This is a genomic window from Gilvimarinus sp. 2_MG-2023, from assembly GCF_030547685.1.
Taxonomy (GTDB): domain Bacteria; phylum Pseudomonadota; class Gammaproteobacteria; order Pseudomonadales; family Cellvibrionaceae; genus Gilvimarinus.
Genome location: NZ_JAUOQM010000003.1, coordinates 115343 through 161520 on the forward strand (window position 1 = coordinate 115343; position 46178 = coordinate 161520).

Here is a 46178-nt window from a genome sequence, read left to right on the forward strand (position 1 = left end):
AAGCCTCTTGGCTCGTACTTGTGCCTTGTCGTTTGGTTGTCCCTGGCAAGTTCTGCTGCATATGCTTTTGGCAGCGTCGTAGGCCCGAAGCAATATGCTTTTCTACTGTGTTTTCACTAATATTCAATTGTTGTGCAATCTCTTTTTGGGTGTATCCATAAACCTTTTTAAGGACAAAAACCTTGCGACATTGCAAAGGTAAGTGCCGTACCGCCTCACAAAAATGTTCAAATTCTTGTTTGGCCGCGACCTGATCGTAAACCTGATCAAGCTTCTCAATCGCTCTATCGAGATCCACACTGTCATCTTCGGTGCTAACCGCCAGTCGGGTTTCGGAGCGTTTGAGGTAATCCAGCGCTAAATTTCGTGCCGTTCGGTACAAAAAAGAGCGCGGATGACTGATCTGCTCACTATTTTTGACAGTGCAAACCCTTACATAGGTCTCTTGTACGATGTCCTCAATCTCTTTTGGGGGCACCATACCAGACACCGCACGAATTAAACCTTTGCGCACGGACATATAGATTGATTCCAAGCTTTCTTTTTTGGTCATTGTTATTATGGCACTCAAAATACAACGGTAAAAATAGCTGGGACGTCTCTAAAGCCATCGCCCTCATGTATTAGACGAATTATGACCCCAAATCCGCCAATACTTTAAGCAGAAAGTGATTATTTGAGTCAAAGGCGAGCATTTAGGGCAAATACTAGAGAAGGGCAGCCCAGCCCAGCGGTGATGAGGGCTATGCAACTAGACTAAAGCGTGGCCCTCATGGTTCTGTCTGCCCATTACTGGGTGTAAATCGTTCTTATCCCGATGCTGCCCATCAACTATCATTTGATTGCTCTAATGATACCTCCAATACAGAAATAGGTGTAAGCTCGCGCACGATAGGGTGCTGTGTGGGTCAATCCACTACTTGATGGGGCACACAAATCCTTCAGGTTTAATGGCCAGTACCGAACACTGTAATTGCGATAACACCGATTCGGCGGTGTTACCAATAATGGCGCCAGGTATTCCTGTTCTTGCTACGGTTCCCATAATAACCAAATCTGCGTTTAAGTCGTCAGCCATTTTGGGCAGCTCATGATCAGCGATGCCTCGGACAACATAGGATTTTGGCGCGAGATAACGATAAGTGCTTTCACCCAGTGACTGCTGTAAGTTAGTTAAAAGCACTTTCATTTGGTAACTTCTTCGCTGATATTCCGATTCGTATAGGTCTTGCTCGGTATTGCTAGGTTGGTCCACCCAGAGGCTGACGAAGCCCGCTTCTGGTACATCGTATGTGTTAACAATGTGTAAAGCGGTGAAATCCGCAAGACTTAACGCACTGGCAATACCGAGCATTTTTCTATTAAGGTCGGCGTTAAGTGTTTCATCCGCTTCGGTATCAAAATCGACGGCTACAATGATATTTTTGTAGTCAACGTTGACATTGTCCTTTAGTAGCCAGACCGGGCAGGGGCAATTGCGCAATAATTGCATATCGTTGCTGCCAATCAAACGTTCAAGCCAGCTGATGTGGTCGACCTGTTTTATAACTAAATCAAATGAGTTCTCGGTGACAGCGCGAACGATTTCTATATACGATTTTCCTATTCTTAAGTCAGCGGTAGGGCTGATGTTTTTAGATAAAGAGTGGACATATTCCTGTAGGCGAACTTTTTCACGCTCTATAATGAGCGATTCTGCCTCTTCGTGATCAATTTCTATTTCTTGAGAATAAGAGGATAGGGATAGTTTGGGCAGCACATACAAGATGGTTAATGTAGCTTGAGAATTCTCTGCCAAAGTAATGGCTCGTAATAACGAGGCTGGCGGCTCAGTGTAGTGATCGTCTAAAACGTAAACGATATTACGAAATAACGCCATGTTTCTCTCCTTGATTTTGTTCTCTCTGGGGTTGTTCTGGCAAACCTTCTAATAAAAGCTCGACTGCTCTGTCTGCGGCATCTTGAAATGGCTCCAAAATGAGGTCTATCCCTAGTAATTGCAGCTCTTCCGATTCTTGACGGCTTTGCGATGCCGTAGCGAGTTGACCCTTAAAGCCGCCCGTGCGGGTAAGTTGAACAATGGTTCTTCGGGTATCTTCGGAGTTAATGCCGGTATGATGGTGAGGAACGGTAGAGACCACCCACTTAGCGTGACGCAAAGGTAAATCGGCAATAAACTCGGCATCGGTGACATCACCATAAGCGGTGTCCAGACCTAAATAGTTCCAGCGTTTAATAGCCGCAGGGTTGAAATCAACACCCAATACATTGATGTTCTGCGCTTGCAGGCGGGAGGCAATTGCAGTGCCAAGTCGTCCCAAGCCAAAAACAATAACGGGACAAGTGTTGCCGGAGTGATGCTCTGTGGGCTTTTCTCGCGGCGCGCCCTGGCGTTCAAACCAGCCTAAAATAGGTTCGAATAATGCGTAAAGTTGATGTGAGTAAGTGATCATATAGGTTGATGCGGCGATTGTAACGATGCCCACCAGTGTCACCAATCCTAAAATATCTTGTTGTACATGGCCTAAACTGATGCCCATGGCGATAAAAATTAACGAAAACTCGCTAATTTGTGCGACGGTTAAGCCGGCTAGAAATCCGGTGCGTTTTCGATACCCCATTAAACCCATAATGATAAGTACAATTAATGGGTTACCAATCAGCACAAATACAGAAAATAAAATAGCTCCGGTTAGGTGAGAGCCCAGCAGTGATAGGTCAATCGTTGCTCCTAAGGCAATAAAAAAGAACAACAATAAAAAATCACGCAAGGGCCCAAGGCGCGCCGCAATACTTTCCCGAAAAGGCGTTGAGGCCAGAGCAACCCCAGCGAGTAGGCCGCCGACCTCCATTCCCAAGCCGACAATTTCCCCAATGGCAGCGAACAGAGCCGCTTGAGCGATGGCATATATAACCAACAGCTCTGAGGCCTTGGCGAGTTTTTCGGTAAGTGGGTTGGCGATATAGCGGATAAAAAATATAACAAAAATAAGAAGTGCCAAACCCGACAAGGCCACCTGCCAAATAGAGGCGTTATGATTTTCACCGGCGCCAATACCAATGGCGGCAAGAACAATCATGGCGACAACAACAACCAAGTCTTGCACAATCAGAAAGCCCAGTGCGATCTGGCCATGCAAAGAGTCTATTTCTCGTTTATCAGAGAGCAATTTAACGATAATGATGGTCGAAGAAAACGTCAGTGCGACCGCAATATAGAGGCTGGAAATAGTATCGAGACCAATAGCCAAGCCAATTAAGTAACCAATAATGGAGGTGAAAGCCACTTGCCCTAGGCCGGTCATAACCGATACACCACCAATAGAGCGAATTAATTTGACGTCTAATTTAATACCGACTAAAAACAGGAGAACGGCGATGCCGAGCTCAGAAAGCAGTTCGATTTGTTCTTTAGAGTGAACTATGTCCAGTCCAGAGGGGCCAGAGAGCAAACCTACGGCGATGAAGCTCACAATGAGTGGCTGGCGCAATAATAGGCCGATAAACCCTACAATTGCGGCCAGCACTAGCAGTGCGGTAATTTCCGTAAATGCTGATTGTGCAATCAGCTCTGTTAGGTTCATATATGATTCCTGAGTTTTGTCACGTAAAGCTTACTGATGATATCAACACGCCGTGTAATGGTTATACCTAGTCCCTACATCATAGAATAACCATACGGTTTTTATGGGGCGTAAGTGTTAGTAAACGTTAAGTGGCAATGTTGTTTGAAGTTATATCTATCAGCCTAGAAATGGTTTGCAATACTCTTATGGCTTATACTTGATTTGGCTCAAATTTCATGGGGCGTTTAAAGCATTTTTTATAAAATGTTTTATCCCTAGCATCATGTTGAAGAGCCATGTAAACGCCAGCGTGTGAATAATTTGTATTAGTGAGACGTTAAAATCAAAAAATGCTTTTGTGGGATGCTAGTAGGGCCCAGTTCTGGCCTTTGAGCCTACTTGGGCATATTGGCCTTAAAAACTTTAACCAAAGTCAAAGGAAAGGTTATGAGCGAGAGAGCGAATACTGCCCCAAATACCCATATCCCTCAAGAAGCGTTTGATTGGTATGACGAATACGCTCATGGTGGCATGGATCGCCGCACGTTCATGCGTAAATTAGGCACCTTGGCGGCTGTTGGCTACTCAATGTCGATGTTGACCACGGCGCTCTTGCCCAATTATGCACTGGCCGAGCAAGTGTCCTTTAATGATGAGGACATTACCGCCAGTTATGAAACTTTTGATTCACCCGAGGGCCACGAGCAGGGGCGGGGTTACTGGGTCAGACCGGCCATCTCTGCCACGTCTTACCCAGCGGTATTGGTCATTCACGAAAATCGTGGTTTAAATCCCTATGTGAAAGACGTCGCCCGCCGGTTGGCAAAGGCGGGCTTTTTGGCGTTTGCGCCGGATGCCTTATTCCCGTTGGGCGGGTACCCGGGCAATGATGATGAGGGCCGGGCTATGCAGCGCACCTTGGATAAGGACAAAATCCAGCACGATTTTGTCGCGGCGGCCAAGTTCTTAAAAACTCACTCGCTGAGTAACGGCAAGCTCGGGGCTGTAGGATTTTGCTTTGGCGGTTATATGGTGAATTATTTAGCCGCCGTCGACAGCGATTTATTGACCGCTGGGGTGCCTTTTTATGGCACGCCCGCACCGAAAGAGCTGCGCCAGAATATTGAAGCTCCATTGATGGTGCAACTGGGCGAGTTGGATGAGCGCGTGAATAAAACCTGGCCCGAGTACGAGCAAGATTTAAAAGCCAATAAAGTCGACTATCAAATGTTTATGTATAAAGACGCTCACCATGGCTTTCATAATGATTCTACCAGTCGGTTTGATCGAGCCAGTGCCGATTTGGCCTGGCAGCGTACCCTCGCCTTTTTCACCGAAAAATTAAGTTGATTCAATGCGTAGAGCTGCCCTTATCACTTCCAAAGCCAAAGGCCTGCATCTTATTGCAGTGTTAGCCGTTGCGGCGATACTGCATGGCTGCACCACCTCACACGTTAACGGATTGTCGCCACCATTGACGGGGCAGTGGCAAGTGGAAGACATTAATCAGGGCGGCATTATTGATCGCAGCATGATTACCGTAGAGTTCGATAGCCCCAATCAAGTGGCGGGTTTAACCGGGTGCAGCCCCTATACGGCGAGTTTGGATGCCACCGATGGCGGGTTTGAGGTGGCGCAGTTAGTCATTACCCGCAGCAGTTGTGTGTTGGCATTACAGATGCAGGAGCAGCGTTTTTTGACGGCTATGTCAGAAGCTGCACGTTATAGCATTGAGTCGGCAACGTGGCTGGATATTTATGACGCCCAAGGCAACCGGAGGTTAAGGCTCATTCAGCTTGGCGAAAACTCGAATCGTCCAGCTGGCGCCAGTGCTAACCCTAAACCCAAACCTAAGCCCCAGCCCAGCCCCGCTGCAAAACACGATCAATCCTCGGGGCGGCTACATCGCTATCACTGCGGGGCTTTAGGTCAAGTATCCAGCCGCTTTTTAGGGCCAGAGACATTGGCGATCACGCAAGCCGAACAAGTGTTTATTGTGCATCGTGAGTTGTCCGCCTCGGGCGCTCGCTATACCGGTAAAGACATTGAGTTTTGGAACAAGGGAAATGCCGCCCAATTAACCCTGAATGGCACAGCGTACACGTGTACCTCTAGCGATTCGTAAAATAACAGAGCCTAGGCCAAGCTCATGGACTATCAAGCCTTCAACGACCTGTGCGCGTCTTTGCCTGCTACCAGCCATGTGGTGCAATGGGGCAACTCCGAAGTCTGGAAGGTAGGGGGCAAAGTCTTTGCGGTGGGCGGTTGGCAAAAAAACAATCAGCCCGCCTTCACCTTTAAAACCTCGGATTACCACTTTGACCTACTGAGCGAAGAGCCGGGCTATCGACCGGCACCTTATTTAGCCTCGCGCGGGTTTAAGTGGATTCAGCAATACGATGCCGGCCCCGCACAGGATGACGCGCTCACCTATTACCTGACCGAATCGCACCGTATTGTCGCGGCGGGGTTAAGTAAAAAACGCCAGCGCGAGCTCGGCCTGTTGTAAGCGCGCTTTATAAAAATACCTCCGCTTTAGGCCCTCGTTCGGGCGAGAGTGATCTCCGAGCTTGCTCTGACCTCTCATAAGGTTTACTATTTTCAGTAATTACTGAAAGTTGAGAAGTTATGAGCACAGATTCTTCAGAGTTTATGACGCCAATGATGAGGCAAGTAGTAGCGAACTTCGGCGAAATGGGCAGTCGTTGGGGGATAAATCGTACTGTGGGGCAAATCTATGCGCTGTTGGTGCTCAGTGAGGCGCCCTTAAATGCCGACCAAATTGGCGAGGCGCTGTGTATTTCCCGTTCCAATGTCTCTATGGGCCTCAAAGAGCTGGGCTCTTGGCAATTACTGACCACAGTGCACTACCCGGGGGATCGCAAAGATTACTTTAATGCGCCAGAAGATATTTGGCAGATCGCCCGCACCTTGGTGGCCGAGCGCCGCAAGCGCGAAATTGACCCCACCTTGAGTGTATTGCGTGACGCACTGATGCAAACCCCACAAGACAGTCGCGACGCTTACGCGCAAAAGCGCATTCATCAAATGCACGACTTAATGGAGCAGCTCACACAGGTCTCCGAAGAGTTTAATCAACTGTCTACCGAGCAACTTACGCGTTTACTTAAGTTGGGTGCAGGGCTCGGTAAAGTGCTGGATTTTAAAGGTAAATTAACCGGTAAGTCTTAACTTGTGTCTTAACCATGCGAGGTACCCATGGAGTTGCTCGACACCTTGATGTTATCGCGTATTCAGTTTGCTCTGAATATTAGCTTCCACATCTTATTTCCCACCATCACCATTGCCCTGTGTTGGGCTCTGTTATTTTTTAAACTTTGCGCCAACGCCACTGGGGACGATACCTGGAATCGCATCTACCGTTTTTGGGTAAAGATCTTTGCCCTGACGTTTGCATTGGGTGTGGTCAGCGGTATTACCATGTCTTTCCAGTTTGGCACCAATTGGCCCGGTTATATGGCCAAGGTTGGTAATGTGGCGGGGCCATTATTGGGATACGAGGTGTTAACCGCCTTCTTTTTGGAGGCCACCTTTCTGGGGGTTATGTTGTTTGGTGGCAATCGTGTATCCAACAAGGTGCACACCTTTGCCACCCTGATGGTGGCCGTGGGTACAACCCTGTCAGCGTTTTGGATTTTAGCGCTTAACTCCTGGATGCATACCCCGACCGGTCATGTCCTACGCGATGGTATTGTTTACCCCGAAAGCTGGTTGGCGATTATTTTTAACCCGTCGTTCCCCTACCGATTTGCTCACATGATGCTGGCTTCATGCCTGACGTGTGCTTTTTTAATTACCGGCGTGTCGGCCTACCGACTGCTGCGCGGCGACAATAAACCCGGCCCTAAATACACCTTAAAATTTGGCTTAACAGCGGCACTTATATTGGCTCCCACTCAAGCTTTGGTGGGGGATTTTCACGGCTTAAATACTCTGGAACATCAACCGGCTAAAATTGCCGCAATGGAGGGCATTTGGCATACCGAGCACGCCGCGCCACTGTTGTTATTTGCTCTGCCCGATGCTGAGCAACAAAAGAATCACTACTCCCTAGGCATTCCAAAACTGGCCAGCATTATTTTAACCCACGACCCAGAAGGTGAAGTGCAAGGGTTAAACGAATTTCCCGACGCCCACCCGCCAGTTGCCCCAGTATTTTTTGCCTTTCGAATTATGGTGGGTTTAGGCTTGCTGATGATTTTAATCAGTGTCTTGGGCCGCTGGACGCTGCACCGACGTGGCCAGCTCCCTAAATGGCAGCTGCGCGTACTATTGGGCATGACTTTTTCTGGATGGATGGCAACCTTGGCCGGTTGGTATGTGACCGAAATTGGCCGGCAGCCATTCCTAGTGACCGGTATATTGCGCACGCGAGAGGCGGTAACCGATCAACCTGCAGAGTTTGTATGGATATCATTGCTGGCGTACGCGACTGTATATTTGGTTTTGTTGACAGCTTATATTCATACGGTCTTTTTAATGGCGCGCAAGGCTTCTGTGCTGGAAGGTTATAGCGATGCACAGCCCACGAAGAGAGAGCACTCTGCCGAGCAAAAGTCCTCAGCAAAGAGCAAAACCTTTAATGACCCCTCAAGGGAGGTTCAGCCATGAGTGAAGATATTGTATTGACGGGTTGGGACTACTGGTTGCCAGTGATTTTTATCGGCTTAATGGGACTTTCGTTTTTTATTTATGCGGTCTTGGATGGTTATGATTTAGGGGTGGGAATTTTATTACCCATGGATGCTAAAGCCGCCACCAAGGATGAGCGCGATACTATGATTGCCTCCATTGGCCCATTTTGGGATGCCAATGAGACATGGCTGGTACTAGCGGTGGGTTTATTATTAATTGCCTTTCCCAGTGCCAACGCATTGATATTGGGCCAACTGTACTTACCCGCACTGGTGTTATTGCTAGGGCTCATTCTGCGCGGAGTCGCTTTCGACTTTCGCGCCAAATCGCCCAGCGAGCATAAACGCCGCTGGGATTGGGTCTTTAAAACGGGCTCCATGCTGGCAACCTTTAGCCAAGGCGTTATGATTGGTTTATACGTGGTGGGTTTTGAATACAATACGTTAAGTATAGCGTTTGCGTTATTGAGTGGCGTGTGTGTCAGTGCCGGTTATTGTTTTATTGGTGCCGCCTGGCTGGTAATGAAAACCGAGCACGATTTACAGCGCCGGGCGGCCAATTGGGCGCGCACCATGTTGTGGGTAACACTGTTGGGCTTAGCGCTTATTTCAATTGTGAACCCATGGGCAAATCCAGATGTGTATGGCAAATGGTTTGGCTTTCCGCAATTTTTTATTTTGCTATTGGTGCCCCTCAGTATTTTTGTGATCAGTGTGGTAACTGAATTATACTTAAGAGACTTCCCTCGCACCGGAGAAAGGTGGTGTTGGTTGCCATTTGCCGGCGCTGTGGTGTTATTTTTGCTGAGCTTTTTGGGTTTGGGTTACAGCTTTTTCCCCGACATCGTTCCCGGCCAGTTAACGGTGTGGCAGGCAGCGGCCGATTCGTCGGCGTTAATTCCAATTGGTTTGGGCGCTGTTATCGTAGTGCCGGTTATTTTAATTTATACGGCTTACGCCTATCGGGTGTTTTGGGGTAAGGCAACAGAGCTTAAATATCATTAACCTTGGGCAAACAGATGCCTGACTATCTGTTGCTTTTGATCTCTGCACTGCTGGCCGTTTATTTACTGTCGGTTATTCTCGGGCGGTATGTTATACGGCGATTGTTAGTGCCGCTGCAGCCGGGATGGAAAAAATATGGGGTAATAGCGGCTGTGCGAGCGCTGTTGTTTACGCCTACATTGACCATCAGCGAATCAGGGGTGGTTATTTTGCCGGCGGCATTTGCGTTGATTTTTAGTGATGTTCAATATGGTTTATTCGTTTGGCCCGCCCCAGTATTTGTTTTTGTGGGTAGTTTGGTGCTGGCATTGCTGCGGGTGACTTCTGGAAAAAGAGTAACGGATATTAACCGATAAATTATTATAGTATTTGCGGTGCCGATATCGTAGTTGAAGCTGTATTTGATGGGGTTGTGGTCTAAAAGCTCGGCGCTAAGGTCAGTAAAAAATGAACCTAAACAATGCGGCGATGCTTGCTTAGGTTCATTTCAATTTACGATGGCTTAGTTCTCCACCCACTCTAAACGGTTGTCGGCTGGGGTGCGCCATACGAGCCCATTTTTTGAAAACCAAGTGAAGCTAGACGTAGACGTGGTCATAAAAAAGCCATCATGACCTACAGTTAATGAAGTCGAAGATGAATTGCCTACATCGGGGTCACCAAGTTCAGTCCAGTTTGCGGCATCGGCACTTGAATATACACTCATATTGGGATTTTCGCTTTCGCCGGTGAATAAATAGAGAGTGTTATTAAAATTTAATACTTTAGCGTTCGATTGTGCTGGGAACGTGCCTGTGGCGTTCAGAAATTGCCAGTTAGCCCCATCTGAACTATGCCAAATGTCTTTTAAAAGAGCATCACCTCCGATTAATGATCGGCCACCTAATAAATATATTTCATCGTTGAAAGTAAACAACGAAAAATCATTACGTGCAGAGAACTCAGGTGAATTATTTATTAAATTCCAGCTGATCCCGTCAGCGCTATTCCAAATTCCGGCACTACTGACCAACCATAAAGCGTTATCAAAAGCGATTAAATAGCTGCTGGTATCGTTCGGTAAGTCTGGAGTCAATACCGACTGCCAACCGTTATCATCAAGCTTCCATATGGTATGTAAATAACCATTATTTTGACCGCCTGTAACGTAAATTTCGTTATTGAAAGTCACAGAGCTAATATGACTGGCTGCTTGGTTAAGCGGGTATGTATATTCTTGCCAGTGGATACCATCTTGGCTGGTCCACACCATATTTGTGGGTTGATCTGCCTCGGTTGTGCCACCAAATGACCAAAAAGTATCTTCAGTATAAAGAAGTGCATTGCCTGTTAATGGTAAAAAAGGCTGATGAATAGGTACAACTGAAATTGAATCGGATTGGTGGTTTTGATTATGGAAACGCAAATAAGCAGATTGTTCAATCTTAGGATATGAGTCTATAATCGGAAGCTCATCGAGGCTTCTAATTGTCTGAGAACTGTAATTAAAACAACCGCCAATAACACTGGGGTCGCAGGCAGAAAATCGAGATCGTTGTACGTTGATGTCGCCGTATTGCGAATCCCACTGTATTTTTGTGTCTTGTGTGCCAATGTGGATTTGTAAATTAGCCATTATATCGAAAATCTCTAATGAATAGCTGGCAGTGATGGCTGTGTAGTATTCATCGCTAAGCTTTATCGCGTTAATTTCGGTAGTGCCTGCTTGTAGGGGCGTAACCACGCCTGTGTCTGCATGAACCGTTGCAATCGTTGGGTTACTCGATGAAAAGACGACTGCTCCACTGCTTTTTACGTCATCAAAAATTAACGGGTTGTTATCAGGCGTAAATCCAATAATTCCGTCTATCTCCGGAAAGGTGAAGCTTAGAGAACCGTGAGGGTACTTTAAGACGGTCATTTTATAGCTTGCATTAATTTCGGCGTAGCGCTCATTAGCTGGACGATGAGCTGTTATGGTTGTCGTGCCTTCATCAATAAAAGTTAACGCCCCACTACCAGCATCTACACTGACGATTCTGGGTGCACTACTGCTAAATATAGTTGAAACACTACCTGACCCTCCACTTAATCTGTTGTTATAAGGTGTTTCGTCAATGTATTGCTCAATGGCGGATTGCTCGAAGGCTAATGGCTGCTGCGGTGAGGTATTGATGCGTAGCGCATAGCTTGCTTGTGCAGAAAAATTATTAGCATCTGAGGCTTTGACGGCCGTGATAGTTGTTTGGCCAGACTTGCGCGGCTCTAGGTGACCTGTCACGTTATTAACTGCGGCAACACTGGTATCGCTTGAGGTGTAGCTAATCGCCCCTTCACCCGCGCCACCCCGTAACGGATTTTGCGCTGGTGATTCACCATAATTCAAGGTTATGCTCGGTTGAGCAAAGTACAGCGGAGGCTGCTCTTGTTTGATAGCATCCGGGTCATTAGGCCCCGTATCTCCGGTACCCGCACTGTCGCTTCCACAGGCCGAAAGGCCTATACATAAAATAATCGCGATTGCTTTGGTCTGCCAGTGAGCAGGGAAATATTGAGTAAAGTTAAGCATAAGAACGTCCAATTTGTAGTGCGGAGCGATATCCAATATAGCGTATTTGTATAGTTAAGACACATCTAAGAGGTGGCGAGTTAACAAAAAATCATGATTTGAGCAAAATTTAGCGAATTGAATATAGAGCCATGTCGTTATTCTCGGTAAATCAAACGCTAGAGGATAGATGCACTCGTAAAATAGAAAGTGAATGTAATAAACAGGCGCCAAGCAAAACTTTAGCCAACCTTAATCGATCAGAAATAAAAGTGAGCCCCGGCGGCAGCAACAATAGCTATGGTAAGCTGCCTTCGTACCAATAACGCATTGAAAGGATTTCAGAATGAAAAAACTCGTCGGCATTGTTGTAGTCGCGGTGGTTATCGCCACCTTGTGTGCGCCTGCATTATTGGGTCGCCACGCCCAGGGGCATATAGAGCAAGTGGTACAATCCATTGACGAATACCCCGGCTACACAGCCTCTATTACGCGCTATCAGCGCAGCTGGTTAACCTCCAACGCCGAGGTGGAAATCGGTATTGATTGGGGGCAATTCACCTCCACCACCGAAGCTGACGTACCGCCGATGGCGCTCGGCGTGATGGTCTCACTCGACCACGGCCCGCTACTGCTGAATGACGGGTTTGGGTTGGGTTTGTACCAGTGGCGTGCAGGCCTAGACTCCGCCACTCAAGCCAAAGTCAATGAGGCGCTGGGCCTCGATGACAGTGAGCCTTTTTACCGCGTATCGGGTAAAACCTCGCTTCTGGCCAACACCGATTTTAAAGACACGCTGCGTGCGTTTGAGCTGCAAGACAGCGACTTCAGCGCCGCCTTTACTGGCTATAAAGGGGCCGGTAACGTGTCCAGTTCAGGCCAGCTGACCTACGTTGGCGCCGTGCAAGAGGCCTCCTTTACCGATGAAACCAGCAGCGCCTCAATGGCGGATCTTGAAGCGCACGTCAATGCCGACTTATCCCGTATCGACTGGAGCACCATGCTCTATCCCAGCGATGCGCTGCTCACTGTGGGGCAAATTCAAGTGCGGCCGCCTTTCGGCGCCGGTGGTTTGGCCACAGGGGTGCGCATGGCCTCCAGTGTCAGCTTTAATGAACAAGCCAACGCTTTTGATATGACGGCCGAAATGTCCGTTAATGCCATTGCCGGTGAAGCCATTAATCTGTCGGATGCAGTGTTCGCCATGTCCCTGTTAAATATCGACATCGATGCCTACCGCGCCTACATGGAAGCCTACGGTGAGCTGTTGCAAACATCCGCAGCCTCGGCGGACGCCGCCGACCCCGTGATGCCGGATTACTCGCAATTGTTTACCCCGCAAATCACACAGGCCTTTTGGGCGCGAGGGCCCGAGGTGCACATCGACCAATTGTCGTTCACGCTCACCCAAGGCACGGCCAATGCCGACCTATCGCTGGGCTTGAGCGCCGCCACCGACAACCCCCCAGTGGACCCACAAATGCTGACCCCGTGGTTGCTAAACGCGTTAACCCTAAACGCCAACCTAGCGCTAGACCGCAGTCTCGCCGATCACTTCGGTCAACTGATGGCCGTGATGCAAGGCGCCGAGCCAGACGACGGCAGCAACCCAGGTGCCGCTTTGGTGGATATGTTTGTTGAGCAAGGCATGCTGACCGAAACAGCCGGAAAAATAAGTGCCGATATCGAAATGCAAAAGGGCGTGCTTGAAATCAACGAGCAGCCATTCCCCTTGGGGCTATGATGTAACATCCTTCTTTTCGCGTTCGCGGGTACAGCACCCGCGAACGCACCCCTCGCGACCGTCACTCAAATCCTGGACACCCACAAAATGCAGTCGGTTAAATTATGTTAAAAGCTATAAAAGTCTATTTTGTAACAGTACCTTGGCCGCTAAATACTATATTAATAATCTGTGCGGCCAGCTTGCTCTTTAAAATATTTTTTCTAGACACTATCCCTGAAGCTTTTTTTGGGGCATATAAGCTGGGCTTAATATTTGAAGCGATAACAATTTCAATGATTGCTAGCTATATTTTCTATTTTTTTGTTGTGCATGTTAGAGAAATTAACCAAAAAAGAGCTTTATGTTCGTTTCTTGAATATTGGGCGAGGATAATGGCCAAAAATACCAACGGTATGATTATTCGTATGCTGAGAGAGTCAGGAGTTGAAGGAGATGAAAATACAATTAACCAAAATCTTATAGATTCTGTGTTTGAGAGCTTAGAACCTGAAAAGTATGAAGCCCCAATGAGAATTGGTACAAGTAAAGCTAATTGGCGTGAGTATGTCTGCCACAATGCATTTTATATTGAGCGCCAGCTAGAAAAAATGTCGCGAGACCCAGCTCTTTTAGAAATTGAAATATATCGCCTGATAGTGAAATTACAGGATAGCTCCTATATATCTTCTGCTAACTATTATCAAAACCATCCTCTAGCGCATTTAAAGGGCTTTTCCAAGATGTTTGCTAGAACACGAGAAGACCTAAATAATCTTCATTCGTTAGTAAATGAATATACTCGAAAGTTACAGCTGGATCAGCGATTGAATTATTAGTTGGTTTAGAGTGAGGTGCAAATTCTGGACACTCACAAAATGCAGTCCCATGGTCTTTAGGGAAAGGCGCACGCCAAATTTGCTCATTGGTCCAGTGCACGGCTCAAGGCTAGACCGTTCGGGCAGTGTCGTTTAATATTGCTCCATCAGCTAACCGAAGGTAATAATAATGCGAAAAGTGTTTTTAATGAGCGCAGCTGCGCTTGCTCTAGTGGCGTGCACCTCTTTGTCGCCCGAGCCCCCCCAAGCTATCAAGTTATTGCCGGCTCATGGCAACACAGAATTTGAGTTGTTTACGCACGACACTCGCCAAACCTTTCGGGGTGATGCTTTAACCGTTGGTGATAGTAATCGTGCTACCACTTTAAATGTCTCGTCCGCGCAGCTGGAGCTAAGCTGGCACGACAGCCGGCGGGCAGGAGTGGATGTCCAATTTAAGCGGCCTCAAAACCTTGAGCTCTACCGCAGCGGCGCCTACGTGTTTGATCTACAAATAGAACAATTAATCAATGGCGGGTTTGACCTGACCCGCCTGTGTGACGGCGGTTGTGAGCGGAGCGTGATGTTGGGCAATCAAGTGGCCCCGCTTGTGAAGCAAGGCCCGCACACGGTTGCTTTGCCTATGTCCTGCGTCGTGCGTGAGAGCGACTCCTTGTTAGCTCAAGCTGCAGCTCCCTTGCAATTAAGAACCAGCGGCACTGGTAAGCTCACCCTCAGTGACTTGCGTATCGAGCCCAGCATTCCCAATGCCGATATCGTTTTTGAATGCCCCGACTATCAAACTGTTTCCGTCACCCCCGCCCCCCTCGATACGTATTGGAGCAAAAGCTGGTGGCTACCGCGCCACGAGCAAAAGCTAAAAGCCGCTAAAGCGAGCGACCCACAGTTGGTGTTTCTGGGTGACTCTATCACCCAAAGCTGGGAGAGGTCCGGTCAATCTGTATACGAGCAAGCATTTGCTCCGTGGCCCAGTTTAAATTTAGGCTTTAGTGGTGACCGTACCGAAAACGTGTTGTGGCGTTTAAACCACGGCGAGGTGGACAATATTAACCCCGAGCTGCTCGTGTTAATGATTGGTACCAACAACACCGGCCACCGCCAAGACGAGCCGGCAGTCATTGCCCGCGGGGTCGAGCAAATTTTAACCGAGCTTAAACAGCGCCTGCCCGATACCAAAGTATTAATGTTGGCAATCTTTCCGCGCGGCGCCACCGCCGATGACTACGCAAGGCGTAACAATACGCTTGCCAATGCCCGGTTGCGCAACTTTGCCGACGGCGAGCGCGTCTTTTTTGCCGACTTAAACAGCGTATTTTTAGATAAAAATGGTAATTTAACGGAAGAGATAATGCCGGATTTACTGCATCCGAATGAATACGGGTATCAGTTGTTAGCGAATGAGTTGGTGCCTTTGATTCGCAAACATATGGATCGTTAACCTCTGTGCTAGTGCGAAAATCCTAAAAGGCGGCCATGCAGTCTGGTCGCCTTTTTGTTAAAGCTAATGGCTAAGATTTCCGCGCCGCTATATTCTTGGCTTATATGTCTGTGCAGGTTATTCGGCGACATTGAACATGCAAATCCTGGACACCCACAAAATGCACACCCACAACCATTCAAACGCAAACTCGAAAATCTGTCACCACATGCCGAGTGCATTAGGCGTGCTCGGCCAAAATGGCGAGCTGTGGCAGTTGGGTGGCGGGGCTTGGTGGCGGCGCTTGCCGTTGATCAATACCAATGTTTGGTCTGGCCCCAGCCCGCGCAAGGTGGCGGGGCGTAAGGCATCGGTGCCATCGCTCACCGATGAGCTGGAAAAGTTAAATGAGGGTGCTACCGCTTGCAGCATACGCCCAAGTTCGCTTTGCCCGGTGCGCGCCAGCGTCTCGGGGGTAAACACGTCCACCGGTACAGGCATGTCGTCCAAGGTACGCCCCACAGTGCGCGAGCCTAGAATTAAGACCTCTTCAATGCGAGGTTCATCCGCTACCGACTGCGCCAACACAGTGGTACTGCTCAATGGGAAAAGTAAAGCCGAACAAATAAAAGAGTAAGCTGGTGCGTTCCGTTGCATAATTGCCTCCATAAAGCGTTTTCAGTGATTATAGGGGAATGGGGGCTAGGGCGACAGTAGTAACCGGTTTACACTAAACTGTTTTGTTGTTTTAGCGCGACTTGTACACGCTCCCACAAGTCATTCGTCCATCGGGCCAGGTCGTGAATAAAGGGTTCGCGCACAAGGCTTGGGCTGATACTCCAGCGATCGATGTCCGGGTGGCCGATGGCGGCGTATTCCCAGTCGATAAGGTAGAGGCGTCCGCCGGTATCCAGCACATTTTCCGGAATCATATCGTGGTGGGTGAGCTTGGGGTGCCAGTCAGCTTGATCGAACGCTTCCAGCTCGGGCAAAAATGTCTGCCACTGCTGGGCTAGATCTGTAGTTATGGCTTGCGCCCGCGATAGAAAATTCCAGTAATGATTTAGATAGGCAAGGTAGCTGCGCCGGCTGGTAGCGGGGTTAAGCGCTTGCACGGTTTGTAGCAGATTAAATAGACGCTTGCGCTGGATAGGGTTGGTGAAATCGCTGCTGTTCCAGGTGCGGGCCTCAATAAAAGGCAGTAGGGCAAAGCGCTGATTGGGATCGCGATGAATAGGCTCTGGAGCAATACCCGCGTTGGCAACGGTGTGGGCAATTTGCGCTTCGTCGCTGCGGTTGATACCCAGATGACGACCGCGCGGATTATTGATGCGCAGCACAAGGGCTTGCTCTACCCCCGGCGCTTTCACTTTAAAGTTGCGGTTGGTGCGCCCACCGGGAATGGGGCCAAGAATTTTGGGCGGCTCGGTAATGGGTAGTGGCCAGTCGCGCCAACCCGCCAGTATGGCTTGTAATACGTTTTGTTCAGGCATCGCCAGTGGTTTGTAGGCGATAGTCCCTGCGCCAGTTGATCAGGCCAAATATGGAAATAATCAAATACGATACCAGCAGCAGCGCTGTTAAATACAGGCCGCGGTCGATAAACAAAAATATCGATATGCTGTTGATGACCATCCAGTAAAGCCAGTTTTCCAGTATTTTACGAGCCACCATAAAGGTGGTGATGACGCTGGCCCAAGTGGTGAAGGAGTCTAAGTAGGGCCATGCAGCCTCAGTATACTGCATGAGTAGGGCTCCAGACACTAGGGTAATGGTTAAGATGCCGGCACCGGCCTTTAGGTGTTGCGTTAAGCCCCAGCGTCGAATGGGAGGGGATGTGTCATTTTTACCTCCGTGACGCCACTGCCACCAGCCATATACGGCCATGACCATGTAGTACACATTAAGACCGGATTCCATCAGTAGTTGGACATCCCAAAACAAGACCGTGTAAATGGCAGTACTGGCAAAAGCGCAATACCAGCAAAGACTGTTTTGTTTTACGGCTAACAGTAAATAGGCAACCGCCAGGGCGACGGCTATAAATTCCCAGGCCGACATTTGTTGTATGGCTGTTAACAGTTGCTGTTTAAAGTCGCTCATGTATTGGTCTCGGGTAGAGCTTCAAAGCCCGGTAGAAATTTGGTGACAAATACCGCTTTGCCCCAAGTCTCGACGCTGTAGCGCAGTCCTTCGGTGAGCACTTGCATAACGCGTTCGTAATCGCCGGTTATAAGTGTGCAGGTGGGTTTGGTGCTGATCAGCAGGCCTTCTTGTTGATTGAGCCAATCGATAAACCCTTGAATCGGGGGAATATAGTCTTCGTTAAACGGGTACATACTGATTTCGACCGATAACTTCATGGCGAACTCCTAAGAGGTGTCCGGCAGGTTACCCTGCCGGCGCTTGGTGTGGGCGTTTAGGTTATTGTGGCTTAAAACTGCACCTTGGCGCTAACACCGTAAACACGAGGCTCGCCGTATTGAGTGTAGGGCTCGGTGGCGTAGGCTTTGCGCGGATCGTTACCAAAGCTGCCAAAGCCACGCACCAGCGTGTCTTCATCGGTCAGATTGCGCCCCCACAAGGCGACTTCCCAGCGACGGGTGGTGTAGCCGAAGCGGGCATTTACCAGCTCGTAAGCGTCAGATTGCGCCTCGTGGCGACTGGAGAAATAAAAGCTGTCTTTGCCTTCAACCTCTACCCGCGCAAAGAGTTGCTCGGTAAAGAAATACTCGCCACCGACGGTGAACTGATAGCGTGGTGCGTGGGGCAGGTCGTGGCCGGACAAGTCGTAAGGCGTGCCTGTGTCTTCATCCGCTTTGGCGTGCGCGTAGCTGGCAAATTCGTCAAACTCCGAACGCAATAAACCGAGACTGGTAAACAGTACCAGTGAATCATTTGCTTGCCAGTTGATTTCGGCCTCTAGGCCATAGGCGCTACCTGCGGTGGCGTTGGTTGTGTAATCGGGAAAGTCACAGGGGCAGCTATCACCGGCGAGCGGGGTGACCAGAGATTGTTTGGTTTGGACGTCGTCACGGTCTTGATAAAACAGCGCCAAGTTGGTGTTTAAAGTGTTGTTCAGCGCGTTAAATTTAGCACCCGCTTCGTAGTTCCAGAGAAACTCAGGTTGGTATTCACGGTTTTCCACCGCGATAGAGTTATTGCTATTAAAGCCACCGGCTTTGTAGCCACGGGAGACCAAAGTGTAAAGCAGAGTGCTGTCGCTCGCTTGATATTCAAGGGCAATTTTTCCACCTAGCATATCGTCGCTGGGCTCAAAGCTGGCGCTGTCACTGTCGTGATAGCTGGCGGTGCGCTCTTCATAGCGCAGACCGGTTACCAGGGTTAATGTATCGGCCAGCGGAATATCCAACTGGCCGTAAACTGCACTGCTCTCGGCGCCGAAATGGCTGGTAAAGGTGCCTTCCAGATAGGTTTGTTCGCGGATTAATGCTTCGTTTTGATCGCGGTAATAAACACCCGCTACCCAGCCCAGCTCACCGGCCTGGGTGCTGGATACTAAGCGTAAGTCAACGGTGGTGTTGTCGATATCGCGTAGATAATTGTCGGTGGAGTTGTAGCCGTATTGCTGTTCGCCTTCGACTACACAGTTAAAGTCTTGGCACAAATCGGGGTAGGCCCAGTCCTCATCGTAACCATATTCAGTGTCGGATTGAGCGTGACTAACCAGTCCGACAAAATTAATGCTGTCGGATAGTTCCAATTGTAAGCGGGCGGAGCCTGCTAAGGTTTCAATCCGGTCGTGGCCGGGATTGTCGGATAACGTGCTGCGGGTGTTGTCCAGCGAGAAACCGTCGTAACCGTTATCGACATTGACATACAAGCCGGTCACATCCAGCGTAATCTTATCCGCCGGTTGCCAGCGCAGTTTGCCGCGGGCGGTTTGCTCGTCTATGTTGGCATTGTCATCCGTGTTGAGGTAGGCATTGTCCTGGTAGCCGTCTGAGGTATTTTGCTCTAGCGCAAGACGCCAGCCGAGGGTGTCGGTCATGGGGCCGCTGAGTGTGAGGGCGGTGTTGTAGCTGTTGTAATTGCTCGCGGTTGCGGTGGCTTCGCCACTAAATTCGTCGGAAGGCGCAGCGGATACCATATTGATTAAACCCGCCAGTGCGTTGGCTCCGTATACCGTGCCCTGAGGACCGCGCAAAATTTCGATTTGGCTGATGTCCAGCGTAGTGGCTGCGCCGCCCAGGCCGGTTAAATCAATGCCATCGACCAACAAGCCTACCGAGGGGTTAACGGGTTCGACGAACTGGCTGCGCTCGCCGATACCGCGAATTTGAAAAAAGCGGCCGCGCGAGGCGCCGGCGGAAAAGTTTACATTGGGGGCGGTGTTTAAAATTTCGGCTAAGTGCTGGGCGCTGCGCTCGTTAATGGCGTCGGCGTTAATGACCGTGGCACTGGCCGCCAGTTGAGTCAATTCGGTCGCTCGAAAATCGGCGGTCACCACCATCTCTTCAATGGCTTGAGGGGCAGCTTGTGCATTGGTCGTTAGGGCTAAGCACAGTGCAGACAGGGCAAAAGTCTTGTGCGGTAAACGGGGTGAATAAGCGTGGCTCATAGAGTCTCCAAATAGGCGTAGGAGACCCGGCATGCAAAGATAGCGTAGATAAAAAGAGGTGCTCATCCTATCCCTACGCCGGCATTAACCGGATCAGGTTCAACGGGTCCGCATATGCGTCTCAGGCCAAAGGCCCCCCCGAGGATTCAATCTTGCGATTTGTTGTGGCGTATTTTACGCTGATTTAAAGCCCCTCGCCAGTACAAAGCACCTGTGGGCGATCAGACAGTGTAGAATATCGTTAGAAATCAACCCCCCGAGGCTAGCTAAGCGCAGCTATCAGGGCTATTTAATGAAGGCGATAGAATGACTCTGGATATTTTTCTCACCAAGTTAACCTCAGAACCGCTTAATGTTGAATTTAAAGAGACGATGGCCGTGATTGATGCTTGCTACGATTACACGCCCACCGCTTTTAAAAATGGCGATACGCAAAACGCTGCTGGCACAAACGAGGGTTCTTGCAAAATATTGGCGTTTGGTTTGATGAATGGCCTAACCGAGGCGCAAGCTCTAGCGTGCTTTGGCCATTTTTATCGCGAAGATGTGTTGCAAAATCCAGAGGGGGATGATCACGCCAATATTCGAAACTTTATTCAATATGGCTGGCAAGGTGTTCAGTTTGATGGCGATGCATTGGTGTTGAAGTAATAAAGATGCCAATTTCGCTAGTGTTTGTATCCAAAAATAAGACCCTAATAAAGCATAGTCTAAGACTTTTGTTATTGATTGTTAGTGGCATATTGGTGTTGGCAATATTGGTTTGTTTTTTTTATAGTAAGTTTTATGCTGCCGATCATAAATATTTTTTAAAAGACTTTTCTGATGAAAGTTTTAAGGTGAATAACTTTAAGCCGTTACGTGTGGCCCATGCTGGTGGCGCATTAGGTGAGTTAACATATACTAATTCCTTGCAGGCTCTGACTGAAAATTATTCAAAAGGGTTTCGGTATTTTGAGATAGATTTTAACCTTACCAGTGATGAAAAATTGATTTGTTTACACGATTGGGGTGAAAAGTTTACAGAATTGTGGGGCGTTACACTAAAGAATAAAGTTACATTTTCAGAATTTGAGAGTTTGACCAGAAATAATAACGCTAATGTTACTGCATGTACTCTTAAATCATTGGCTGATTGGATGGTGGATTACCCTGACGCAGTAATTATTACAGATGTTAAGAAAGATAATATTAATTCCTTAAAGATTATTAAAACTTATTTACCGAATTCGAATGATCGAGTTATTCCACAGATATATCAGCCAGAAAATTTTTTTAAAGTTCGTCTGCTAGGCTTTGAAAATATAATATGGACACTTTATAAGTTTGAAGGTGATGTTGAAGATGTGTATAGATGGGTTGAAATCTTCTTCGGTAATTATGCCGTAACGATGGGGAGAGGGATGAATTTCACACCGTCATTAGCCCGCAATTTAGCTAAGAAAGATATTCCAACATATGTTCATACAATCAATAGTAATTCAGCAATGAACCGGTATAAAAAATTTCATGGATTTAGTGAGATTTATACTGACTACTTGGCTCCATGAAAATCATTGAATTTATGAAATTTTATGCCTTTGATGTTGTCAGTTGACAAGCGACAGTTAAGCCGCTTGTGTAGATTCCTTGCTGTTCTTACTTTTATGCTGTTGCCACTGCACTTGATCACTGTAATGCAGTAGACGCATCTCGCCGGAAAAATCTTCCACAATAGCTGTACAGCTTTCGATCCAATCACCGGTATTACAGTAGCGAATGCCGTCTTTTTCCAGCATGGCTGGGTAGTGAATATGCCCGCAAATTACACCGTCGAAACCGCGGCGGCGCGCTTCGTCCATCGCTTCGTTTTGATAGGTTTCTATTGCATCCTTGGCGCCTTTAATATTTTCTTTAATTAAGCGAGCGAGGGAGAAGTACGGCTGGCGCATCCATTTGCGCCAGCGGTTGGCCCAGCGATTGATAAACAATAATAAGTTGTAACCAATATCACCAAAAAAGCGAGTAATAAGCGATAGATTAATATAAGCATCCATGGCGTCGCCGTGCATGATTAAGTAACGTTTGCCGTTAGCACAGGTATAAACGTGCTCTTCAATAATTTCGATGGGCCCGAAAAAATTGCCGCAAAAACGACGCATGGGTTCGTCGTGATTGCCTGGTACATAAATTACGCGGGTACCACTGTTGGCTAATTCGTACAGCTTGAGCATGACTTGGTAATGCTGTTGCGGCCAGCGAAATTTTCGTTTCATGGCCCACATGTCGATAATGTCACCCACTAAATACAAAGTGTCGCAGCTAATATTGTCGAGAAACTCTAATAAGTAGCTGGCTTTGCAATCGCGATACCCCAAGTGCAGATCAGAAATCCAAATGGTTCGCCCTTTTATTAATGATGTAGGGGAGGGGCTATTGTTGCTAGTGGAGATTGGTTGTTGGGTAGACTTTTCACTGGCAGTCATAGTTGTCATCGTCACGGCCTCAGTGTTTTGATGAGCAAAGTCTGGTGTTCTCGTATGACAGTCAGGCAACAAATTGGTGAAGGTTTGGTTACATAATGAACGCAGAACGCAGAACGCAGAACGCAGAACGCAGAACGCAGAACGCAGCTGTTACTTTAAAGTTTATTGGGTTTAAGCAAAGACAGAATAAAAATAGAGGTAGTGCCGAGGACGATGGCGGGCCCGGCGGGCCAGTCCCACAAGTATGAAGCACTTAGGCCGGCCACAACGGCCAATGCCCCGATTCCTGTTGCGGTTAACGCCATTTGCTCGGGGGTATGGGTTAATCGGCGAGCGGCGGCGGCGGGAATAATCAATAGGGCGGTAATTAAGAGGACGCCCACAACTTTCATCGCAATGGCGATCACTAGCGCCATTAACAGCATCAGTGTGGTGCGCACGAGTGTGACGTTTACCCCTTCAACGTGGGCCAGATCTTCATGCACGGTAATGGCCAGCAGTGGTCGCCACAGCCAGATTAACAAGGCAATCACAAGGGTGCTGACAATCCAAATTGCCACTAAATCGGTGGGGGAGGTGGCGAGTATGTCGCCAAACAGGTAACCCGTTAAATTGAGGCGAGCAGGGCCGATAACGCTGATGGTCACCAACCCCAATGCTAAGGTGGAGTGTGACAAAATGCCCAGCAAGGTATCACTGGCCAATTGGCGGCTGCGTTGCAGACCCACCAAAATTAACGCTATTGCTAAACAGCCAAAGGCCACAGCAATATTGAGATTGATATCCAACAATAAGCCAAGGGTGACACCGAGCAGCGCCGAGTGCGCCATGGTATCGCCAAAGTAGGCCATGCGCCGCCATACCGCAAAGCATCCCAGAGGTCCGGTGGCCAGCGCCACGCCAAGGCCTGCAGCCAGTGCCAGTAGTAAAAACTCAGGCATGGTGTGAGTGGTCCTGATCGAGCTCGGCGCAGTCATCGTGAGCGTGGTCGTGATGATGGGTATACAGGGCCACTTGGGCCTCGGCTTTATGACCAAACAATTCCAAATACGCCGGGTGGCTGGTGACTTGCTCGGGATGGCCGTGACAGCATACGTGGCCATTTAAGCAGACAACCGTATCGGTGGTAGCCATTACTAAATGCAAATCGTGGGAAATTAGCAAGACGCCGCAGTTAAGCTCGGTGCGAATATCATTAATCAGGGCGTAAAGTGCGGCTTGGCCGGCGACATCCACACCTTGAACCGGCTCGTCTAAAACCAGCAGTTCGGGTTTTTGCAGTAGAGCGCGCGCCAGTAATACCCGCTGAGTCTCCCCACCAGATAGTGCCTGCATGGGCTGGCCCAATAAGTGGGGGGCGCCGGTACGTTCGAGCGAATGCCTAACTTCAGTGGCCTTGCGGCCGGTGAGGGTTAAGAACCGTTGCACCGTCATGGGTAGGCTGGGGTCTAGGTGCAGCTTCTGCGGCATATAGCCGATGCGCAGTTTGGGCCGGCGATAAAGCTCTCCGCTAGTGGGCTGGGTAAGACCAAGTAGGGCGCGCACTAGTGTGGTTTTGCCTGCCCCGTTGGGGCCAATTAAGGTCACAATTTTCCCGGCCTCGACGACAACTGAGGCATTGTCAATCAAAGTCTTGCCGCCGCGCACAACGCTTAGTTGGTCTGTTTTAACCAGGGTGTTAACCGCTTCAGCCATTGCTATCACTCTGCGCTCGACAGTCGGGACACAGTCCGAAAACCTCTAGCGACTGAGAGTGCACATTAAAGCCAGCGCCTTGGGCGGCTTGATTAATGCTGTCGCTGACCTCGGGCGATTGTATTTCCTCGGCCCGGCCGCAGTCGTCACACAATAAAAAATGCGAGGCGTGTTGGTGATCGGGGTGTGGGCAGCCGATAAATGCATTCAAAGCGCCAATACGGTGAATCAGTTTTTGCTCCAGCAGAAAGTCCAGTGCTCGATAAACTGTGGGCGGCGCTACTGGCTTGGGAGCTTCGGCGGATAACAAGTCTAACAGGGCGTAAGCGCCCAACGGTTTGTGGCTTTGCCAAATAAGTTCAAGCACTTGTTTTCGCAACGGGGTCAGGCGTACCCCGCGCTCTTGGCACAAGGTAATCGCGGCTTGCAGGGCACCGCTGACGCAGTGTTGGTGGTTGTGGCGACTGAACGCAAGAGGAGCTTTACTCATACGTCGATTGTAACCGATATGTTATAGTATAACTAATATTACTTTTTCGCGGATCATTGCATGCTTGTAAAGTTTAAGGGCCGTTGCGGTTGGTGGATCGGTGTGGCATTTTCAATGTGGTTTTTTGCCTCCCCGGTTAAAGCGGTTGAATTGCTGGCCAGTATTAAGCCTTTAGCGTTGATTGCCAATGAGTTGGCGCTGGAGTCCGACCGGGTTGATTACATGTTGCCCGCAGGGGTGTCGCCCCACGCCTATGCATTGAGTGTCTCGCAAATGCGTCGCCTGCACAGTGCCGATTTAATTCTTTGGGTTGGTCCCGAACTAGAATCATTTTTGCAAAAACCCGTGCGTGCGCGCTCGGCCGGGCACGTATTGACCTTGGCCGACCTGACCGGTTTGCACTGGCCGGAAGAGAGCGCCGCTGAAGCGCAGCATCACGATGATCATCACGACCACGCGCATGAACACGATTTACATTTATGGCTCAACCCGCAAAATACGCTGCGGGTGGTGGATGCCTTGGCGCAGCGTTTAGCCATATTGAATCCGGCCGGGGCGGCAGCCTATGCCGAGAGAGCTGATGAATTTAAAGGTCGATTACGTGCTTTGGATGCTGAGTTAGAAGTGCAAATGCGTGCGATAAGTGCGCGTGGTTTCGCCGTTTATCACGACGGTTATGGGCACTGGGTTGCGCGCTACGGCCTTAATCAGGTGGACTATGTGACGGTTACCCCCGACCAGGCGCCGGGCGCAAAACATTTGGCACAACTGCAAAAACACCTGCGCCAAGAGGCGAGCTGTTTGTTTGTTGAGCCCTATAGTGATGTCAGTGGGGCGAAACGCATGGCGCAAAATTTAGGCTTGAGCGTCGCAGAGCTTGACCCGCTCGCGAGTGCCGCCGAGCTCAATAGTTACGAATTACTACTGCGCCATTTGGCCAATCGCTTTTCAGCCTGCCTGCTTGGTCAGCTCTGACATTGGCATAAGATTGATGCCGCTGCGATTGAGTAGGCTGAGTTGCTGAGGGTATAGTTCGCCGGCTAAATGCTCACAACATGTTTGAACATCGGGGTGAACCGTGGCGGCTGCCGCGCGCAGTAGCTGAATTTGGCCTTCGAAACTGGAGAGCCGGAAGCGGTTACCGGTATGGCGGTAAACCAAGCTCGCCAGTTGCTGGAGTCGATAAATCGCTGCTTGTGTAAAAATGATTTTGCTGCTCATTGTGTGATTCCCTTCTGACCATGGGCCAGTGCAAAGTCATATTGTTTGTAATCAATAGAGTGTAGGCAATGTGTTTCGATATGCGGGTAGCATTTAAAAAACTGTGAACTCTTTTGCTTAGATATTTAAGCCGCAGCAGATCTTTTGGTTATATGCTGACGCATGAATCCCCAAAAGTTTTATTGCTGACGGTTTCTTAAAAGCTTTAATTACAAGCAGTGTTGGATTTGCTCACAATCGGTCTAAGGTTTTTATAACCCTAGGCGACGCTTCATATCCTGTTCAAACTTCTGATCGAGCTTGGCGCTGATTTTATCGGCCAAATCGTCTGAGGTTTGAGTTACTTCCAAGTCGACTACTTTTAACTCTTCGGCAGTGTTAAGTGCTTCTTCAGTTTTGAAGTTGATGGCTTGGGTGGTTTTGGCGGCGGCCAGATTTAGGCGTTCGCTCATATCTTCTTCGGCTTCATTGGCTATTGCGCCGTTTGCTAATAGCAATCCTGCCAGTAATACACCATAGGTCTTCATAAGATGCCCTCCATTGGTTGGTGATACTCGGGTGCTGGTGTGTCACCTGAGTGTATGGGGTGTTATCAAGCGCTTGTGGCGTTTGTTACCCCTTCGTTACCTATAGTAACAAAAAGTGACGAGAAGTCCAGTGATTAAGGCCTAAATGTCAATGTATTTTAATAAGAGTTTGATCTAACTAGCTGTTATCTAGTCGCTTTTAGCGTAAAAGCAGCCTGAATGTGGATTCTTGTGACGGCGGTAACACTTTTTCTCGGGTGTCACCGTTGGGCCAAGGCGGGGGGTATTGGTGTATCCTTCGCATTTCTTTGACTCTCAACAGGCCCTTTTCGTTATGTCTGAGCAGGCACCCGTCGTTCTTGTGGATGGTTCTTCCTACCTTTACCGCGCTTATCATGCGCTGCCCCCGTTAGTGAATTCGCAGGGCGAGCCTACCGGCGCGGTTAAAGGTGTTATCAATATGATTCGGCGTTTGATAAAAGATTACCCACAAAGCCCCATTGCCGTTGTCTTTGATGCCAAGGGCAAAACTTTCCGCGATGATTTGTACACCGAGTACAAAGCGCAGCGCCCACCCATGCCCGATGACTTACGCCCCCAAGTGGAGCCCATTTTTGAGATTGTGCGCGCCATGGGTTTGCCGCTACTGGTGGAAGAGGGAGTTGAGGCCGACGATGTGATTGGCACCCTGGCCGCTCAGGCGGAGGAAAATGGCCGGCCGGTGGTGATTTCAACCGGCGATAAAGATATGGCGCAGCTGGTGAATCCACGGGTCACTCTGGTGAACACCATGACCAGCACGCTGATGGACGTTGCCGCCGTAGAGGAAAAATATGGCTTCGGGCCCGAACTGATGATCGACTTTTTGGCGCTGATGGGCGATAAGGTCGACAACATTCCGGGCGTGCCCGGGGTGGGCGAAAAGTCAGCCAAGGCGTTACTGCAGGGTGTGGGTGGGTTAGATACGCTCTATGCCAACTTAGAGTCTATTCGTGAGTTGGATTTTCGCGGCGCGAAAAAAATGCCAGAAAAGCTCCTCGAGCACAAAGATATGGCCTATCTCTCGTACGAGTTGGCCACCATTAAGCTGGATGTGCCTCTGCATGTCAGTGTGGGCGACATTGCCGTGGGCGAGCCCGACCTAGAGGCGTTAAAAGCGCTCTACGAACGGATGGAGTTTAAAACCTGGATTGCCGAAGTCGAGCCGACCGATGCTGGGCAGGCAACCCCAGTCGCTGAAGCGCTTGCAGTAGAGTACGACACAGTTCTGACCCCAGAGAGCTTTGATGCCTGGCTGGAAAAACTCAAACAAGCCGAGGTGTTTGCTTTCGACACCGAAACAACCAGTCTTCACGCCATGGAGGCGGATATTGTGGGGGTGTCGTTTGCCGTAGAGCCCGGCAAAGCGGCCTATGTGCCGGTGGCCCACGATTATTTAGAGGCGCCCGATCAGCTCGATCGCAACAGCGTTCTTTCTGCCTTGCAACCGTTATTAGAGGATGCGAGCCGAGCAAAAGTGGGACAAAACTTAAAATACGACCGCAACGTGTTGGCTAACCACGGCATTAACTTGCGCGGCATCGCCTGGGACACCATGCTTGAATCCTACGTGTTGAACTCGGTGGCGGGTCGTCACGATATGAACTCGTTGGCGGAGCGCTATTTAAATACGGCGACCATCCATTTTGAAGATATTGCCGGCAAAGGCGCTAAACAGCTCACCTTCAATCAAATTAAAGTAGAAGATGCTGCCCCTTACGCCGCGGAAGACGCCGATATTACTTTGCGCCTACATCAGGCCTTGTGGCCGCAGCTCGAGCAAGACGATGCTCTGCGCGGGGTATTGCTGGATATCGAGATGCCGCTGGTGCCAGTGTTGGCCAATATTGAGCGCAATGGCGCGTTGGTCGATGCCAATCAGTTGGGCAAGCACAGTCAAGAACTGCAGGTTCGCCTGACCGAGTTGGAGCGTGAGGCGTACGCTATCGCCGGGCGCGAATTTAATTTGGCTTCGCCCAAGCAGCTGGGCACTATTTTGTTCGAAGAGCTCGAATTACCGGTGGTGAAAAAAACCAAAACCGGCGCGCCCTCCACTGCCGAAGATGTCTTGCAAGAGCTGGCACTTAATTACCCTTTGCCCAAGCTTTTACTGGAACATCGCAGCCTAGCTAAACTGAAGTCCACCTATACCGATAAGCTGCCGAAAATGATTAACCCCCGTACCGGCCGCATTCATACCTCTTACCATCAGGCGGTTACTGCCACCGGTAGGCTTTCCTCCAGTGACCCTAACTTGCAGAATATTCCGATTCGCACCGAACAGGGGAGACGTATACGCAAGGCATTTGTGGCGCCCAAGGGCTACAAAGTTGTGGCGGCGGATTATTCGCAAATTGAACTGCGCATCATGGCGCATTTATCGGGTGATGAAGGCCTGCTGAATGCGTTTGCCCAAGGGATGGATGTGCACCGGGCAACCGCGGCGGAAGTCTTTGCCACCGATGTGGATAAGGTCACTGATGAAATGCGTCGCCGTGCTAAAGCGATTAATTTCGGTTTGATTTACGGTATGTCGGCCTTTGGCCTTGGCAAGCAGTTGGGCCTGGGGCGCAACGAGGCGCAAAGCTATATTGATCGCTACTTTGAGCGCTACCCCGGCGTGGCCCGCTATATGGAAGAAACACGGGCGCTGGCGCACGAAAAAGGCTATGTGGAAACGCTAATGGGGCGCAGGCTCTATCTGCCGGAAATCAATGCCCGCAATAAAATGTTGCAACAGGCCGCCGAGCGAACTGCGATTAATGCCCCGATGCAAGGTACCGCAGCGGATATCATTAAAAAAGCAATGGTGGTGGTTTCTCAATGGCTGGATGACTCAGAGTTGGATGCCAAGCTGGTTATGCAAGTGCACGATGAACTGGTACTAGAGGTGGCGGAGGCTGATTTAGACGCTGTGCGCCAAGGTGTTGAGCAGCGCATGGAAGCTGCCGCTGAGCTGGCGGTTCCTCTGTTGGTTGAGGCGGGTGTGGGTAACAACTGGGATGAGGCGCATTGAGGCCGGAAAGTGGCGTATAAATTACCAAAATAGCCATTTCAAAGCGATAAACACAAAGAAAATAGATAATTTATAAAATTTGTTGAACTTTTATCCAAAGGGGCGTTCAAAGAATTAGCACACTGAATAGTACGATGTTTTTTTTCATGAGCTCCTCCTCGTTTGGCCGCAAGGTCATTTGGCAGAAAAATTTCTGACAATAGCCCCCACCACTATGGTTTGGGGGCTTTTTTTATGGTTCAGGGAATGTGATCTGACGCACTGCCTACAAATTTTTACATTTAGGGGCGAACTAAACCCGCTAAGCTAAGTCTCAGTAGTTACTCACTACGCGGTTGATCCGTAACTGATGCCATCCCCCAAGGGTGTCAGTATTGTAGCCGGCAAATTTTTTGCCGGCTTTTTTTTGCCTGTCATTTGCGGGTTAGCTTGGTTTTGAGGTTTGGCCTGTTAGCCAGCCAGTAAGCACCTGCTTGAGTTGATCCAACCCCGCATTTTTTAAAGACGAGAATGTCTGGGCAGTCACCAAATCATCCACCCCAGCTTCTTTAAGAGACTTGCGCACCTGCAGCAGAGTGTTTTGGGCGGGGCCTTTTTTCAGTTTGTCGGCTTTGGTTAACAGTAAGTGGACCGGCATTTCCACCTCAATTGCCCAGTTTAAGACCAGAGTGTCGTAGTCTTGCATCGGGTGGCGGATGTCCATCACGATCACCAGCCCAGCCAAACACTTGCGCTCGTGCAAATATTCGGACAAATTTTCTTGCCACTGCTCTTTCAGTGCTCGCGACACCTTGGCAAAGCCATAGCCAGGTAAATCCACCAGGCGGGTGGTCTCTGACAGATCAAAAAAGTTGATTAATTGCGTGCGCCCGGGTGTTTTACTGATGCGGGCGAGCTTTTTATTGTCAGTCAAAGTGTTAATGGCACTGGATTTACCGGCATTGGAGCGGCCGGCGAATGCTACCTCAAGCCCTTCTTCGGGCGGGCATTCACGGATACTGGGGGCGCTTTGAGTAAAGGTAGCACCGCGAAAATGAATGGTTTGTGTCATGAGTGTAAGCGCTGTATTGAGTGGAGGTCGCAAGCCTAACAGACTGCGGGCCTTTTGTGATCGGTCATTTAGTATATAATGCCCGCTGCAACCGGCTCGCACCCGTCGCCAAAGGCGCTTGTGTGGGCAATAAATGCCTGGCCCTTACGTCGAGGCAGTACAGCCAACACTATAATTGACGATGTCACAGGTTAGCCAATGAAAAAACTTGTTTTACCTCTGCTTATCGCACTCGGAGCACCGACTCTGTCGCAAATGGCCAGTGCCGCAGGCGATGCCGCTGCTGGGGCCGAAAAGGTCGCCGTTTGTGCTGCATGCCACGGCCCCGATGGCAACAGCCCTGCTCCGTCTTTCCCTAAAATTGCTGGACTGGGCGAGGCGTATATCTACAAGCAATTGCAGGATATCCAAGCTTGGGATAACGCCAGCGGCGACGATAAAGCCAAAACTGGTCGTCCCGTGGTGGAAATGACAGGCATGCTGAGCGGATTGAGCGATCAAGACTTGCAGGATATTGCCGCTCATTACGCCTCTCAGGGAATGCAGCTGACCGGCTCAAAAGAGTTCACCGTTAAAATAAACAGCGGTGCCGAGGTTAGCTCGCTGGATCTGGGTGAAAATATTTACCGCGGCGGCAACATGGAAACCGGCGTGCCGGCGTGCAGCGGCTGTCACTCACCCACAGGCTTGGGCAATGCTCCCGCAGCTTATCCGCGCCTGGGTGGTCAATACGCCGAATACATCGAAAAGCAGTTGAAGGCCTTCCGCGGTGGTGAGCGAACCAATGATGGTGATCAAATGATCATGCGTTTGGTGGCAAAAAACATGAGCGATGCCGAAATTAAAGCCGTAGCCAACTATATTGCAGGCCTGAATTAAGCAGGGCTAGTAGCCAAGGGCGACTTAGGTCGCCTTTTTTGTGGGTTGGAACTTTGCCGGCAAGGCGATGCTCTAACTCAGGTAATAAATGTGTCGTGAACCCTAAAGGGAGCAACTTTATGCGAGTGTTAATCGCGTTTATCGGAATGGTGTTGAGCGTAGTGGCCTGTGCCGACGAAGCGCCTAAGTATCAAGAAGGCAAGCAGTACCACGCGCTGGCCGAGCCTATTCGGACAGATAACCCAGACAAAATCGAAGTGCGGGAAATGTTTGCCTACACTTGCGGCCATTGTTTTCGCTTCGATCCACTGTTGCATGGGTGGGCCGAACAGCAAGCCGACGATATTTATTTAGTGCGTACGCCTATGGTTTGGGCCGGCGCTATGGAGCCCTATGCTCGCGCTTACTACACGGCGAACACACTGAAGGTGCTGGATGAGTCCCACATGGATCTGTTTAATGCCATACACTTAAAGCGCACTCGTTTTGGCTCAGTGGAAGATTTTGCCGAGTTCTTTGCTCAGTATGATATCGACAGCGATACCTTTATCAAAACCTTTGAGTCTTTTGGGGTTAATAGCTTGTTGCGCCAGGGTGATGCCAAAGCGCGTGCGGCAGAGATTAGCGGTACCCCAGAGTTGGTGATTGATGGTCGCTACCGCATTAGTGCCAGCGATACCGGCGGTCATAAACAAATGTTAGAAGTGGCCGACTACCTAATCGAGCAGTTGCGCGCCGAGTAATACTCCCGCTGTTTCTGCTTTAAAGCCCCGCCGGTGCCGCCTGCGGGGCTTTTTTGTGTCCGTCTTTGTATGCACAGTGCTCTGGCGTCAGAGTCTATAATAAGTCAGACTGACTTGAGTACGATAATGGGAGTACGAATCTGGTGAGCGATGCAGGCAAAAATAAGTGGCGCGATAAATATCTGGATGCTTTGGATCAACACGAGGCCCTAGAGCGGCAGGGCCAAGAAGAGGTGAAGTTGTTGCAACGGGCGTTGCTGCGAGTCAGTATTGCCGCCACCGGTCAACAGCCCGAGCTCGACCGGACATTAGAGACGCTACGCGGCACTTTGCGCAGTGGTGATAAAGGTCAGCTCCAAGCGGCGCTTACCGAGGTCGACGGGGCGCTGCATCAGTTTGACCAAGAGCGCGATGAAACTACCCGAGAGTTGAAAGGTAGTTTGCAATCATTGATTGTACCGCTGCTTGCCCGCGAGCCCGAGCGCCCCCTAAAACGCAAGTTGCGCAATCTCGCTCAAGATGTATCACGCCAGCGCGACCTTTTGTATATCTATCCCTCGTTATTACATCAACTGGCGCAATTGCAGGCTCAGGTTTTTGCCGATCAAGAAGAGACAGGTAGCGACGAGCACAAAGAAAAATCCAGTGGCTTAATGGCCCGTTTATTGGGCCGGAGTGATGATTCAGCTCCATCGGGGCTTACAGAACATAAGTCAGAACCTGGCGATACGAACGAGATCGACGAAGAGCAAGAACTCAACTTGGCGCAAGTGGATCGCGCACTGTTTGAGTTAAACCCTAATGCCAGCTTACGCGACAGTGCCACTGTATCGGATAACATGCGGTTGATTATTACTGAGCTTCTGGTCAGTGTTGAAGCGCAAAATCTTGAGCCCGCACGTGTGCAAAGTTTGCAGCGGCGCTTGCGCTCGGGCATTACCAATGCCGATTTACTGCCCGTATTAGAAGAAGTTCGCGATCTTATTATGGCCGCCTATGTGGCAGCCACTCGCGCTTTTACTGTGTATTTATCTGAAGTGAATTCTGAGCTTGCCGATATCTACCAAGCATTGGGTGTGGCGTCGGATGCCAGTACAGACTTAGAAACTGCATCGGCCACCATGCAAGCCGATATGATGGCTGAGTTTGAACAATTGAGCCATAAGGCTGAAGAGGCCACCGATTTAAATCAGCTGAAATCACAGGTGCAAAATCGAATAGGCAATATCCGCGCGGTGCTGTCTACTTTTCAAGAAAGCTCAAAGGCCAATGGTCCGGTAACCGAGCAGCTCGTTGCCTTGGCGCAAAAATTAAAAACCATGGAGTCGGAAGCGGAAAAAAACCGTAAAGTCTTAGAAGAGCAGCGAGCTAAAGCCCTCACGGACCCGTTAACCGGTGTACCCAACCGAGAGGCATTCAATGAGCGAGCCACCATCGAGGTGCAACGCTACCGACGTTATAAAAACCCGTTATCCATAGCGATCGTTGATTTGGATTATTTCAAAAAAATTAATGATTCATTTGGCCATCAAGCCGGCGATCGAGTACTGAAAGTGCTTAGCAACGCCATTGTAAAGCGTCTACGCGATGTGGATTTTTTTGGCCGCTACGGTGGTGAAGAATTTGTTGTACTACTGCCTGAAACAGACGCAAAACAGGCTTATCAGTGCCTGGATAAAATTCGCTCGGGTATTGCCCGCACGGATTTTAACTATCGTGACCAACCGGTCGAGCTAACAGTATCTATTGGAATTGCCCAGTTTTCCGAAGCAGATACACTAGAAGCAGCTTTTGAACGGGCAGACCGCGCTCTGTACGATGCTAAAGCCGCGGGCCGTAATCAGTGTAAAATAGCAGAGCTGTCAGATGAACCATAAGTAAATAATAACGGAACCATTAACCACGCCGTGTTCTCTCATATAGAACAAGGCTGTGTACTGGGCCAATCAATAAGGCACAACCTGTATCTATATCTGGGGCATCAATTTGCTTCAATACCACAAGGAGGTGGTTTTGAAATTACCTATGTATATTGTTAATGCCTTCGCTGAAGGCCCGTTTAGCGGCAATCCGGCGGCGGTAGTAATCAGTTCAGACCCTTTGCCAGAAGTGCAAAGGCAGGCCGTTGCCGCGCAAAATAATTTGTCTGATACTGCTTTTGTGGTGAGCTCGGCAGAAATTATGGGGCTGTGCTGGTTTACCCCCACGGCAGAGGTGGATTTGTGTGGCCACGCCATCTTGGCAACTTTGGCAGTGCTTGCCGATATGAGTCTAATCTCACACTCGCAGCAATTTTCCATCGCATCGGGCGTTATTTCGGTATCACGTGAAGGTCCTGTTTGGCAGTTAAACTTTCCCGCGCGCCAACTGTCATCGCGCGGCGGCATGATCAGTGGGCACTGTGAAGGTGACGGTTGTTTATTAAAGGTACCTGTACCATATTCGCCCGGGGTGAGATCTACCTGTAAGGCGCCGTTTTACTCTGCGCCAGCGTCTGATGGCGGTGCTGGAGCTGAGCGTCTGGTTTGCTAAAGTGTTAAGAGAGCGGCGGCTTCCGTAATCAGAGGTTCCTCACAGTCGGCCGCAAAAACAGGTGCTAATACCGCCGTTCTCGACTATTGTTATCATTAGCCCTAATGTACATGTGTCTGTGGGCCATTCTTATTCTAAGTCGTCGGAGATCCGATCTATGTTCTTGTTGTCATTGGTTTTATTCATCGCGTTACTGACAGCAGTGCTCTACTATCAGCCCGGGCTGATGGTCAGCAGTGTCGCCTTATTAGTAGGACTTTTTGGCCTTACCTTTATATCGGGCGCTATGTGGCTGATTTTAATTCCCGTAGCGGCGATTTTGCTTCTGCTTAACCTTCCTCCTTTGCGGCAAAAGCTGATTACCCAGCCCGCCTATCAAATTTTACAAAAAGCCATGCCGCCCATGAGTGTGACCGAGCGTGAAGCCATGGAAGCTGGTACCACTTGGTGGGAGAAAGACCTTTTTAGCGGTAAACCCGACTGGAAAAAGTTCGTCAATATCGAGCTGCCTCAGCTGACGGAGAAAGAACAAAGCTTTCTCGACAACGAAGTGGAAGAGCTCTGTGGCTTAATTGATGAGTGGCAAATATTCCAAGATCAGGACTTAACCCCCGAAGCATGGCAATTTCTTAAAGATAAGGGCTTTTTTGGCCTGATTATCCCGGAAGAGTATGGCGGCAAAGATTTTGGCCCCTATGCGCAAAGCCGCATTATGAGCAAAATTGCCAGCCGCTCGGGCACGACCGCAGTAACAGCCATGGTGCCCAACTCTCTAGGGCCGGGTGAATTGCTAATGAAATACGGCACCGAGGAGCAAAAGCAGCGCTGGTTGCCAGGTTTGGCCAATGGTTCAGAAATCCCTTGTTTTGGCCTCACCGGCCCAGAGGCGGGCTCCGATGCCGGCTCTATTCCCGATATTGGCGTGGTTTGTCAGGGCGAGCACGAGGGGAAAGAGGTGCTCGGTATTCGCCTCAATTTTTCCAAACGCTGGATCACTTTGGCACCTGTCGCCACCGTTGTGGGGTTGGCCTTCAAATTGCGTGATCCCGACGGCCTGCTAGGTGATCACGATAAAGCCGATTACGGTATTACTTGTGCACTCTTGCCCGCCGATCACCCTGGAGTGGAAATAGGCCGCCGGCACAACCCGGGCTCACCGTTTATGAACGGGCCGGTTAAAGGCACGGACGTGTTTATCCCGGTGGATTGGATTATCGGCGGTGCCACTATGGCCGGTAAAGGCTGGCGTATGTTGATTGAGTGCTTGGGCGCGGGCCGCGGTGTGTCACTGCCGGCACTGTCGACCGCCAGCGGCGAAATGAGTTACCTAACCGTGGGTGCTTACGCTCGTATCCGCCGCCAGTTCAATATGGAAGTGGGTAAGTTTGAAGGGGTGCAGGAAGCCACAGCGGAAATTGCCGCCAATGGTTATACCCTAGAAGCATTCCGCCAACTCGTGACCCGTGGGCTGGACTTTGGCGCCCCCTCGGTAATGACTGCCATGGCGAAATACCACGCCACTGAAATGATGCGCACCTCCGTTAACCACTCCATGGATGTGGTCAGTGGCCGTGCCATTCAAATGGGGCCGCGCAATTTTTGTGTGTTTGCCTATCGCTCATTGCCGGTAGCGATTACCGTCGAAGGGGCCAATATTTTAACCCGCTCGCTGATGATTTTCGGTCAGGGCGCCATGCGCTGTCACCCTTATTTGTTTGATGAGGTGCAAACCCTACAGGCGGAAGATAAAGAAGCCGCATTAGCCGAATTTGATACCTTGTTTATCAAACATTTGGGGCATGTGTTTAGCAATATCACCCGGCTCAAGCTCTATAGCCTAACCCGCGCTAAGTTCAGTACAACGCCAGTGAATGCCGACGATTTCTCCAAGCCTTGGTATCAAAAAATCAATCACCTGAGCGCTGCACTGGCGGTGGCCTCCGATGTTGCGTTGGGCGTATTGGGTGGCGACATAAAACGGCGCGAGTTGCTATCGGCTCGACTGGGGGATGTTCACAGTCAGTTGTTTATTGCCTGTAGCCTGCTTAAATTTCACAGCGTGCACCCGCGTACCGCAGACGAAGATGCTCATGCTGAATACGCTCTAACTCTAGCCTTACACAAGGCACAGCAAGCACTGTTGGATTTCTATCAAAATTTCCCGCAGCGCTTTTTGGCCTGGGCGTTTAAGACCGCAACCTTTTTGACCGGGGCGCCTTATCTGGCCCCGTCCGACTCCGATGTTCGCAGACTCGGCAATTTAATTATGGAAGATAACACCGTGCGCCAGCGCTTAGCGCAGTACGTGTATGTTAGCCAAGATGTGGAAGACGCGGTCGGTCGGGTAGAGACAACCTATCAGCTGTTATTGGCCTTGGGGGATGTGTGGCACTCCTTCAGCCGCGCACAAGCCAAAGGCGAGCTAACTGGAACAACACTGGAGCAGCGTCTGGATGATGCAGTTGCCAAAGGCATTATTCAGCCGGCGGATGTCGAGCCTCTTAAAGAGTACGATGCCAGACGCTTTGATTGCCTACTGACGGATCATTTTGAAAAACTGTAAAGGGGTCGATTAAAAAGGTCGCACCTAAGTGCGGCCGAACATTGCTCTATATAATAATCAATAGGAGAGCACATAATGAGCATGGAGCCAAAAGCGGCGAGCAATCAGCCGTCCATTTCCAGTCCGGCCGTACAAACGGTCATTCAAGCCAGGCAGCGCCCTATGGAAGATTTGGTCGTGCGCCAAGCCCTGCCTGCGGCTGAGCGGTGCACGATTGGGCCATTTGTTTTTTTTGATCATGTCGGCCCCAACCATTTCTCTCCTGGCTCGGGATTGTCGGTGCGGCCGCATCCGCATATTGGTTTGGCCACACTGACGTATTTATACGAAGGGGTTATTCGCCACCGAGACAGCCTCGGCTTTCGGCAAGACATTAAACCCGGCGCCGTTAACTGGATGACCGCAGGTCGCGGCATTGTGCACTCGGAACGCTCTCCAGAAGAGAGAACCGAAACCTCTCATACGTTAATGGGTTTGCAAGTTTGGGTGGCACTGCCGCAAGAAGCCGAACAAATGGCCCCAAGTTTTGTTCACTTTAGTGCACCAAGCCTGCCGGATAAACAACAGCCGGGCGTTACCATAAAAGTCATCGCCGGTCGTTGTTTTGGTTTGACCTCGCCCCTTGTTACCCAGTCGCCGCTTTTTTTTGTTGATATTCGTTTGGATGCTGGTGCGAGTACTACACTGGAAATCGATTACCCCGAGCGGGCTATTTATATCGTACAAGGGGAGCTGAGCCTAAGTGGCAACACTTACCACGAAGGTCAAATGCTCATACTACAACCTGATGCCGAGGCCAAGGTGACCTCCCATAGCGAAGCGGTGTTTGTGGTGGTGGGCGGCGAGCCTTTGGCCGAGCCGCGTTACCTGTGGTGGAATTTTGTAGCCAGTGATAAAAAGCTGATCGAGCAGGCCAAGCGCGATTGGCAGGCAGGGCAATTGGGCCATATACCGGGGGATAAAGAATCGACACCGCTGCCCACCTAGAGGGAGTCCGCGAGCTTATAAGCGAAGTTTAACCTATTGCTTTGGAGTGACTTGCTTGCCGGCTGATCGGGCAGTTGTGTCATCCAAATCTTTACCGACTTCCATACAGTGTTGATACTGAGCCGGGTCGGTCTCGTAACTGCACCAGTAAGCGTCGTCGGTTTGTTGTTGTGAACAGGCCGCTAATAACGCTATCGGTAAACCAATCAAAGCAATTTTCATTGTGGGCGTATCCTCTGGCAATACTGTTAAACCGTAAAACAAGGCGGGCCCTGTTTTACGGTTTATACCACAGACAAGACTTAAAAATCCGCAGGTGTTAGCACAGACATTTTTTTAACTAAATTGTTTGAATCTAAGTAGCGAGCGATACTGTGAAAAGTGGCGGTGGCCACCGGCCCTTTGTGGTCGTCGGTCGCTACATCTTTTAATAACAAACCACCCAACTGCATTTTAAGCCGGCTTTCGTGTACGCGCTGCGGTGCAAAGTGGGCGCGGGCATTACGCTTTAAGCGATCCCGATCGGTGGTTTGATAAATAGCGCTGTTAATCACATCGAGCGTGAATTCGGTGCAGTTTTGATAGCGGGCATCGAACGGATTGGCTATCGCGGAATAATTCTGGTGATGCAGTTGTGCATAGTCGTTACTGGCAATCAGGTTAATTAAATCTTGCTGCATTTGGGGTGTTGGAATCAGTATGCCCGCTTTAAGCTCTTTCGCCGACCAGAAAAAATCCACGGGGTAGTCTTGCACTAGTTCACTTTGATCTACCTCGGGGTCTTTTTGGTAGAGGTTGTAAATGGCATAGCCTTTATGGGGCGTGCCGTCTTTATCTTCAATGGTGGAGTAAACGGCAATAGCCGTGTGGGTAAATTCAATGCCCTTGGGTAATTCATCCGGGGGGCGACCCACGCGGGCAATAATAAAAGCGCGTGCCCCTTGCCCGGCGGCGTAGCGCTCGACAGATTTGGCGAACTGAGTAATCTCTTCGGTGGGAAAGGTGTTGTCTTCGCCGTTGGCACTGCCCGCCCATAGGCGGGCAGGCAGCAGCGCGACGAGCGTAATAACACAGTAAGTCGCGATACGGGTCATATTAAATTCCTCCGTCGCGCTTGGGTAAATGACGCGGTGCCGGGTCGGCGATAATCACCTTGTCGGAAACTTCCAGCGGGGCATCCTCCAGGGCAAAGTCCATCATCACATCGCCCGCTTTACCCGCGGCCTTGCCCACCTCGCCGACCACAATCATCGGTGTGGCAACGGCGCCGCTGACTACCTTTGCACCGGCCACCGCTGAATGCCCAGCGGCCAGCCCCGAGTGTTTAATGGCTTGGCTGGCGTTATCGGATGCCGCGCAGGCAGGCAGTGTGCAAAGGGCGGTTAGAGCCAGTAATCCAATTTGTGTTGCTTTTTTCATCGTCATTCTCCTTTGAAGTGTAGTTGGCGACTGCCAACGGTGACCACTCTACCGGAGGGATATAAAACGTAAACAAACTCTGCTAATGTAGCGGAAACGTGAACTAAAAGTATAGGAATAATAGTCTTGAGCCAGATCCCACACCTTTGTGGTGCGCTAAAATCGATGTTGAAGTCACGCGGGGTAACCTACCGCGACCTGGCCGCTGCGCTGTCCATGAGCGAGGCGAATATAAAACGCATGTTCGCTCAGCAGAGTATAAGTCTGCAGCGGCTGGAGGCGATTTGTCAGGTTTTGGGCCTGTCGCTCACGGATTTTATCGCCCAGTGCGAAACGAAAGAGCGCAGTATTACCCAGCTCACCGATGAGCAAGAACTGGAACTGGCCTCGGATATTAAGTTGTGTTTGGTGGCGGTGTGTTTGCGCGACGGCTGGACTTATTACGATATTGTGGAGCACTACCAGATATCCGAGCACGAATGTATCCAGCTATTGGCGCGGTTGGACCGGCTGAAGTTGATTGAATTGCTGCCCGGTAACGCCTTTAAGGTTTTGATTTCTCCCAATGTACGCTGGACACCCGGCGGCCCCTTGGACCGCTTTATTGCGGGCGATGTGATCGGGCACTTTTTACAGGGCAGCTTTCGCGAACCCGAGAGTTTTCGTTTTTACCTGCGCGGTTCTTTTACACAGTCGTCTATTGAGCATTTGCAAAATAAGCTGGAACAGCTCACTTTAGAGGCGGAAGAAATGAACCGGCAAGACGCGCGTATACCACTGGATAAGCGCACCCATATCGGCATATTGCTCGCCATGCGGCCCTGGGAGCTGTCGGCGTTTAGGGCGTTACGGCGGCCTTCATAGTTGTGTCTGTGTGTTCGAGTAACACCAAAAGCTGATGCTGTACCCTGGCACACGATCTGGCTTAGCCGCTGCCGGATATTGTTTAGGTGTCAGTGTGTATTTTAATTTGGGGCGCACACCGTTAATAAATACCTTGAGGCTAGTCAGTTTCTTGGCCGTGAGTGTATAGGTATGGCAGGGGCTGCTGGGTAGATCGTTAGACACGCGTATGCCCTGAGGTTTCATGTTGATAATCATTAGAGTTAACCCCTTGCCGTCGGGGGATTCGTGACAGTAAGCGCGCAGATGTTTATCGGCGAGTTGACAGGCGTAAACTTTGTGCCCCATTAGGCGCACCCACAACCAGCTCAGCCAATAATCGGGGCGGGGTTTCAGACTCAGTCGGTCGATTAGACCATAGTCGCCGCCAATCAGGCTTTGTCGTACCATCACTTGTTGACCAAATAACGCACCTTGACCCAGCTGGTCTGCCCACCAAAAGCAGGAAATAAACCGGTCGGATAATTTTGGCTGGCCGCCACACTGGGCCGAACCGGTTTCCCCGGTCCACACCTGAGCCTGGGGTTGAAATTGATCGCGCCACACATTGAGAGTATGGCTATATCGGGCGAAATCATCGAATGATTTAGGATTAAGCAAAGTGCGCACGCTAGCCGCGCGGGTTCGCACAGGCGAGCGATGGCTTTGAAAGGGGTAATAGTGCCAGTTGACGATATCAATGCTATGGGGCAACTCTTTTAAAAAGCGCCGAGTAATATTGGAAAACGGTTTAATTGTCTCGCCCAGCCTGGGCCAAAACGCGCTGCCAGGCCCGGAGATTTTGGCGTCGGGGTAGTATTGGCGAACTTCACGGGCGAAAGTGGCGTAATCAACGGCGAGATCCTTGGCCTTGGGTTGGGCACGCAAACCGTGAAAAGCCCAGTACGCATTGAGTTCATTGCCGAGCTCAAATACGTCAATCGTGTAGTGGGTATCGCGGCTGTATTGCAGCAGTGCTTCTATTTCTTCGCCACACCAGCGGCCGTGGTGTTGACGTTGAAAAAGGCCGTATTTAAGCGTGAAAATAAGGCGTAAATCGTTGCGCTGGATAAAGTGATGCAGGCGGTCCCAGTGTTTGCGTTTCAACACTAACGCATCTGGTTCGTTGTCTGGGGCGTGAAAATAGTGAATTTTATCTGCCTCAGAGCCGCCTACCCGCAGATAGGACGGCCCCAGGGCTTGTACTAAGCGATCCAATTTTCCGCTGCGCAAGTTAATAGGGGGCACTCTTAGCCCGCCTAAGCCGCGCCGGGATTGGTCACTGCCCTCCCACCAAAAGCCGCCTGCTAATACCGAGATGTCGATCGAGAAAGATAGGTAGCGTTCATTGATCTTTTGTATTGGCCGGGTGGTATCGACTTTGACGGTAGCGGTAGGTGACACGGTAGCCGCGCGGGCGGTATAGTGTCGGCGTACTCGAGCAAGCCAGTGCCATGGGTAGATCAGCTTGGGCATAATGTCACACGTTTATTGCGGTAACCGGTTATCCTAATGGGTAAAGATGAACATAAAGTTGCAGACACAGGGCCGCTGACCAAACATTTCCTGGTGCAGGGGCGTGTGCAGGGCGTTTTTTATCGGCGCAGTACGCAAGAATGTGCGCAAGCATTAGGGCTTACCGGCTGGGTGCGTAACTTAACCGATGGCAGGGTCGAGCTGAAAGCCACCGGTACCGAGCAACAGCTCTATCAATTGGAGTCTTGGCTGTGGCGCGGGCCAGAACGCGCCAATGTGACGGTAGTTGAGTGCCGAGCCCAAACTGTTGAATTATTCGATACTTTTAAAGTGCAAGCAAACTCTGATTAACAGAGTTTTAAATAACCTTAACGCCACAGGGCTATTGATGTGATTCGTTTTTTTCTTACCTTTTTTTTGGTTATGGCGGGCTTGTTTGTTTTTGAGTTAACACCGGTTGGCCAAACATATTTTGTCGAGCCGCTTACCTCGGGTCTGGCCAAAGCCTCGGCGTTTTTTATTGAACTCTTTGGACGCGATCTTGCGGTCGACGGTATTGTCATGGTCGATAAAGCCACCGGCTTTGCTGTGCAAATTGCCGCCGGCTGCAACGGGGTTGAGGCCATGATACTGTTGGTGGCGGCCATTGTGGCGTTTCCGGCGCCGTGGCGCTATCGTTATATGGGGCTTGGCTTGGGCTTGGCGTCGGTACAGGCACTGAACTTAGTGCGTATTGTGTCTTTATTCTATTTGGGTATCTGGCACAAACCATCGTTTGACTGGGCTCACTTATACATTTGGCAAGCGCTGATTATGCTCGATACGTTGTTGGTGTGGATGTTGTGGATTCGCTATATACCTAATGCCAGCGGCAATAATACGCAGCCACCTCAATCAGGTGATGGAGGGGCCAGTGTCGCAGCAGGCTGATACTGTATTTTCCCCGGCCGGCTATTTTGCCAAAGTTCTTTTGTGGTTGCCGGTATTCTTTGTGCTTTGGTATTTTCTCTCGGGTTTTTTCAATATTATTCCGGGCTTGATCAGTCAGTGGGTGATTAACCTTTTTGATCAAGGCGCGGTAATCGCGCTGGAGTCGAGCGGTAAAAAAATCGACTATGTCACCCGTTATTTAACCGATGTCGCGGGTGAAGAGCGTCAGGGCAATGTGATTGTCACCATTAATCCATTGATTTATTCCTGGAATATTCCCGTACTTATGGCGTTGTGCTTTGCCGTGAGCGATAAATTATTTTCCAATGCTCGCGTTATATTAGCAGTGACGGCACTGTTTCCGATTCACGCCTGGGGCTTAGTGGCCGAATTTTTTCTCACTATTGTTTTTAAAAGTCCTCCTGCGGTGGCGGGACAAATAGAGCTGGTGCAGTGGCAAAAAGAGGCTATTGCTCTGTGCTATCAATTTGGCTACTTAATGCTGCCGGTTATCGGTGCTGCTAGTTTGTGGTTTATCGCCAACCGCGCTTTAGTGCAGCAGCTGATCGACCAGAAACAAGAACAACCTTCCGGCAACTGATCTGTCGATGAGTTAGCGACTTTGCCCCGAACTGCGAAGCCGCTGCGCGACCTGAAACAATGCCACTAAGATTCCGCCGACCCCGACACCCGCGATAAAATTGATGCCGGTAGGCACTAAAAATTCCAACATCTGGTTTAGGCTGCCAAGCGAACCTGCCCATGTGGCGGTCGACTCTGTTAAGTGATGCAGCGCCGGGATGCTGTGCACCAGTATGCCGCCGCCGACTAAAAACATGGCAAGTGTTCCGGCAACCGATAAAAACTTCATGAGCAAGGGGGCCGCAACCAGTAGCGCCCGACCAAAGCTCTGTTGAAATTTAAATTTACTGTTCGATAAATATAAGCCCGCGTCGTCAATTTTGACAATGCCCGCCACCAGACCATACACCCCGATTGTCATCCCCAGCGCAATGACACAGAGTACGGCAACCTGAGTGGTGAAAGCTGCGGCCGCTACTGCACCGAGAGTGATGGTAATAATTTCTGCCGATAGAATAAAATCGGTTCGGATTGCACCTTTAATTTTCTTAGTTTCAAAAGTCACCATGTCGGCATCGGTTTGAGCTAAGTTTTGCAGGCGAGCCTGATGCTCCTCAGATTGTTGGGTGTCTGAGTGAAGCCATTTATGCACGACTTTTTCAAAACCTTCAAAGCATAAAAAACTACCGCCCAACATGAGCAGGGGTGTAATCAGCCATGGAATGAAAACACTAATCAGCATGGCAGCAGGCACTAAAATGATTTTGTTGAGCAGAGAGCCTTTAAACACGGCCCATACCACCGGCAATTCACGCTCGGCTTTTACCCCGGTTACCTGCTCGGCGTTAAGCGCTAAATCGTCCCCCAATACGCCGGCAGTTTTTTTGGCCGCCACCTTACTCATAACCGCGATATCGTCGAGTATGGTGGCTATATCATCAAGCAGTGTCAGTAAGCTGGTTCCGGCCATGGTTAGTATCCATTCTAGAGTAGGTGGCTGATTCTTCTACAAAGATCAAGTATGGTCAAACCAAGCCCAAGCTGGTGCGGAATAAGGTGCAATATGAAAAGAAGGAAATGGCGCACCCGGCGCGATTTGAACGCGCGACCAACGGCTTCGGAAACCGCTACTCTATCCAACTGAGCTACGGGTGCGTAATCAGGCTTATTAAACTGGCCCTGTGCCAGCGATGAACTCGTAGCGCTCGCCGCGCTACCGCTACTCCCCTCACTTTCGTTCGGGTCCGGTCTTCCAGCGTAGCTGAAAGCCGTTCGGCTGCGTACAAAGCGTTGCTTTGCAAACACTTGCCTCACCCAACTGAGCCACGGGTGCGTAATCAGGCTTATTAAACTGGCCCTGTGCCAGCGATGAACTCGTAGCGCTCGCCGCGCTACCGCTACTCCCCTCACTTTCGTTCGGGTCCGGTCTTCCAGCATAGCTGAAAGCCGTTTGGCTGCGCGCAAAGCGATGCTTTGCAAACGCTTGCCTCACCCAACTGAGCTACGGGTGCGTAATCAGGCTTATTAAACGGGCCCTGAGCCAGTGGGTATTCCGAATTGCGTGTATGATACAAGCGTAGATCTATCTCTCAGGCGCCAGCTGCATAGCATGTCGCTGGAGCACGAAGAGCGCGCATTCTACTAGGACTGGGGGCGGTCGTCTACGGCATTTCGGGCGACTTATTCTCAGGGTTGTTCACCTAAAGGGTGATTTCTGGCTATAATGCGCGCCTGACAATAGTGCAGATAAACTGCCCAAATACGAGGAAGCATCCGTGAGCCAAGCGAGAAAAATCATCGGCCTGATGGTCGCACTGGGTATGGGGGTTTTGGCCTCTAGTTTTGCGTTTAGCCAGTCGGCGGCGGTGAACGAAGCAATTGCCGAGCGTATTGCCCCGGCTGGAAGCACCTGTATGTCGGGTGACGACTGCGCGGCAGCGCCAGTAGCGGCGGCCAGCAGTGGCCCGCGCACAGGCGAAGAGGTGTATAACACCTCGTGTAATACCTGCCACGGCGCTGGCGTGGCAGGCGCACCTAAGTACGGTGAAGCGGCGGATTGGACCGATCGTATCGCCAAAGGCATGGACACATTGCACGATCACGCCATAAACGGCTTCAATGCCATGCCAGCCATGGGTCTCTGCGCGACTTGTAGTAACGATGAGGTAATCGCTGCGGTGGATTACATGGTGGAAAATAGCCAGTAAGATCGGTATCACCAGAGGCAGTACCCTCACCCAAAAGCCCGCTATTGCGGGCTTTTGGCGTTATTGGGTGTGCGGAAGTAGAGCGCGTCGTGCAAAAACAGCCGCTAAGGCTTGACAGAGAATAACCCCAGGGCAAAAATTATTGTCCAGCGTCCAGCGT

46 protein-coding genes, 1 tRNA gene and 1 riboswitch (1 of these 48 cut by a window edge) are annotated in these 46178 nt (G+C 50.1%); of the genes, 25 read left to right on the plus strand and 22 right to left on the minus strand.

Annotation, left to right across the window (positions count from 1 at the left end; all coding sequences use genetic code 11):
- The 3 genes from Q4526_RS00585 to Q4526_RS00595 form a co-directional block, all read right to left on the minus strand.
- Positions 1-553 carry the 5' portion of an RNA polymerase sigma factor gene (locus Q4526_RS00585; protein ID WP_215974762.1) on the minus strand. 8 nt of this gene lie to the left of the window's left edge, so 553 of the gene's 561 nt are visible here — the first part of the coding sequence; the start codon lies at positions 551-553; the stop codon falls past the left edge of the window.
- Between the two features lie 363 nt (positions 554-916).
- Positions 917-1879 (minus strand): universal stress protein, encoded by a 963-nt coding sequence (locus Q4526_RS00590; protein ID WP_215974763.1) that lies wholly within the window; start codon positions 1877-1879, stop codon positions 917-919.
- Positions 1863-3584, minus strand: a complete 1722-nt coding sequence (locus tag Q4526_RS00595) for a cation:proton antiporter (RefSeq protein WP_215974764.1) — start codon at positions 3582-3584, stop codon at positions 1863-1865. Before Q4526_RS00595 ends, Q4526_RS00590 begins: the two co-directional genes overlap by 17 nt.
- Positions 3585-4013: 429 nt before the next feature.
- Here Q4526_RS00595 and Q4526_RS00600 point away from each other — a divergent pair, with 429 nt between their 5' ends.
- The 7 genes from Q4526_RS00600 to Q4526_RS00630 all read left to right on the plus strand — a co-directional run bounded on the left by Q4526_RS00600 (position 4014) and on the right by Q4526_RS00630 (position 9582).
- Positions 4014-4916 (plus strand): dienelactone hydrolase family protein, encoded by a 903-nt coding sequence (locus tag Q4526_RS00600; RefSeq protein WP_215974765.1) that lies wholly within the window; start codon positions 4014-4016, stop codon positions 4914-4916.
- A 4-nt stretch (positions 4917-4920) separates the two neighbouring features.
- Positions 4921-5691, plus strand: a complete 771-nt coding sequence (locus Q4526_RS00605) for an META domain-containing protein (RefSeq protein WP_215974766.1) — start codon at positions 4921-4923, stop codon at positions 5689-5691.
- Positions 5692-5715: 24 nt separating this feature from the next.
- The gene (locus Q4526_RS00610; RefSeq protein ID WP_215974767.1) at positions 5716-6075 is read left to right on the plus strand and encodes an MmcQ/YjbR family DNA-binding protein; all 360 of its coding nucleotides are present in this window, start codon (positions 5716-5718) and stop codon (positions 6073-6075) included.
- Positions 6076-6194: 119 nt separating this feature from the next.
- Entirely contained in the window at positions 6195-6758 is a 564-nt protein-coding gene (locus Q4526_RS00615) for a GbsR/MarR family transcriptional regulator (protein ID WP_303604426.1), read from the plus strand.
- 33 nt (positions 6759-6791) lie between these two features.
- The gene (locus Q4526_RS00620; RefSeq protein ID WP_215974809.1) at positions 6792-8198 is read left to right on the plus strand and encodes a cytochrome ubiquinol oxidase subunit I; all 1407 of its coding nucleotides are present in this window, start codon (positions 6792-6794) and stop codon (positions 8196-8198) included.
- Positions 8195-9226 (plus strand): cytochrome d ubiquinol oxidase subunit II, encoded by a 1032-nt coding sequence (cydB, locus tag Q4526_RS00625; protein WP_215974768.1) that lies wholly within the window; start codon positions 8195-8197, stop codon positions 9224-9226. The genes Q4526_RS00620 and cydB overlap by 4 nt, the downstream gene beginning before the upstream one ends.
- A 14-nt stretch (positions 9227-9240) precedes the next feature.
- Positions 9241-9582: a hypothetical protein gene (locus tag Q4526_RS00630; RefSeq protein WP_215974769.1), complete on the plus strand. Its 342-nt coding sequence runs from the start codon at positions 9241-9243 to the stop codon at positions 9580-9582.
- 146 nt (positions 9583-9728) lie between these two features.
- Here Q4526_RS00630 and Q4526_RS00635 read toward each other — a convergent pair whose 3' ends face one another.
- Positions 9729-11774, minus strand: coding sequence for an Ig-like domain-containing protein (locus Q4526_RS00635; protein WP_215974770.1), 2046 nt, complete (start codon positions 11772-11774; stop codon positions 9729-9731).
- Positions 11775-12099: 325 nt separating this feature from the next.
- Between Q4526_RS00635 and Q4526_RS00640 the strand changes: the two genes are divergently transcribed.
- The 3 genes from Q4526_RS00640 (at position 12100) to Q4526_RS00650 (ending at position 15753) form a co-directional block, all read left to right on the plus strand.
- Positions 12100-13497, plus strand: coding sequence for a DUF945 family protein (locus Q4526_RS00640; RefSeq protein ID WP_215974771.1), 1398 nt, complete (start codon positions 12100-12102; stop codon positions 13495-13497).
- A 104-nt stretch (positions 13498-13601) separates the two neighbouring features.
- Positions 13602-14315 carry a hypothetical protein gene (locus Q4526_RS00645; RefSeq protein ID WP_215974772.1) on the plus strand — a complete coding sequence of 238 codons (714 nt, stop codon included), beginning with the start codon at positions 13602-13604 and terminating at the stop codon, positions 14313-14315.
- A gap of 169 nt (positions 14316-14484) precedes the next feature.
- Positions 14485-15753: a GDSL-type esterase/lipase family protein gene (locus Q4526_RS00650; RefSeq protein ID WP_215974773.1), complete on the plus strand. Its 1269-nt coding sequence runs from the start codon at positions 14485-14487 to the stop codon at positions 15751-15753.
- Positions 15754-15954: 201 nt separating this feature from the next.
- Here Q4526_RS00650 and Q4526_RS00655 read toward each other — a convergent pair whose 3' ends face one another.
- From Q4526_RS00655 to Q4526_RS00675, 5 genes are all read right to left on the minus strand, one after another.
- Complete coding sequence (locus tag Q4526_RS00655; protein ID WP_303609486.1) at positions 15955-16389, minus strand: Plug domain-containing protein; 435 nt, start codon at positions 16387-16389, stop codon at positions 15955-15957.
- Positions 16390-16457: 68 nt separating this feature from the next.
- Positions 16458-17225 (minus strand): choline/ethanolamine kinase family protein, encoded by a 768-nt coding sequence (locus Q4526_RS00660; RefSeq protein ID WP_215974774.1) that lies wholly within the window; start codon positions 17223-17225, stop codon positions 16458-16460.
- Complete coding sequence (pnuC, locus tag Q4526_RS00665) at positions 17218-17835, minus strand: nicotinamide riboside transporter PnuC (protein WP_215974775.1); 618 nt, start codon at positions 17833-17835, stop codon at positions 17218-17220. Before pnuC ends, Q4526_RS00660 begins: the two co-directional genes overlap by 8 nt.
- Positions 17832-18095: a hypothetical protein gene (locus Q4526_RS00670; RefSeq protein ID WP_215974776.1), complete on the minus strand. Its 264-nt coding sequence runs from the start codon at positions 18093-18095 to the stop codon at positions 17832-17834. The genes pnuC and Q4526_RS00670 overlap by 4 nt, the downstream gene beginning before the upstream one ends.
- Before the next feature lie 71 nt (positions 18096-18166).
- The gene (locus tag Q4526_RS00675; RefSeq protein ID WP_215974777.1) at positions 18167-20314 is read right to left on the minus strand and encodes a TonB-dependent receptor; all 2148 of its coding nucleotides are present in this window, start codon (positions 20312-20314) and stop codon (positions 18167-18169) included.
- 53 nt (positions 20315-20367) lie between these two features.
- A riboswitch (TPP riboswitch) is annotated at positions 20368-20464 on the minus strand.
- 156 nt (positions 20465-20620) lie between these two features.
- Here Q4526_RS00675 and Q4526_RS00680 point away from each other — a divergent pair.
- Both Q4526_RS00680 and Q4526_RS00685 read left to right on the plus strand, forming a co-directional pair.
- Entirely contained in the window at positions 20621-20965 is a 345-nt protein-coding gene (locus tag Q4526_RS00680) for a HopJ type III effector protein (protein ID WP_215974778.1), read from the plus strand.
- Between the two features lie 5 nt (positions 20966-20970).
- Entirely contained in the window at positions 20971-21864 is an 894-nt protein-coding gene (locus Q4526_RS00685; protein ID WP_215974779.1) for a glycerophosphodiester phosphodiesterase family protein, read from the plus strand.
- A 57-nt stretch (positions 21865-21921) separates the two neighbouring features.
- Here the strand turns inward: Q4526_RS00685 and Q4526_RS00690 are convergent, their stop codons facing one another.
- The 4 genes from Q4526_RS00690 to Q4526_RS00705 form a co-directional block, all read right to left on the minus strand.
- Positions 21922-22788, minus strand: a complete 867-nt coding sequence (locus Q4526_RS00690) for a UDP-2,3-diacylglucosamine diphosphatase (RefSeq protein ID WP_215974780.1) — start codon at positions 22786-22788, stop codon at positions 21922-21924.
- Between the two features lie 146 nt (positions 22789-22934).
- Positions 22935-23720 carry a zinc ABC transporter permease subunit ZnuB gene (gene znuB, locus Q4526_RS00695; RefSeq protein ID WP_215974781.1) on the minus strand — a complete coding sequence of 262 codons (786 nt, stop codon included), beginning with the start codon at positions 23718-23720 and terminating at the stop codon, positions 22935-22937.
- The gene (gene znuC / locus Q4526_RS00700) at positions 23713-24474 is read right to left on the minus strand and encodes a zinc ABC transporter ATP-binding protein ZnuC (RefSeq protein ID WP_215974782.1); all 762 of its coding nucleotides are present in this window, start codon (positions 24472-24474) and stop codon (positions 23713-23715) included. Before znuC ends, znuB begins: the two co-directional genes overlap by 8 nt.
- Positions 24467-24964, minus strand: a complete 498-nt coding sequence (locus tag Q4526_RS00705) for a Fur family transcriptional regulator (RefSeq protein ID WP_215974783.1) — start codon at positions 24962-24964, stop codon at positions 24467-24469. Before Q4526_RS00705 ends, znuC begins: the two co-directional genes overlap by 8 nt.
- 60 nt (positions 24965-25024) lie before the next feature.
- Between Q4526_RS00705 and Q4526_RS00710 the strand changes: the two genes are divergently transcribed.
- Positions 25025-25939: a metal ABC transporter solute-binding protein, Zn/Mn family gene (locus Q4526_RS00710; RefSeq protein ID WP_215974784.1), complete on the plus strand. Its 915-nt coding sequence runs from the start codon at positions 25025-25027 to the stop codon at positions 25937-25939.
- On the opposite strand, the gene Q4526_RS00715 is transcribed toward Q4526_RS00710, so the two are convergent.
- The gene (locus Q4526_RS00715) at positions 25913-26185 is read right to left on the minus strand and encodes a hypothetical protein (protein WP_215974785.1); all 273 of its coding nucleotides are present in this window, start codon (positions 26183-26185) and stop codon (positions 25913-25915) included. The genes Q4526_RS00710 and Q4526_RS00715 overlap by 27 nt on opposite strands.
- A 251-nt stretch (positions 26186-26436) precedes the next feature.
- On the minus strand, positions 26437-26712 hold the full coding sequence (locus Q4526_RS00720; RefSeq protein WP_215974786.1) for a hypothetical protein: 276 nt from the start codon (positions 26710-26712) through the stop codon (positions 26437-26439).
- A 334-nt stretch (positions 26713-27046) separates the two neighbouring features.
- On the opposite strand from Q4526_RS00720, the gene polA reads away from it, so the two are divergent.
- Positions 27047-29767 carry a DNA polymerase I gene (gene polA, locus Q4526_RS00725; protein WP_215974787.1) on the plus strand — a complete coding sequence of 907 codons (2721 nt, stop codon included), beginning with the start codon at positions 27047-27049 and terminating at the stop codon, positions 29765-29767.
- 424 nt (positions 29768-30191) lie between these two features.
- Here polA and yihA read toward each other — a convergent pair whose 3' ends face one another.
- A complete protein-coding gene (gene yihA / locus Q4526_RS00730; protein ID WP_215974788.1) occupies positions 30192-30818 on the minus strand; it encodes a ribosome biogenesis GTP-binding protein YihA/YsxC in 627 nt (208 codons plus the stop codon).
- 198 nt (positions 30819-31016) lie between these two features.
- Here yihA and Q4526_RS00735 point away from each other — a divergent pair, with 198 nt between their 5' ends.
- The 6 genes from Q4526_RS00735 (at position 31017) to Q4526_RS00760 (ending at position 38522) form a co-directional block, all read left to right on the plus strand.
- Positions 31017-31697 (plus strand): cytochrome c, encoded by a 681-nt coding sequence (locus Q4526_RS00735; protein ID WP_215974789.1) that lies wholly within the window; start codon positions 31017-31019, stop codon positions 31695-31697.
- A 119-nt stretch (positions 31698-31816) separates the two neighbouring features.
- Positions 31817-32440 carry a thiol:disulfide interchange protein DsbA/DsbL gene (locus Q4526_RS00740; RefSeq protein ID WP_215974790.1) on the plus strand — a complete coding sequence of 208 codons (624 nt, stop codon included), beginning with the start codon at positions 31817-31819 and terminating at the stop codon, positions 32438-32440.
- A 143-nt stretch (positions 32441-32583) separates the two neighbouring features.
- Positions 32584-34317, plus strand: coding sequence for a GGDEF domain-containing protein (locus Q4526_RS00745; protein WP_215974791.1), 1734 nt, complete (start codon positions 32584-32586; stop codon positions 34315-34317).
- A gap of 136 nt (positions 34318-34453) precedes the next feature.
- Complete coding sequence (locus Q4526_RS00750) at positions 34454-34972, plus strand: PhzF family phenazine biosynthesis protein (RefSeq protein ID WP_215974792.1); 519 nt, start codon at positions 34454-34456, stop codon at positions 34970-34972.
- A 157-nt stretch (positions 34973-35129) separates the two neighbouring features.
- Entirely contained in the window at positions 35130-37535 is a 2406-nt protein-coding gene (locus Q4526_RS00755; RefSeq protein ID WP_215974793.1) for an acyl-CoA dehydrogenase, read from the plus strand.
- 75 nt (positions 37536-37610) lie between these two features.
- Positions 37611-38522, plus strand: coding sequence for a pirin family protein (locus Q4526_RS00760; protein ID WP_215974794.1), 912 nt, complete (start codon positions 37611-37613; stop codon positions 38520-38522).
- Between the two features lie 33 nt (positions 38523-38555).
- Here the strand turns inward: Q4526_RS00760 and Q4526_RS00765 are convergent, their stop codons facing one another.
- From Q4526_RS00765 to Q4526_RS00775, 3 genes are all read right to left on the minus strand, one after another.
- Positions 38556-38744 (minus strand): hypothetical protein, encoded by a 189-nt coding sequence (locus Q4526_RS00765; RefSeq protein WP_215974795.1) that lies wholly within the window; start codon positions 38742-38744, stop codon positions 38556-38558.
- A gap of 80 nt (positions 38745-38824) precedes the next feature.
- On the minus strand, positions 38825-39616 hold the full coding sequence (locus Q4526_RS00770; protein ID WP_215974796.1) for a DUF2145 domain-containing protein: 792 nt from the start codon (positions 39614-39616) through the stop codon (positions 38825-38827).
- Position 39617: 1 nt separating this feature from the next.
- A complete protein-coding gene (locus Q4526_RS00775) occupies positions 39618-39941 on the minus strand; it encodes a hypothetical protein (protein ID WP_215974797.1) in 324 nt (107 codons plus the stop codon).
- Between the two features lie 165 nt (positions 39942-40106).
- On the opposite strand from Q4526_RS00775, the gene Q4526_RS00780 reads away from it, so the two are divergent.
- A complete protein-coding gene (locus Q4526_RS00780; RefSeq protein WP_303609487.1) occupies positions 40107-40805 on the plus strand; it encodes a helix-turn-helix transcriptional regulator in 699 nt (232 codons plus the stop codon).
- On the opposite strand, the gene Q4526_RS00785 is transcribed toward Q4526_RS00780, so the two are convergent.
- The gene (locus Q4526_RS00785) at positions 40800-42299 is read right to left on the minus strand and encodes a glycoside hydrolase (protein ID WP_215974799.1); all 1500 of its coding nucleotides are present in this window, start codon (positions 42297-42299) and stop codon (positions 40800-40802) included. The genes Q4526_RS00780 and Q4526_RS00785 overlap by 6 nt on opposite strands.
- Positions 42300-42335: 36 nt before the next feature.
- Here Q4526_RS00785 and Q4526_RS00790 point away from each other — a divergent pair, with 36 nt between their 5' ends.
- From Q4526_RS00790 to Q4526_RS00800, 3 genes are read left to right on the plus strand one after another with little or no spacing between them, the layout of a single operon-like run.
- Positions 42336-42650, plus strand: coding sequence for an acylphosphatase (locus tag Q4526_RS00790; protein WP_215974800.1), 315 nt, complete (start codon positions 42336-42338; stop codon positions 42648-42650).
- 39 nt (positions 42651-42689) lie between these two features.
- Positions 42690-43229 carry an exosortase H gene (gene xrtH / locus Q4526_RS00795; RefSeq protein ID WP_303609488.1) on the plus strand — a complete coding sequence of 180 codons (540 nt, stop codon included), beginning with the start codon at positions 42690-42692 and terminating at the stop codon, positions 43227-43229.
- Positions 43213-43830: an exosortase H-associated membrane protein gene (locus tag Q4526_RS00800; protein WP_215974801.1), complete on the plus strand. Its 618-nt coding sequence runs from the start codon at positions 43213-43215 to the stop codon at positions 43828-43830. The genes xrtH and Q4526_RS00800 overlap by 17 nt, the downstream gene beginning before the upstream one ends.
- A gap of 12 nt (positions 43831-43842) precedes the next feature.
- On the opposite strand, the gene Q4526_RS00805 is transcribed toward Q4526_RS00800, so the two are convergent.
- Positions 43843-44781: a DUF808 domain-containing protein gene (locus Q4526_RS00805; protein WP_215974802.1), complete on the minus strand. Its 939-nt coding sequence runs from the start codon at positions 44779-44781 to the stop codon at positions 43843-43845.
- A gap of 108 nt (positions 44782-44889) precedes the next feature.
- Positions 44890-44966, minus strand: a tRNA-Arg gene (locus Q4526_RS00810).
- A gap of 620 nt (positions 44967-45586) precedes the next feature.
- Here Q4526_RS00810 and Q4526_RS00815 point away from each other — a divergent pair.
- Positions 45587-46018 carry a cytochrome c5 family protein gene (locus Q4526_RS00815; RefSeq protein ID WP_303605086.1) on the plus strand — a complete coding sequence of 144 codons (432 nt, stop codon included), beginning with the start codon at positions 45587-45589 and terminating at the stop codon, positions 46016-46018.
- Positions 46019-46178: the final 160 nt, after the last annotated feature.

Coding starts and splice junctions, on each gene's coding strand:
- Q4526_RS00590 (WP_215974763.1), bottom strand. CDS start 1,879: ATGGCGTTATTTCGTAATATCGTTTACGTTTTAGACGATCACTACACT.
- Q4526_RS00595 (WP_215974764.1), bottom strand. CDS start 3,584: ATGAACCTAACAGAGCTGATTGCACAATCAGCATTTACGGAAATTACC.
- Q4526_RS00600 (WP_215974765.1), top strand. CDS start 4,014: ATGAGCGAGAGAGCGAATACTGCCCCAAATACCCATATCCCTCAAGAA.
- Q4526_RS00605 (WP_215974766.1), top strand. CDS start 4,921: ATGCGTAGAGCTGCCCTTATCACTTCCAAAGCCAAAGGCCTGCATCTT.
- Q4526_RS00610 (WP_215974767.1), top strand. CDS start 5,716: ATGGACTATCAAGCCTTCAACGACCTGTGCGCGTCTTTGCCTGCTACC.
- Q4526_RS00615 (WP_303604426.1), top strand. CDS start 6,195: ATGAGCACAGATTCTTCAGAGTTTATGACGCCAATGATGAGGCAAGTA.
- cydB (WP_215974768.1), top strand. CDS start 8,195: ATGAGTGAAGATATTGTATTGACGGGTTGGGACTACTGGTTGCCAGTG.
- Q4526_RS00630 (WP_215974769.1), top strand. CDS start 9,241: ATGCCTGACTATCTGTTGCTTTTGATCTCTGCACTGCTGGCCGTTTAT.
- Q4526_RS00635 (WP_215974770.1), bottom strand. CDS start 11,774: ATGCTTAACTTTACTCAATATTTCCCTGCTCACTGGCAGACCAAAGCA.
- Q4526_RS00640 (WP_215974771.1), top strand. CDS start 12,100: ATGAAAAAACTCGTCGGCATTGTTGTAGTCGCGGTGGTTATCGCCACC.
- Q4526_RS00645 (WP_215974772.1), top strand. CDS start 13,602: ATGTTAAAAGCTATAAAAGTCTATTTTGTAACAGTACCTTGGCCGCTA.
- Q4526_RS00650 (WP_215974773.1), top strand. CDS start 14,485: ATGCGAAAAGTGTTTTTAATGAGCGCAGCTGCGCTTGCTCTAGTGGCG.
- Q4526_RS00655 (WP_303609486.1), bottom strand. CDS start 16,389: ATGCAACGGAACGCACCAGCTTACTCTTTTATTTGTTCGGCTTTACTT.
- Q4526_RS00660 (WP_215974774.1), bottom strand. CDS start 17,225: ATGCCTGAACAAAACGTATTACAAGCCATACTGGCGGGTTGGCGCGAC.
- pnuC (WP_215974775.1), bottom strand. CDS start 17,835: ATGAGCGACTTTAAACAGCAACTGTTAACAGCCATACAACAAATGTCG.
- Q4526_RS00670 (WP_215974776.1), bottom strand. CDS start 18,095: ATGAAGTTATCGGTCGAAATCAGTATGTACCCGTTTAACGAAGACTAT.
- Q4526_RS00675 (WP_215974777.1), bottom strand. CDS start 20,314: ATGAGCCACGCTTATTCACCCCGTTTACCGCACAAGACTTTTGCCCTG.
- Q4526_RS00680 (WP_215974778.1), top strand. CDS start 20,621: ATGACTCTGGATATTTTTCTCACCAAGTTAACCTCAGAACCGCTTAAT.
- Q4526_RS00685 (WP_215974779.1), top strand. CDS start 20,971: ATGCCAATTTCGCTAGTGTTTGTATCCAAAAATAAGACCCTAATAAAG.
- Q4526_RS00690 (WP_215974780.1), bottom strand. CDS start 22,788: ATGACAACTATGACTGCCAGTGAAAAGTCTACCCAACAACCAATCTCC.
- znuB (WP_215974781.1), bottom strand. CDS start 23,720: ATGCCTGAGTTTTTACTACTGGCACTGGCTGCAGGCCTTGGCGTGGCG.
- znuC (WP_215974782.1), bottom strand. CDS start 24,474: ATGGCTGAAGCGGTTAACACCCTGGTTAAAACAGACCAACTAAGCGTT.
- Q4526_RS00705 (WP_215974783.1), bottom strand. CDS start 24,964: ATGAGTAAAGCTCCTCTTGCGTTCAGTCGCCACAACCACCAACACTGC.
- Q4526_RS00710 (WP_215974784.1), top strand. CDS start 25,025: ATGCTTGTAAAGTTTAAGGGCCGTTGCGGTTGGTGGATCGGTGTGGCA.
- Q4526_RS00715 (WP_215974785.1), bottom strand. CDS start 26,185: ATGAGCAGCAAAATCATTTTTACACAAGCAGCGATTTATCGACTCCAG.
- Q4526_RS00720 (WP_215974786.1), bottom strand. CDS start 26,712: ATGAAGACCTATGGTGTATTACTGGCAGGATTGCTATTAGCAAACGGC.
- polA (WP_215974787.1), top strand. CDS start 27,047: ATGTCTGAGCAGGCACCCGTCGTTCTTGTGGATGGTTCTTCCTACCTT.
- yihA (WP_215974788.1), bottom strand. CDS start 30,818: ATGACACAAACCATTCATTTTCGCGGTGCTACCTTTACTCAAAGCGCC.
- Q4526_RS00735 (WP_215974789.1), top strand. CDS start 31,017: ATGAAAAAACTTGTTTTACCTCTGCTTATCGCACTCGGAGCACCGACT.
- Q4526_RS00740 (WP_215974790.1), top strand. CDS start 31,817: ATGCGAGTGTTAATCGCGTTTATCGGAATGGTGTTGAGCGTAGTGGCC.
- Q4526_RS00755 (WP_215974793.1), top strand. CDS start 35,130: ATGTTCTTGTTGTCATTGGTTTTATTCATCGCGTTACTGACAGCAGTG.
- Q4526_RS00760 (WP_215974794.1), top strand. CDS start 37,611: ATGAGCATGGAGCCAAAAGCGGCGAGCAATCAGCCGTCCATTTCCAGT.
- Q4526_RS00765 (WP_215974795.1), bottom strand. CDS start 38,744: ATGAAAATTGCTTTGATTGGTTTACCGATAGCGTTATTAGCGGCCTGT.
- Q4526_RS00770 (WP_215974796.1), bottom strand. CDS start 39,616: ATGACCCGTATCGCGACTTACTGTGTTATTACGCTCGTCGCGCTGCTG.
- Q4526_RS00775 (WP_215974797.1), bottom strand. CDS start 39,941: ATGAAAAAAGCAACACAAATTGGATTACTGGCTCTAACCGCCCTTTGC.
- Q4526_RS00780 (WP_303609487.1), top strand. CDS start 40,107: ATGTTGAAGTCACGCGGGGTAACCTACCGCGACCTGGCCGCTGCGCTG.
- Q4526_RS00785 (WP_215974799.1), bottom strand. CDS start 42,299: ATGCCCAAGCTGATCTACCCATGGCACTGGCTTGCTCGAGTACGCCGA.
- Q4526_RS00790 (WP_215974800.1), top strand. CDS start 42,336: ATGGGTAAAGATGAACATAAAGTTGCAGACACAGGGCCGCTGACCAAA.
- Q4526_RS00805 (WP_215974802.1), bottom strand. CDS start 44,781: ATGGCCGGAACCAGCTTACTGACACTGCTTGATGATATAGCCACCATA.